Source organism: Pragia fontium DSM 5563 = ATCC 49100, from assembly GCF_900112475.1.
Classification (GTDB): domain Bacteria; phylum Pseudomonadota; class Gammaproteobacteria; order Enterobacterales; family Enterobacteriaceae; genus Pragia; species Pragia fontium.
On record NZ_FOLW01000004.1, the window covers coordinates 210,592 to 268,262 of the forward strand.

The 57,671-nt window shown below is 44.6% G+C and carries 52 protein-coding genes and 1 riboswitch (1 of these 53 running past the window's edge); of the genes, 32 read left to right on the forward strand and 20 right to left on the reverse strand.

From position 1 onward, the window contains the following. Window positions 1–62: 62 nt before the first annotated feature. Complete coding sequence (locus BMZ28_RS08460) at window positions 63–1,319, forward strand: amino acid deaminase (protein ID WP_047781115.1); 1,257 nt, start codon at window positions 63–65, stop codon at window positions 1,317–1,319. A 172-nt stretch (window positions 1,320–1,491) separates the two neighbouring features. On the opposite strand, the gene BMZ28_RS08465 is transcribed toward BMZ28_RS08460, so the two are convergent. From BMZ28_RS08465 to znuC, 4 genes are all read right to left on the reverse strand, one after another. Continuing rightward, on the reverse strand, window positions 1,492–2,061 hold the full coding sequence (locus BMZ28_RS08465) for a DUF1523 family protein (RefSeq protein WP_047781114.1): 570 nt from the start codon (window positions 2,059–2,061) through the stop codon (window positions 1,492–1,494). 283 nt (window positions 2,062–2,344) lie between these two features. Further along, on the reverse strand, window positions 2,345–4,033 hold the full coding sequence (locus BMZ28_RS08470; protein ID WP_047781113.1) for an aspartate:alanine antiporter: 1,689 nt from the start codon (window positions 4,031–4,033) through the stop codon (window positions 2,345–2,347). A gap of 218 nt (window positions 4,034–4,251) precedes the next feature. After that, window positions 4,252–5,037 carry a zinc ABC transporter permease subunit ZnuB gene (znuB, locus tag BMZ28_RS08475; RefSeq protein ID WP_074822342.1) on the reverse strand — a complete coding sequence of 262 codons (786 nt, stop codon included), beginning with the start codon at window positions 5,035–5,037 and terminating at the stop codon, window positions 4,252–4,254. Continuing rightward, window positions 5,034–5,792 carry a zinc ABC transporter ATP-binding protein ZnuC gene (gene znuC / locus BMZ28_RS08480; protein WP_047781111.1) on the reverse strand — a complete coding sequence of 253 codons (759 nt, stop codon included), beginning with the start codon at window positions 5,790–5,792 and terminating at the stop codon, window positions 5,034–5,036. Before znuC ends, znuB begins: the two co-directional genes overlap by 4 nt. Window positions 5,793–5,911: 119 nt before the next feature. On the opposite strand from znuC, the gene znuA reads away from it, so the two are divergent. The 3 genes from znuA (at window position 5,912) to lpxM (ending at window position 9,258) form a co-directional block, all read left to right on the forward strand. Beyond that, window positions 5,912–6,838 carry a zinc ABC transporter substrate-binding protein ZnuA gene (gene znuA, locus BMZ28_RS08485; protein ID WP_428480388.1) on the forward strand — a complete coding sequence of 309 codons (927 nt, stop codon included), beginning with the start codon at window positions 5,912–5,914 and terminating at the stop codon, window positions 6,836–6,838. Between the two features lie 29 nt (window positions 6,839–6,867). Then, the gene (gene mepM / locus BMZ28_RS08490) at window positions 6,868–8,151 is read left to right on the forward strand and encodes a murein DD-endopeptidase MepM (RefSeq protein ID WP_373876062.1); all 1,284 of its coding nucleotides are present in this window, start codon (window positions 6,868–6,870) and stop codon (window positions 8,149–8,151) included. A 129-nt stretch (window positions 8,152–8,280) separates the two neighbouring features. Beyond that, complete coding sequence (gene lpxM, locus BMZ28_RS08495; RefSeq protein ID WP_074822347.1) at window positions 8,281–9,258, forward strand: lauroyl-Kdo(2)-lipid IV(A) myristoyltransferase; 978 nt, start codon at window positions 8,281–8,283, stop codon at window positions 9,256–9,258. Window positions 9,259–9,315: 57 nt separating this feature from the next. Here lpxM and pyk read toward each other — a convergent pair whose 3' ends face one another. Continuing rightward, entirely contained in the window at window positions 9,316–10,758 is a 1,443-nt protein-coding gene (pyk, locus tag BMZ28_RS08500) for a pyruvate kinase (protein WP_047781107.1), read from the reverse strand. A 238-nt stretch (window positions 10,759–10,996) separates the two neighbouring features. Continuing rightward, entirely contained in the window at window positions 10,997–11,842 is an 846-nt protein-coding gene (locus BMZ28_RS08505; RefSeq protein WP_175474937.1) for a MurR/RpiR family transcriptional regulator, read from the reverse strand. Window positions 11,843–12,204: 362 nt separating this feature from the next. Between BMZ28_RS08505 and zwf the strand changes: the two genes are divergently transcribed. The 5 genes from zwf to mdtI all read left to right on the forward strand — a co-directional run bounded on the left by zwf (window position 12,205) and on the right by mdtI (window position 16,430). Further along, complete coding sequence (gene zwf / locus BMZ28_RS08510; RefSeq protein WP_074822348.1) at window positions 12,205–13,680, forward strand: glucose-6-phosphate dehydrogenase; 1,476 nt, start codon at window positions 12,205–12,207, stop codon at window positions 13,678–13,680. 85 nt (window positions 13,681–13,765) lie between these two features. Then, complete coding sequence (pgl, locus tag BMZ28_RS08515; protein ID WP_074822351.1) at window positions 13,766–14,461, forward strand: 6-phosphogluconolactonase; 696 nt, start codon at window positions 13,766–13,768, stop codon at window positions 14,459–14,461. A 106-nt stretch (window positions 14,462–14,567) separates the two neighbouring features. Further along, complete coding sequence (locus tag BMZ28_RS08520; RefSeq protein ID WP_074822355.1) at window positions 14,568–15,209, forward strand: bifunctional 4-hydroxy-2-oxoglutarate aldolase/2-dehydro-3-deoxy-phosphogluconate aldolase; 642 nt, start codon at window positions 14,568–14,570, stop codon at window positions 15,207–15,209. Between the two features lie 512 nt (window positions 15,210–15,721). Next, the gene (mdtJ, locus tag BMZ28_RS08525; RefSeq protein WP_074822358.1) at window positions 15,722–16,111 is read left to right on the forward strand and encodes a multidrug/spermidine efflux SMR transporter subunit MdtJ; all 390 of its coding nucleotides are present in this window, start codon (window positions 15,722–15,724) and stop codon (window positions 16,109–16,111) included. Further along, window positions 16,098–16,430 carry a multidrug/spermidine efflux SMR transporter subunit MdtI gene (mdtI, locus tag BMZ28_RS08530; RefSeq protein WP_047781101.1) on the forward strand — a complete coding sequence of 111 codons (333 nt, stop codon included), beginning with the start codon at window positions 16,098–16,100 and terminating at the stop codon, window positions 16,428–16,430. The genes mdtJ and mdtI overlap by 14 nt, the downstream gene beginning before the upstream one ends. Window positions 16,431–16,535: 105 nt before the next feature. On the opposite strand, the gene BMZ28_RS08535 is transcribed toward mdtI, so the two are convergent. Further along, window positions 16,536–16,880 carry a RidA family protein gene (locus BMZ28_RS08535; RefSeq protein WP_047781100.1) on the reverse strand — a complete coding sequence of 115 codons (345 nt, stop codon included), beginning with the start codon at window positions 16,878–16,880 and terminating at the stop codon, window positions 16,536–16,538. Window positions 16,881–17,143: 263 nt separating this feature from the next. Here BMZ28_RS08535 and yoaA point away from each other — a divergent pair, with 263 nt between their 5' ends. The 4 genes from yoaA to rnd all read left to right on the forward strand — a co-directional run bounded on the left by yoaA (window position 17,144) and on the right by rnd (window position 22,957). Beyond that, on the forward strand, window positions 17,144–19,063 hold the full coding sequence (gene yoaA / locus BMZ28_RS08540) for a DNA repair helicase YoaA (RefSeq protein WP_047781099.1): 1,920 nt from the start codon (window positions 17,144–17,146) through the stop codon (window positions 19,061–19,063). An 89-nt stretch (window positions 19,064–19,152) separates the two neighbouring features. Continuing rightward, a complete protein-coding gene (tsaB, locus tag BMZ28_RS08545; RefSeq protein WP_047781098.1) occupies window positions 19,153–19,854 on the forward strand; it encodes a tRNA (adenosine(37)-N6)-threonylcarbamoyltransferase complex dimerization subunit type 1 TsaB in 702 nt (233 codons plus the stop codon). A 197-nt stretch (window positions 19,855–20,051) separates the two neighbouring features. Then, complete coding sequence (gene fadD / locus BMZ28_RS08550; protein ID WP_074822362.1) at window positions 20,052–21,734, forward strand: long-chain-fatty-acid--CoA ligase FadD; 1,683 nt, start codon at window positions 20,052–20,054, stop codon at window positions 21,732–21,734. Window positions 21,735–21,820: 86 nt separating this feature from the next. Next, a complete protein-coding gene (rnd, locus tag BMZ28_RS08555) occupies window positions 21,821–22,957 on the forward strand; it encodes a ribonuclease D (RefSeq protein ID WP_074822366.1) in 1,137 nt (378 codons plus the stop codon). A gap of 136 nt (window positions 22,958–23,093) precedes the next feature. On the opposite strand, the gene BMZ28_RS08560 is transcribed toward rnd, so the two are convergent. Further along, the gene (locus BMZ28_RS08560; RefSeq protein WP_047781095.1) at window positions 23,094–23,708 is read right to left on the reverse strand and encodes a LysE family transporter; all 615 of its coding nucleotides are present in this window, start codon (window positions 23,706–23,708) and stop codon (window positions 23,094–23,096) included. Window positions 23,709–23,934: 226 nt separating this feature from the next. Then, window positions 23,935–24,342, reverse strand: coding sequence for a YgiW/YdeI family stress tolerance OB fold protein (locus tag BMZ28_RS08565; RefSeq protein WP_047781094.1), 408 nt, complete (start codon window positions 24,340–24,342; stop codon window positions 23,935–23,937). A 181-nt stretch (window positions 24,343–24,523) separates the two neighbouring features. Between BMZ28_RS08565 and qseB the strand changes: the two genes are divergently transcribed. From qseB to qseC (BMZ28_RS08585), 4 genes are all read left to right on the forward strand, one after another. After that, a complete protein-coding gene (gene qseB / locus BMZ28_RS08570; RefSeq protein WP_074822369.1) occupies window positions 24,524–25,186 on the forward strand; it encodes a quorum sensing response regulator transcription factor QseB in 663 nt (220 codons plus the stop codon). Continuing rightward, on the forward strand, window positions 25,183–26,535 hold the full coding sequence (gene qseC / locus BMZ28_RS08575) for a quorum sensing histidine kinase QseC (RefSeq protein ID WP_074822372.1): 1,353 nt from the start codon (window positions 25,183–25,185) through the stop codon (window positions 26,533–26,535). Before qseB ends, qseC (BMZ28_RS08575) begins: the two co-directional genes overlap by 4 nt. Window positions 26,536–26,618: 83 nt before the next feature. Further along, window positions 26,619–27,281, forward strand: a complete 663-nt coding sequence (locus BMZ28_RS08580) for a response regulator (protein ID WP_074822375.1) — start codon at window positions 26,619–26,621, stop codon at window positions 27,279–27,281. Then, window positions 27,278–28,627: a quorum sensing histidine kinase QseC gene (qseC, locus tag BMZ28_RS08585; RefSeq protein WP_074822378.1), complete on the forward strand. Its 1,350-nt coding sequence runs from the start codon at window positions 27,278–27,280 to the stop codon at window positions 28,625–28,627. Before BMZ28_RS08580 ends, qseC (BMZ28_RS08585) begins: the two co-directional genes overlap by 4 nt. A gap of 46 nt (window positions 28,628–28,673) precedes the next feature. Here the strand turns inward: qseC (BMZ28_RS08585) and eptA are convergent, their stop codons facing one another. Further along, window positions 28,674–30,311 (reverse strand): phosphoethanolamine transferase EptA, encoded by a 1,638-nt coding sequence (eptA, locus tag BMZ28_RS08590; protein WP_074822381.1) that lies wholly within the window; start codon window positions 30,309–30,311, stop codon window positions 28,674–28,676. A 192-nt stretch (window positions 30,312–30,503) separates the two neighbouring features. Beyond that, complete coding sequence (locus BMZ28_RS08595) at window positions 30,504–31,331, reverse strand: phosphoenolpyruvate hydrolase family protein (protein ID WP_074822383.1); 828 nt, start codon at window positions 31,329–31,331, stop codon at window positions 30,504–30,506. A gap of 408 nt (window positions 31,332–31,739) precedes the next feature. Between BMZ28_RS08595 and BMZ28_RS08600 the strand changes: the two genes are divergently transcribed. Further along, window positions 31,740–32,396 carry a TetR/AcrR family transcriptional regulator gene (locus BMZ28_RS08600; RefSeq protein ID WP_047781087.1) on the forward strand — a complete coding sequence of 219 codons (657 nt, stop codon included), beginning with the start codon at window positions 31,740–31,742 and terminating at the stop codon, window positions 32,394–32,396. A gap of 53 nt (window positions 32,397–32,449) precedes the next feature. On the opposite strand, the gene mntP is transcribed toward BMZ28_RS08600, so the two are convergent. The 6 genes from mntP to BMZ28_RS08630 all read right to left on the reverse strand — a co-directional run bounded on the left by mntP (window position 32,450) and on the right by BMZ28_RS08630 (window position 38,288). Then, the gene (mntP, locus tag BMZ28_RS08605) at window positions 32,450–33,010 is read right to left on the reverse strand and encodes a manganese efflux pump MntP (protein ID WP_047781086.1); all 561 of its coding nucleotides are present in this window, start codon (window positions 33,008–33,010) and stop codon (window positions 32,450–32,452) included. Between the two features lie 5 nt (window positions 33,011–33,015). Beyond that, window positions 33,016–33,202, reverse strand: a riboswitch (yybP-ykoY riboswitch). A gap of 153 nt (window positions 33,203–33,355) precedes the next feature. After that, window positions 33,356–34,537 (reverse strand): sugar efflux transporter, encoded by a 1,182-nt coding sequence (locus tag BMZ28_RS08610; protein ID WP_074822386.1) that lies wholly within the window; start codon window positions 34,535–34,537, stop codon window positions 33,356–33,358. A gap of 176 nt (window positions 34,538–34,713) precedes the next feature. Next, complete coding sequence (gene ilvN, locus BMZ28_RS08615) at window positions 34,714–34,998, reverse strand: acetolactate synthase small subunit (protein WP_047781084.1); 285 nt, start codon at window positions 34,996–34,998, stop codon at window positions 34,714–34,716. Between the two features lie 2 nt (window positions 34,999–35,000). Beyond that, window positions 35,001–36,695, reverse strand: a complete 1,695-nt coding sequence (gene ilvB / locus BMZ28_RS08620) for an acetolactate synthase large subunit (protein ID WP_074822389.1) — start codon at window positions 36,693–36,695, stop codon at window positions 35,001–35,003. Window positions 36,696–36,809: 114 nt separating this feature from the next. After that, the gene (gene ivbL, locus BMZ28_RS08625; protein ID WP_071845460.1) at window positions 36,810–36,908 is read right to left on the reverse strand and encodes an ilvB operon leader peptide IvbL; all 99 of its coding nucleotides are present in this window, start codon (window positions 36,906–36,908) and stop codon (window positions 36,810–36,812) included. A gap of 258 nt (window positions 36,909–37,166) precedes the next feature. Then, entirely contained in the window at window positions 37,167–38,288 is a 1,122-nt protein-coding gene (locus BMZ28_RS08630) for a DNA alkylation repair protein (protein ID WP_074822393.1), read from the reverse strand. A gap of 284 nt (window positions 38,289–38,572) precedes the next feature. Here BMZ28_RS08630 and BMZ28_RS08635 point away from each other — a divergent pair, with 284 nt between their 5' ends. From BMZ28_RS08635 to BMZ28_RS08645, 3 genes are read left to right on the forward strand one after another with little or no spacing between them, the layout of a single operon-like run. Beyond that, the gene (locus BMZ28_RS08635; RefSeq protein WP_126467598.1) at window positions 38,573–40,030 is read left to right on the forward strand and encodes a Na+/H+ antiporter NhaC family protein; all 1,458 of its coding nucleotides are present in this window, start codon (window positions 38,573–38,575) and stop codon (window positions 40,028–40,030) included. Beyond that, the gene (locus BMZ28_RS08640) at window positions 40,020–40,364 is read left to right on the forward strand and encodes a TIGR04076 family protein (protein WP_047781081.1); all 345 of its coding nucleotides are present in this window, start codon (window positions 40,020–40,022) and stop codon (window positions 40,362–40,364) included. The genes BMZ28_RS08635 and BMZ28_RS08640 overlap by 11 nt, the downstream gene beginning before the upstream one ends. A 25-nt stretch (window positions 40,365–40,389) precedes the next feature. Further along, window positions 40,390–41,433 (forward strand): aldo/keto reductase, encoded by a 1,044-nt coding sequence (locus tag BMZ28_RS08645; protein ID WP_047781080.1) that lies wholly within the window; start codon window positions 40,390–40,392, stop codon window positions 41,431–41,433. A gap of 243 nt (window positions 41,434–41,676) precedes the next feature. On the opposite strand, the gene BMZ28_RS08650 is transcribed toward BMZ28_RS08645, so the two are convergent. Both BMZ28_RS08650 and BMZ28_RS08655 read right to left on the reverse strand, forming a co-directional pair. Further along, window positions 41,677–42,378: an alpha/beta hydrolase gene (locus tag BMZ28_RS08650; RefSeq protein WP_074822397.1), complete on the reverse strand. Its 702-nt coding sequence runs from the start codon at window positions 42,376–42,378 to the stop codon at window positions 41,677–41,679. Window positions 42,379–42,413: 35 nt separating this feature from the next. Further along, window positions 42,414–43,346 carry a helix-turn-helix transcriptional regulator gene (locus BMZ28_RS08655; protein ID WP_074822398.1) on the reverse strand — a complete coding sequence of 311 codons (933 nt, stop codon included), beginning with the start codon at window positions 43,344–43,346 and terminating at the stop codon, window positions 42,414–42,416. A gap of 122 nt (window positions 43,347–43,468) precedes the next feature. Here BMZ28_RS08655 and BMZ28_RS08660 point away from each other — a divergent pair, with 122 nt between their 5' ends. The 9 genes from BMZ28_RS08660 to fghA all read left to right on the forward strand — a co-directional run bounded on the left by BMZ28_RS08660 (window position 43,469) and on the right by fghA (window position 52,114). Continuing rightward, a complete protein-coding gene (locus BMZ28_RS08660; RefSeq protein WP_074822401.1) occupies window positions 43,469–43,894 on the forward strand; it encodes a pyridoxamine 5'-phosphate oxidase family protein in 426 nt (141 codons plus the stop codon). 285 nt (window positions 43,895–44,179) lie between these two features. Continuing rightward, window positions 44,180–45,019: a Rossmann-like and DUF2520 domain-containing protein gene (locus BMZ28_RS08665; RefSeq protein ID WP_074822406.1), complete on the forward strand. Its 840-nt coding sequence runs from the start codon at window positions 44,180–44,182 to the stop codon at window positions 45,017–45,019. Beyond that, entirely contained in the window at window positions 45,019–45,858 is an 840-nt protein-coding gene (panB, locus tag BMZ28_RS08670; protein ID WP_074822409.1) for a 3-methyl-2-oxobutanoate hydroxymethyltransferase, read from the forward strand. The genes BMZ28_RS08665 and panB overlap by 1 nt, the downstream gene beginning before the upstream one ends. A gap of 18 nt (window positions 45,859–45,876) precedes the next feature. After that, window positions 45,877–46,728 (forward strand): pantoate--beta-alanine ligase, encoded by an 852-nt coding sequence (panC, locus tag BMZ28_RS08675; RefSeq protein WP_074822412.1) that lies wholly within the window; start codon window positions 45,877–45,879, stop codon window positions 46,726–46,728. Window positions 46,729–46,737: 9 nt separating this feature from the next. Next, complete coding sequence (gene panD / locus BMZ28_RS08680; RefSeq protein WP_047781074.1) at window positions 46,738–47,130, forward strand: aspartate 1-decarboxylase; 393 nt, start codon at window positions 46,738–46,740, stop codon at window positions 47,128–47,130. Between the two features lie 339 nt (window positions 47,131–47,469). Beyond that, a complete protein-coding gene (gene olsF, locus BMZ28_RS08685; protein ID WP_074822415.1) occupies window positions 47,470–49,188 on the forward strand; it encodes a bifunctional ornithine lipid synthase OlsF in 1,719 nt (572 codons plus the stop codon). Between the two features lie 167 nt (window positions 49,189–49,355). After that, entirely contained in the window at window positions 49,356–49,631 is a 276-nt protein-coding gene (locus BMZ28_RS08690; protein WP_047781071.1) for a metal-sensing transcriptional repressor, read from the forward strand. A 20-nt stretch (window positions 49,632–49,651) separates the two neighbouring features. Next, a complete protein-coding gene (locus BMZ28_RS08695; RefSeq protein WP_047781070.1) occupies window positions 49,652–50,770 on the forward strand; it encodes an S-(hydroxymethyl)glutathione dehydrogenase/class III alcohol dehydrogenase in 1,119 nt (372 codons plus the stop codon). Window positions 50,771–51,265: 495 nt separating this feature from the next. After that, window positions 51,266–52,114 carry an S-formylglutathione hydrolase gene (gene fghA, locus BMZ28_RS08700; RefSeq protein WP_074822418.1) on the forward strand — a complete coding sequence of 283 codons (849 nt, stop codon included), beginning with the start codon at window positions 51,266–51,268 and terminating at the stop codon, window positions 52,112–52,114. Between the two features lie 90 nt (window positions 52,115–52,204). Here the strand turns inward: fghA and BMZ28_RS08705 are convergent, their stop codons facing one another. After that, the gene (locus BMZ28_RS08705; protein ID WP_047781068.1) at window positions 52,205–53,110 is read right to left on the reverse strand and encodes an EamA family transporter; all 906 of its coding nucleotides are present in this window, start codon (window positions 53,108–53,110) and stop codon (window positions 52,205–52,207) included. 224 nt (window positions 53,111–53,334) lie between these two features. Between BMZ28_RS08705 and BMZ28_RS08710 the strand changes: the two genes are divergently transcribed. After that, window positions 53,335–54,795: an AMP nucleosidase gene (locus tag BMZ28_RS08710; RefSeq protein WP_047781067.1), complete on the forward strand. Its 1,461-nt coding sequence runs from the start codon at window positions 53,335–53,337 to the stop codon at window positions 54,793–54,795. Between the two features lie 526 nt (window positions 54,796–55,321). Further along, a protein-coding gene (locus tag BMZ28_RS08715) for an autotransporter outer membrane beta-barrel domain-containing protein (protein ID WP_083399662.1) crosses the window boundary here: on the forward strand, window positions 55,322–57,671 show its 5' portion. Its footprint extends 515 nt past the window's final position; 2,350 of the gene's 2,865 nt are visible here — the first part of the coding sequence; it begins with the start codon at window positions 55,322–55,324; the stop codon falls past the right edge of the window.

A 57,671-nucleotide genomic window follows, 5' to 3' on the forward strand; every position in this document is an offset into this window, starting at 1 on the left:
AAAGAATACACAAGTTGTGTATTCTTTATTTATTCAGAGCTAAGAGAAATAGGATGAAATTAATGAGCAATAAATTTGAAGGGCAACAAAACCCGCTAAATAAAGCAGCGATCATGTTTGCCGACAGCGCCGGATATGCTCATATCATGAATGAAGACGTATGCCTGCCCGCGATTGCCATCAAAAAGAGCGCATTAGAAAATAACATTCAGTGGATGCAGAATTATGCCAATCATTGTGGCATTTCTTTAGCGCCGCACGGTAAAACCACCATGACACCGGCTATTTTTAAAATGCAAATAGCCGGAGGTGCTTGGGGTGTGGGGGTTGGCACAGCATATCAGGCTAAAGTGGCGATAGCGGCCGGGGTTCCGAATATCATTATGGCAAACCAGCTTATTGGGCGTGCCAATATGGCGCTGGTTTCTCAGTTAAAGCAGCAGTCTTCCGCAACGTTATTCTGCTGTGTTGATAGCCAGTCGAATGCATTGAAATTGTCTGAATACTTTTCTGCTCATGGTCAGACCATGAATGTACTGATTGAACTGGGATTACCGGGTGGGCGTTGCGGTTGTCGTACTGCGGATGAGGCCGAAGCGTTAGCCGACTATGTCGCGACCTTACCGGGCTTAACACTGGCAGGCGTTGAGTTTTATGAAGGAATTATTCATAGCAATGATGAACAGGGCGATCTGGCAAGAATTGGCGCTTTTATCAGTGAAGTTATCGACTTGACCCAACGGCTAACTAAGAAAGGTCTGTTTATCCATTGCGATGAAGTTTTGTTAACCGGTGCCGGATCGGTATGGTATGACATTGTTTGTCATCAGTTAATGGCGGCAGATTTACCGGACAATATTCGCTATGTTATCCGCCCAGGTTGTTATGTTACTCATGATAAAGGCGTGTATGAACAGTCACAGAACGCTTTAACTGCACGCGATAGCCTTGCAGGGCATCTTGAGGGCGGATTAGTATCGGCCTTAGAGCTGTGTGCCTATGTTCAATCATTACCTGAAAAAGGTCTGGCGATTATTGGTTTTGGTAAGCGTGATGCCGCATTTGATGCGGGTTTACCGCAGCCTATAGCACATTACCGTCAAGGTGAAGAACAACCGTTTACCGCGAATGCCATGAAAACGGTGGATGTGATGGATCAGCATGCGATGGTTCGATATAGCGAAAATGTACAACTACAGGTAGGGGATATTCTGGTTTTCTCCACCTCCCACCCTTGTCTGACCTTTGATAAATGGAAAACGCTGTTTTTAGTCGATGATAAATATACCGTTCTGGAAGAGATGGATACGTTTTTCTAGTTGAATATCGATATGCGTTGAAGTGGCCAGTTTTATACTGGCCATTTTTGTATGAGTGAGTTTCAGGTTATTCGGCTAAATCGCATCACCGTCAGGTAGATCGAGTAAATGGAAAGAAAAATACCGAAGGGCAAAAAGAAACGGCAGCCAATGCTGCCGTTAAACTACGTTATTACTTAACGACAGAACCATCAGGTCGTTTTAAATCTCTGCGATCCCGCCAGCTGGTATATAAGGTAGGAATGGCCGCCTGAATAACGATAAGCAGCAGCCAGACAATCCAGCCTAAATATTTCATGATGGTATAAAAAGAGAAGGTGGATGCATCGTAGCTATCAATAGGTTTGATCGAAACTATGTTTTTAAACATATTCACCATATTGAAACGCCAGCCGTAATGAACAACCCGAGTTAGCTGACTGGCATCATTAGCTGATTGAGCCTGAGCCTGAATATCTGCGCTGTTGAATTTGAAATACCATGGAAAGCTCCAGCCGGTATCTTCATTACGGTAAACCATAATTTTCTTGTTTTGGTCGATGGTATAGATGTAGTACACATCTCGAGTCGGGCCATCGGCCGGATTTTTTGCTGAGATAGGGCCATCGTTATCAACACGTTTAACTTCTGAACCGGTAATTTTTACAATATCGGTTGAAGGCAGATAGAAGCTGCAAAGAAGGCCGGTGCCAATTGCAAAACAAACTAAATAACCTATAAAGATTTTCTTTACTAAAGACATAGAAGTCACGCTTCCCTATGAGTTTTGTTGATGCTCGACATATATTGTATGCCATTGTTGGGGGTGATGCATGAAGAAAAAGTGAAAGTCTCTGAATTTTAGACAATAAAAAGCCCGATAAGTATGAAACGTAAAAGAACTTATCGGGCCAACCTCAATGAGGGATATGAAAATAAAGCAGTGGCACTATTTAAGACGCTGACTTAATCAAATAGTTCAGAGAAAAATGACATTTTTATTAAATATTTTGATATTTTTTTCATTGTATTGATTAATAAGCAAATTAACCTAATATCCCCGGCCAAATTATGATGATAAGTGAACCGGCGAGTGTCAGTAATACGTTAGCGATGGCATAAGTACCGGCATAGCCTAACGCCGGGATATTACTGCGAGCAGTATCGCTGATGATTTCCATGGCCGGCGCGCACGTTCTGGCACCCATAATGGCTCCGAACAGTAGAGCGCGGTTCATACGTAGCACGTAAGCACCAAACAGGTAGCAGATAACCACGGGCACCAGACTAACAATCAGACCTGCCAGCAGCATTTGGCCACCGACTAATCCCAAATTATTACCAATACCGCTACCGGCACTCAGACCAACGCCAGCCATAAATACCATCAGGCCGAATTCTTTTACCATGTTCAGTGCGCCCTGAGGGATATAGCCAAACGTTGGGTGGTTGGCTCGCATAAATCCTAGCATGATACCGGAGAATAACAGACCGGCAGCATTACCAATACCAAAGGAGAAGGTACTGAACTGGAAAGTAATTTGCCCGATCATTAAGCCCAGAATAAAGAAGGCACAGAAGGCCAGCAAATCGGTAACTTGACTGTGAATAGAGATAAATCCGATACGTTCGGCAACGCTTTTTACCCGATGAGCATCGCCGCTGACCTGTAGAACATCACCTTTATTCAACACAATATTGTCATCGATTGGCATTTCTATCTGGCTACGAATAACCCGGTTAAGGAAACAGCCGTGGTCGGTTAGATTAATTTGGCTCAGTCGCTTACCGACGGCGTTATTATTTTTAACCACGATCTCTTCCGTTACGATGCGCATATCCAGCAGGTCGCGTTCAAATACTTCCATGCCGTTGCGGAAGCTAGGGTCTAAACGAGAATGGGCATCAGGATAACCAACCAGAGAGATTTCATCGTTAATCTGTAAAACCGCATCGCCGTCTGGTGCGGCGATAATACCGTTACGGCGAATTTTTTCTATATAGCAACCAGTTTGACGATAAATGCCCAGTTCACGCAGGTTTTTACCGTCGGACCACGCTACCAGTTCCGGGCCTACACGATAGGCTCGAATAACCGGGAGATAGACTTTGCGCTGACTATCGTGATCCAGACCGCGTTCACGGGCAATTTGTTGGGCACAGGTCGGGAGATCCTGACGCTGCAATTTAGGCATATAGCGGGCGGCAAAAATCAGACTGACCAGACCAATTAAATAAGTTAATGCATAACCCAGACTTAAGTGATCTTGAGCGGCAGCGAGAAGTGCAGGATCGGCTGTGGTATGCCGCAGTGTATCACCGGCGCCAACCAGTACTGGGGTTGAGGTCATTGAACCTGCAAGCATACCGGCGGTCAGACCGATATCCCATTTCAAGAGTTTGCCCAAGGCTAAAGCAATGCACATTGCGCTACCGACTAAAATTAGCGCCAGCATAAAATAGTTTTTGCCATCTCTGAAAAAGATAGCAAAGAAGTTTGGTCCGGCTTCAACGCCAACACAGAAAATAAACAGCATAAAGCCAAGGCTCAGCGCTTCAGTATTAATCGAGAAGTGTTGCTGGCCTAAGAGTAAGGAAACCACTAATACGCCGATTGAACTACCTAGTTGAATTGAGCCCAGTCGTATCTTTCCCAGGCACAGCCCTAGCGCCAGGACAACAAAAAGCAAAAGAATGTAGTTACTGTTAAGCAGGCTGATAATATCAATATTCACAATGTTAACTTTAAAGTCATCTGTAGTGAGTTAATCGTGGATTAATCTTGCATTTCCACATAAAAAGCGCCTTGCACTGACAGACTCTCGGTCAAAAGCAAGGCATCAGTGTTCCTGAATAGTCTAGTCTAAAACTTCTTGAATCGGTCGTCATACGAAAAATTTTGCTTTTATCCTATATGATGAGCAAATTTATTTTTTCATTATTTCTCATTATATTAGTCTGACTGTTTTTTGGTCAGGCTAAGAATAAACAGACAGCAGGAACACAATACAACGGAAGGGCCAGCAGGCGTATCGTAAAAAGCGGAAAAGGTCAGTCCGCCCGTTACTGCAAAGATACCAATAATAATGGCTAGCCCAGCCATTTGTTCCGGGGTTCTGGAAAATCTGCGAGCAGTGGCGGCAGGAATAATTAGCAGTGAGGTAATAATTAATGCGCCAACAAACTTCATGGCCAGACCGATAGTCAGTGCAGTGACTAACATCAGTAATAATCTCATCCGTTCAGGATTAATACCGTCAACGTGGGCCAAATCTGCATTGATAGTCACTGAAAGTAGCGGACGCCACTGCCACCATAAAAGCAGCAGTACTATCGTTACGCCGACGGCAATCATCCACAGATCTGAAATCGTGACGGATAATAGATCGCCAAATAGATAGGCCATTAGATCGACACGGACGTTTGACATCAAACTAATGGTGACCAAGCCTAAAGAGAGGGCGCTATGGGCGAGAATACCCAACAGGGTGTCAACGGCAAATTGAGGGCGACGTTCAAGCCAGACTAAACCAATAGCCAAGAGTAACGTAATAACAATGACGGCATAAAACGGATTCACATTCAGCAACAGGCCAAATGCCACGCCCAGCAAAGATGAATGAGCCAACGTATCGCCAAAGTAGGACATTCTACGCCAGACCACGAAAGAACCTAAAGGGCCTGCGGCTAGCGCGAGTAGTACACCGGCCATCCAGCCTGGAAATAATAATTCAATCATACTTTATTACTGCCTGAGTTTTTTAGAATGATACGACCTTTTAGATCATGCTGATGATTATGATGGTGGTGATAAATTGCGAGTTGTTTAGCTCCACGAGAACCAAACATAGCAATAAATTCAGGATGTTCAGATATGGCTTCCGGGGCACCGGAACAGCAGATATGCTGATTCAGGCACAATACTTCATCGGTTTTAGCCATCACCAGATGTAAATCGTGGGAAACCATGAGCACCGCACAGTTGAGTTCATTGCGTAATTTTTCTATCAGGTCATACAGCGCTAATTGCCCATTAACATCAACGCCCTGAGTCGGTTCATCAAGCACCAACAGTTGTGGCGTGTTCAGCAGTGCTCTGGCTAATAGAACGCGCTGGGTCTCCCCACCCGAAAGTTTTTGCATCGGCATATTGATCAGATGCTTTGCCTGTACGCGGCTCAAGGCCGGTATGATATCGGATTTTTTTACACCGGGGCGCAGACACATAAAGCGCTCGACGGTTAAGGGCAGTGTGGGATCAAGATGTAGCTTTTGTGGAACATAGCCAATGCGCAAATCTTTCGGACGGGATATTTTACCTGAGGTGGGGGAGACTAATCCCAATACAACTCTGACTAAGGTCGATTTTCCTGCCCCATTTGGGCCCAGTAACGTCAATATTTGCCCTTCGTCCAGCGTAAGAGAAATATTGGAAAGGACCTTGCGACGGCCAAAAGTAACACAGATTTTTTCTAAATTAAGCAAACTGGACATTTTCATTTTTCTTGCAGAATTCATGATGTGTTATATTATAACATACCAATGACGATTACTATTGATAGATGAGAATATAACAAATGCAACAGGCAACAAATACAAAATGGCTTAACCGTATGGTATTCGCCGGTACGTTACTTACCGCCAGCATCAGCACTATCGCCTCAGCGGCAGTGTTAACATCGACCAAACCGTTAGGATTTATTGCATCAGCGATCACCGATGGGGTGACTACCACGGAAGTTTTACTGCCCGATGGCGCATCGCCGCACGATTATGCGCTTCGTCCATCAGATGTCCAGAAAATACGTTCGGCTGACTTGGTTATTTGGATTGGTCCAGATATGGAGGCTTTTTTAACCAAGCCATTACAGCAGGTTGATGAAAAGAAAAAAATTCAATTAGCTGAATTGAAGTCGGTGAAACCGTTGTTAAGCCAAGGTAACGTTGAAGACGACCATGATCACGCTCACGAGAGCCATGACGCTGATAAACATGAAGATCATGATGAACATGACCATCATCACGGCAGCTATGATATGCATATTTGGATGTCACCGGAGATTGCAAAACAGTCAGCTATCGCCATCCATGATAAATTATTGGAACTTATGCCACAAAATAAAGACAAACTAGATGCTAATCTTGAGCAATTTGAACAACAACTAAAGCAGACAAAAGCAAATATTGCTAATATAATGCACCCGTTGCGCGGCAAAGGATATTTTGTTTTCCATGATGCTTATGGCTACTTTGAGAAAACCTTCGGTTTAACCCAATCAGGGCATTTTACCGTAAACCCAGAAATCCAGCCCGGAGCGCAGCGATTACATAACATAAGAACACAGTTGGTTGAGCATAAAGCCGTATGCGTTTTTGCTGAGCCACAATTCCAGCCAGCCGTTATCAACGCTGTCGCCCAAGGGACAAACGTCCGGACCGGAACATTAGATCCGTTAGGCAGCAACATAATGTTAGGTAAAGATAGCTATATGCGTTTTTTAACTCAGCTATCCCAACAGTTTACGAGCTGTCTGGAGTAACAGAACGAGGGATTTAAGTAGTGCTGCAAGTGGTTAGAACTATTGCGCTGATGTACAATAATTTTTCACGGCCCCAAAAATTAACTATTGGGGCGCTTTTGTTTCTTACATGGAGCATGCTGGTTTGGCAGGCGGCTATCTATAAGCCCGATGCGGATTCGGCATTGACCAGCCTCACCGCGGTAAACAATACTGCTGAGAGTGATAATTCCGAGCCTATGGATCAGGCGACGCCGGATGATGAGATTCCTAAAGATGAATTAGATGAAACCGCCGTTCCGAATGAGTACGTGGTTTCCAGCGGTGATACGCTGGGGAGTATTTTAACTCAGTTCGGTATTGATTCCTCGGATGTCTATCTGTTAGCCAATAAAAACAGTGCACTAGCTAATCTGAAAATTGGTCAACAGTTAAACTGGACGTTGGATGATGATGGTGCGTTACAATCTCTGACTTGGGTAGTGTCTCGTCGCGAAACACGTACTTATCAGCGCAGTGAAACGAGTTTCGTAGAATCGATTGATACCCTGAAAGGTGAATGGAAAAATAGCGTTGTCACCGGTACGTTAGACGGTAGCTTTGTTTCCAGTGCCAGAGCTGCAGGGTTAAGCAATAGCGAAATTCATGCGGTGACCAAAGCCTTACAATGGCAGTTGGATTTTCGTAAGTTACGTAAAGGCGATCGTTTTTCGGTATTGCTGTCAAGAGAAGAGCTGAACGGAAAAAATGAGCAAAGTCAGCTTGTTGGCGTGAGAATGCAAAGTTCTGGTAAAGATTACTATGCTATTCGCTCCACTGACGGTAAGTTCTATGATCGTGAAGGCTCCGGCTTAGCTAAAGGCTTTTTACGTTATCCTACGCCGAAGCAGTACAAAATTTCATCACCGTTTAATCCTCGTCGCTTACATCCGATTACCGGTCGCGTTGCGCCACATAAAGGCGTCGATTTTGCGATGCCAATTGGTTCTCCGGTTCTGGCGGTTGGTGACGGTGAGGTTGTCGTAGCGAAATTCAGCGGCGCTGCCGGTAACTACGTGGCTATTCGCCACGGTCGTCAATACAGCACGCGTTATATGCATTTGAATAAACTGCTGGTTAAACCAGGGCAGAAAGTGAAACGCGGCGATCGTATTGCATTGTCAGGTAATACTGGCCGATCAACCGGACCTCACTTGCATTATGAACTGTGGGTAAATGAGTTGGCCGTTAATCCATTAACCGCAACGCTACCGCGTTCTGAAGGTTTGATGGGTAAAGAGCGTGCAGAATATCTGGCTCTGGTAAAAGACGTCATGCCGCAGCTTCATCTCTAATAGTAAGAAAACGCTGTTGATAACTCAGCAGCGTTTTCTTTTTTCAGCACGTTTCTAAATCTTTTTATTCTTCCGATGAACAGACTAATATGAACAGCAGGGTTGTTCATCTATCTAATGAGTTTTGGCATGCAAAAAAAACAGCGTTCAAATATTGAGTTTATTCCACTCTTTAAAAAGTCCTTCTTTCTACCTAAATATTGGGGGATATGGGCGGCCGTTGGGGTTATGCTCATGTTTGCCTACGTGCCGGTAAAAGTGAGAAACCCGGTGTTAGCGAAAATTGCCAAATTTGCCGCTCGTTTTATTGGTAGTGCCAGAAGGCGGGCGCGGATCAATTTATTTTATTGCTTTCCTGAACTCAGCGAACAGCAGCGTGAAGCGATTATCGATCAAATGTTTGTCACTGCGGTGCACTCGACGATGTTGATGGTGGAGCAAAGCGTACGCAGTCCAGAATACCTGATGAAGCGGGTACGCTGGCATGGTGATGAGCATTTAGATGCTATCCGAGCTTCCGGTCGCAACGTTATTTTTATGGTGCCTCATGGTTGGAGCGTAGATATCCCTGCCATGATGATGGCGGCCCGCGGTCAACCGATGGCGGCGATGTTCCATAATCAGAAAAATGAACTGGTTGACTGGATGTGGAACACGGTACGTCGCCGCTTTGGTGGCCGCATGCATGCACGTCAGGATGGTATCAAACCGTTTATTAGCTCAGTTCGTCAGGGGTATTGGGGATATTACTTGCCCGATCAGGATCACGGTGCGGAGCACAGTGAGTTCGTTGATTTCTTTGCCACTTATAAAGCGACTTTACCGGCTGTTGGACGCTTAATGAAAGTATGTCGAGCGGCTATTGTTCCTTTATTTCCGGTTTATCGTGCAGATGAAGGCATGCTGGATATTTATATTAATCCGGAAATGAGTGATATTGCTGAAGCCGATGATCATACCATTGCGCGTCGAATGAATGAGGAAGTGGAAAAATTAGTTTCACCCAATCCTGAACAATATGTGTGGGTATTAAAATTCCTGAAAACCCGGAAAGAGGGTGATATTGAGCCTTATAAACGCCAGGATTTATGGCCGAAAGAGAAGTGATTCGCGCTAAATAAAAAGGAGCCCATAAAGGCTCCTTTTTTGATCGGGCTTAATCAGTTATTCAATGCGCAAAATACGGCAGGTATTAGTACTGCCGATCAAGGCCATAACGTCACCCTGAGTAATAATAACTAGATCCCCAGACATCAAGAACCCTCTGTCACGCAGCTGATTAGTGGCAGCCATTGCCGCACTTAATCCATCGCAATCGCCGGTAAACATGACGGGCGTAACACCGCGATACAGGGCACACAGGTTTAGAGTTTGCTCATGACGAGACATGGCAAAAATAGGTAAACCGGAGCTGATGCGTGACATCATTAATGCCGTGCGGCCAGACTCGGTCATGGCAATAATTGCCTTGATACCTTTCAGATGGTTTGCCGCATACATTGTCGACATGGCAATGGTGTCTTCAATATTGTCAAACTCAACGTCCAGACGATGCTTAGACACGTTCAGATGCGGCATCTTTTCTGCACCTACACACACGCGAGCCATCGCGGCAACAGTTTCAGCAGGATATTGTCCCGCGGCCGTTTCAGCTGAAAGCATAACGGCATCGGTACCATCCAATACGGCGTTTGCCACGTCCATAACTTCTGCACGGGTTGGCATTGGATTGGTAATCATGGATTCCATCATCTGCGTTGCGGTGATAACGGTACGGTTTAGCTGACGGGCACGCAGGATAAGTTTTTTCTGCACAGCGACCAGTTCTGGATCGCCAATTTCCACCCCGAGATCGCCACGAGCAACCATGATGGAGTCAGAAGCCAGAATAATATCGTCAATTGCTTCATCGGTGGCAACGGCTTCTGCACGCTCTACTTTAGCGATAATTTTAGCCTGACAGCCTGCATCGCGCGCCAGACGGCGAGCATAGTTAAGATCTTCACCGGTACGCGGAAATGAAACTGCCAGATAATCCACTTTGATTTTGGCTGCGGTAATAATATCCGCTTTATCTTTTTCCGTTAGCGCTTCAGCAGAAAGACCACCGCCCAACTTATTTATGCCTTTATTGTTAGAGAGTGGGCCGCCGACGGTCACTTCCGTGAAGACTTTCATATCCTGAACTTCAAGCACTTTCAGTTGTACACGCCCATCGTCCAGCAACAGAATATCGCCGGGAACGACATCGGCGGGTAAACCTTTATAATCAATACCGACTTTCTCTTTATCGCCGTCGCCGACAGACAGGTTGGCATCCAGCAGGAATTTATCACCAACGTTCAGGAACACTTTACCTTCTTTAAAGGTTGAAACGCGGATCTTTGGCCCTTGTAAGTCACCTAGAATAGCCACGTGTTTGCCGAGTTTTGCGGCAATTTCTCTGACTTTATTAGCGCGAATCTGGTGGTCTTCGGGGGTTCCGTGGGAGAAGTTTAAGCGGACAACATTGGCACCGGCTGCAATGATTTTTTCTAGATTATTGTCACGGTCAGTTGCAGGGCCTAACGTAGTAACAATTTTGGTTCTTCTAAGCCTTCTGGACATGTATAACTCCATTGAACATGATTAGTTTTTCTACTTAATCAGTATTTTTCAATCGTTAGCAATGTTAAATCCCGGGTGTATTTTTTTACCCGTTGTACTTATTTTTTTGTCAGCGGTCTCAAAATCTGAGGGAGATTTATACCACTATCCAGAGCGCTTCTCAAATTTGAGCTGTCTCGTTTCATATAAGGTTGATGAACGATTGTCTGAAATCATATTTTGTGGCATTAAACGCGAATTATTTGCTTTTATCGAAGCGGGATTGTTTTAGGGCTTCTTTTACACGTTTTAGGTTATCTCGGGCTGCGCTATTACGTAAAGTAAACCCGGTTGCCAGCACATCGATAATAGTAAGTTGAGCCAAACGAGACACCATCGGCATGTAGATATCGGTATCTTCAGGCACATCGAGCAGAATGGATAACTGTGAGGCTTTTGCCAGTGGTGTGCCTTGAGAAGTGATTGCAATAACGGTAGCGCCATTGCTACTGGCAATTTCAGCCAGCTCAACCAGACTTTTGGTTCTGCCACTGTGGGAAATTAATACCACGACATCACCTTGATTGGAATTCATACAGCTCATCCGCTGCATAACGATATCGTCAAAGTAGATAACGGGAACATTGAATCTGAAAAATTTATTCATGGCATCGTGAGCAACGACGGAAGAGGCACCATAGCCAAAGAATGAGATTTTTTTTGCTTGAGTGAGTAAATTAATGGTGCGATTGATGGCTATAATATCAAGACTGCTTTTTGCCATATTCAGACTCGCTACGGCAGACTCAAAAATTTTATCCGTCAACGCATCGGTGGTGTCATTTTCATCAACATTACGATTTACATAAGGTGTTCCGTTCGCCAGACTTTGGGCCAGAGCCAATTTAAAATCGGGAAATCCTTTGGTATTCAGGCTGCGGCAAAAACGATTAACGGTTGGCTCGCTAACGTTGGCAATTTTCGCTAATGTAGCAATGCTGGAGTGAATGGCCGTCTGTGGTGCGGTCAGAATCGCATCAGCGACTTTTTGTTCTGATTTGCTTAACGAGTCTCTAAATTGGTGAATTCTTTCCAGCATTATTATATTCCGCAGTGTTTTGCCTATTGCATTCAGAGGAGAAATCAATCCTCGATCTATGGAAATATACTACGGGATATCTGGTTGTGCAGTAATAAAACAGTTTTTTGTAATTTTTTTTCATGATTTTTGACGCAGCGCTTATTTTATCGTTATTGAAATCATGAGGAAAGAAAGCTTTAGTTAAAAATTATTTTAATTTTAGTTGGTTAGGTTTGGTTTTTCCCGGAATTTACTACAAAGTTGATACTTTCTTGCCAGCCTATTTACGGCGGTTAGGTAAAGAGGTACATTACTTCTGTAATAAAGTTACATGAATTTTTAAGCGATTAGCTTCGATAGTGCGGTCGCTTAGTGAGGAGATAGTTATGGTGGATGATTCGATAGCTCAGGCCTGTGATTTGGTCATTTTTGGGGCCAAAGGCGATTTAGCGCGCCGTAAGCTATTACCATCACTTTATCAGTTAGAAAAAGCGGGCCATATCCATCCGGATACGCGGATTTTGGGTGTCGGCAGGGCTGAATGGGATAAAGCTGAGTATACCTCCGTGGTTGAAACTGCGCTGACCACCTTTATGAAAGAAGAAATCAAACCTGAGATTTGGCAGCGTTTAAGCCAGCGTTTGGACTTTTGTAATTTAGACGTCAATGATAGTCCGGCATTCAGTCAACTGGGTAAAATGCTCGATCAGGAAAATCGAGTCACGATTAACTATTTTGCTATGCCACCTAATACCTTTGGCGCGATTTGTCGTGGTTTAGGTGAAGCTGGATTAAATCATGCTCCTAGCCGGGTTGTGATGGAAAAACCGCTGGGTACAGATTTAAAATCATCGCAAGAAATTAACGATCAGGTTGCTGAATATTTCAATGAATCTCAGGTTTATCGTATTGACCACTATTTAGGTAAAGAAACCGTTCTTAACCTGCTAGCACTACGTTTTGCTAACTCGCTGTTTGCGGCCAAATGGGACAATAGCGCGATTGACCATGTTCAGATCACTGTATCTGAAGAAGTGGGTATTGAAGGCCGTTGGGGATATTTTGACAAAGCAGGTCAAATGCGCGACATGGTACAAAACCATTTGTTGCAAATATTGACCATGATCGCTATGTCACCACCGGTGGATTTGAGTGCCGATCGTATCCGCGATGAAAAAGTTAAAGTGCTGCGTTCTCTGAGACAAATTGACCATACCAATATTCGTGAAACGACCGTTCGCGGCCAGTATACCGCCGGGTTCGTACAAGGGCAGAAGGTACCGGGCTATTTGGAAGAAGAGGGTGCCAATAAGCGCAGTAATACTGAAACGTTTGTGTCTATTCGGGTTGATATTGATAACTGGCGTTGGGCTGGCGTACCGTTCTATTTGAGAACCGGTAAACGTTTACCGTCTAAATGTTCTGAAGTGGTGATTTACTTTAAGAATCCGCCAATGAATTTGTTCAGCGACTCTTATCAGTCACTGCCGCCAAATACCTTAACCATCCGTCTTCAGCCGGATGAAGGCGTTGAAGTTCAGATTCTGAATAAGGTACCGGGGCTGGATCATAAACACCGCTTACAGACCACCAAATTGGATTTAAGCTTCTCAGATACCTTCCATGAGGAACATGTGGCGGATGCCTATGAACGCTTGTTGTTGGAAACAATGCGTGGCATTCAAGCGCTGTTTGTGCGTCGGGATGAAGTTGAAGAAGCGTGGAAGTGGGTGGATTCCATTATGAACGCTTGGGCAGCAGATAATGAGCCACCGAAACCGTATCAGGCGGGAACATGGGGCCCAGTTGCTTCTGTAGCGATGATTACCCGTGATGGTCGTTCATGGAGCGAGTTCGAATAATTTTCAAATAACTGACAAGGTAAAACGATGCCATCTTAAGCTGGGCTAAGATGGCCATCAATGACTGTTAATAAAGGTGACTACTATGGCTGATTTGACTAATTTTCCGTCAACTGATGATTTGAATCGTCGTCTGGCACAACGGATTATCACTGAGCTACAAAAAGGAATTACTAGCAAAGGAAAAGCCAGCCTTGTCGTTTCCGGCGGCAAAACTCCGCTCGGTTTATTTAAATTACTCAGTCAGCAGCCCCTTGAATGGGACAAAGTGACCATTACTCTGGCGGATGAACGCTGGGTTGATTGCCATGATGAGGCCAGCAACGAAAAACTGGTGCGTGAGAATCTGATTCAAGATCAAGCGGCGACCGCTCAGTTTGTCTCGCTAAAAAATGACAGCCTTACTCCGTTTGATGGCGCAGCAGGTATCGAAAAGTCATTAAAAGACATCGTTAAACCGTTCGATGTAGTGATTTTAGGGATGGGGGATGACGGCCATACGGCATCACTCTTTCCGGGCGCAGAAAACCTGTTTCCCGCCTTGGATATGAAATCTAAAAAATTATGCATGGGTATGACCCCGCTAACAGCACCGCTGGATAGATTAACCTTAACGCTGCCAGCACTGCTTAATAGCCGTCAGATTTTTCTGCATTTAGTGGGGGAGAATAAGCGAGTAGTTTATCATCAGGCTCAGGAAGGGAATGATGTGAATGAAATGCCGGTACGCGCCATTATTCACCAAACGCAAACGCCGGTTGACGTTTTCTGGTCCGCATAATGATTTAAGTAAATTCTGCGTGTGGCTAGTCTGCTGTTACACGTTATTTTAACGGCTGTGACGTACCTGTTTCAGGTGTTGACTGGCCATATGGAGATTTCACAAGATGAAAAATTGGAAAGTAAGCGCTGAAAGTATCCTGTCTGATGGACCGGTTGTTCCTGTCATCGTAATAAAAGAACTCAAAGATGCGGTTCCTCTGGCTAAAGCGCTGGTTGCTGGCGGTGTTAGAGTGTTGGAAGTGACGTTACGTACTCCTTGTGCTCTGGATGCAATTCGCGCCATCGCGAAAGAAGTACCTGAAGCAATTATTGGTGCCGGTACGGTATTAAATCCCCAGCAGTTGGCAGAAGTTGCCGCTGCCGGTGGGCAGTTTGCTATCAGCCCGGGGTTAACTGAACCTTTATTACAAGCTGCCGTTGAAGGGAGTATTCCGCTAATTCCTGGCATTAGTAGCGTGTCTGAGTTGATGTTGGGTATGGACTACGGCCTGCGTGAATTTAAATTCTTCCCGGCAGAGGCTAACGGTGGCGTTAAAGCGCTTCAAGCCATCTGTAGCGCCATTTCGCAGGTGCGCTTCTGTCCTACCGGTGGCATTACGCTAAACAATTGCCGTGATTACCTGGCATTACCGAGCGTACTGTGCGTTGGTGGCTCATGGTTAGTGCCTGCCGATGCAATCGCTAAAGGTGATTTTAATCGTATCACTGAGCTGGCTCGTGAAGCGGTAGCCCACGCTAAAAGTTAATTGAATCTAAGCGTATTTTAATCTAGCCGGCTTATAATATGAGTCGGCTTTATTTTGCATAATTACTCATACTTTCGGCATTTTTTATATTGGATAACAGAATAAGATATTGTAAATAATTAAATCATACTTCTATTTTAGTGTTTACTTTATCTATTGAGGCATGTAAAAATATGCCCACATATAAATAATATTGGAGGGGTAAGGGCAAATCGTGGTGTTACTACACGACTGACAACCAAAAATTCATGATGAACATTCAACGTTCTCTATTACAAACATCAACGTTCGTTTTCTTTATCTCCGCTATTCTCGCCAGTGAGTTAAACTGGAGCACCGCACGTTAGCGTCTTCTTCGTTGTTGCCTGAAAAGGTATTTCTTACGCAATAATTTTACCGTTACTGATTTATTGTTGGCTCAATTATATTTACTTTTTGTTAATATAATGAATAAAACAACAATAAATAGTCGCCGGAATTATTGTTATAAAAATAATTCGGAGAAGAATAAAATGATTTATTGGCTATTTTTATTAATGGCGATAGTGACCGAAGTTATCGGTACGTTATCCATGAAGTATGCAAGTGAAACCGGCAGTATTTATGGGCATATCATTATGTATTTTATGATTACTTTGTCCTATATCCTATTATCCGTATCGATTAAACGCGTTGCTTTAGGTGTAGCTTATGCTTTATGGGAAGGGATTGGTGTTTTACTGATTACCATCTCTAGCGTCATGATATTTGGTGAAGATATTTCTCTGGCTAAAGCCAGTGGGTTAGCCATTTTGTTACTGGGTATTGTGTTAATTAAGTCAGGTATGCAGAAAAAGGGTAATAACGCAGTGAAATCCAGCAGTAGCTTGATGGATAAGGATGAATATCATGCAACAGCTTGAGTTTTATCATATTGCGTTTCTTGCTTTAGCCATTGTGATGGAAATTGTGGCAAATATATTTCTCAAGCTTTCCAACGGATTTAAACGGTTTTGGTTGGGAATACTGTCATTGCTGTGTGTTCTCGGTGCTTTTAGTGCATTGGCTCAGGCGGTTAAAGGCATGGATCTTTCCATTGCTTATGCCCTGTGGGGGGGATTTGGTATTGTTGCCACCATCGCGGCCGGTTGGATTATGTTTGGTCAGCGTTTAAATATCAGAGGTTGGATTGGGGTGCTGTTTCTAATTGCAGGTATGGTTATTCTTAAGGTTGCAGCCTGATTGCGGGACTTAAGAATAGTTGTATATCGGGTAGTAGCAAAATAAATGTTTCAGCCCTTGTTGTTCGTCATTCAATACTGGAATGGCGAACAACAAGCCAGTCGGTTACTTCGCGGCAATAATTTTAATTTCGACTTTATACTCAGGCTTCATCAGCTTAGCTTCAACGGTACAACGCACCGGTGCCTGCCCATCAACGACCCAACTATCCCAGGCGGCATTCATAGCAGAAAAGTCGGCTTTATCAGCCAGAAAAATGGTGGCGTCGAGAATACGTTCTTTGCTGGAGCCTAGCAGGTGCAGCATGATGTCGATATCGGCGAGTACGTTTGCTGTTTGGGCTGTGGCATCGCCATCCAGATTTTCAGGGACGCTGGTATAATAGATGGTGTTATTGTAAACCACGGCGTCAGACCAACGCTTGGCAGGGTTAATTCGTTCAATAGACATGATTTTTGCTCCTGATTATAGTCATCAATCTGTGTTAACCGATCAAGGTTAACATAACCGCTTTAAGGGATAAATTGCTGTTTCAGATGTCCGATCATCTTAGAACCCTATCTCAGCAATGTCATACCCGCCATTTTATAACCAATTTAGCCTGAATAACGAAACGGGGTGGTGGTGAACCGTCAGGAAAGGCATAATATGCACCTTCTTCACGATATCCGTCACACGTTGGCGGTCGATTATCAAGACAACGGACATTCTACTTGGCGGATGATTTCGCACCCAAAGGTGCACTAGCTCAGGCGATTAAAGGGTTTAAACCACGAGAGCCACAGCGTTTAATGGCTAAGGCCATTACCAATGCAATCAAAAAAAAGCAGGCGTTGGTGGTTGAAGCCGGTACAGGAACCGGTAAAACCTATGCTTATCTGGTGCCCGCGTTACGCTCTAAACGCAAAGTGATTATTTCGACTGGCTCTAAAGCGCTTCAAGATCAGCTATTCGCACGGGATTTACCCACGGTGGCGACCGCGTTGGAGTTTACCGGTAAGCTAGCCTTGCTTAAAGGGCGCTCTAACTATCTCTGTCTTGAGCGAATGGAGCAGCAAACCATGACCGGTGGAGAGCTGTCAAATTCAACGCTGAATGATTTAGTGAGTTTACGTCGCTGGTCATCAGGTACTTCTGATGGTGACGTCAGTACCTGTACTCAAGTGGCGGAAGACAGCTTTATTTGGCCTTTAGTCACCAGTACTAATGATAACTGCTTAGGCAGCGACTGCCCTTATTATAAAGAGTGTTTCGTGGTTAAAGCCCGTCGTCGAGCCATGGACGCGGATATTGTGGTGGTCAATCACCATCTGTTTTTGGCTGACATTGTGGTGAAAGAGAGCGGATTTGCCGAGCTGATCCCCAATGCTGATGTCATGATTTTTGATGAAGCCCACCAGCTTCCTGATATCGCCAGTCAATATTTTGGACAGCAGCTTACCAGCCGTCAGCTATTGGATTTAGCGAAAGATATTACTATCGCTTACCGCACAGAAGTGCGGGATATGGCACAGTTGCAAAAAAGCGCCGACCGCCTGACACAAAGCACCCAAGATTTTCGACTGGCGTTGGGCGATCCGGGTTTTCGCGGTAATTTGCGTGACGTGCTGGAGCAGCCAAATATTCAGCGAGCGCTGTTGTTAGTCGATGATGCGCTGACGCTCTGCTATGACGTGATTAAAATGGCCTTGGGTCGTTCAGCGTTACTGGATGCAGCTTTTGAAAGAGCGACGCAGTATCGCGCTCGCTTGGGGCGCTTAAAAGATGTGACGATTCCCGGCTACAGCTACTGGTATGAGTGTGGCGCTCGTCATTTTGTGTTGGCGCTGACACCGCTGTCGGTTTCTGAAAAATTCCGTGATTTGATGGATGAGAAAAAGGGCAGTTGGATTTTCACTTCCGCCACGCTATCGGTCAATGATTCTCTGGAGCATTTTAACCAGCGTTTAGGATTAACCAACGCAGAAACACTGCTCCTGTCCAGCCCATTTGACTATGCCAAGCAAGCGCTGCTTTGTGTACCGCGCTTTCTCCCTTCACCTAATCAATACGGTGGGGCTAAACAGCTGGCAAAAATGCTGCAACCGTTGATTGAGGCAAATGCCGGGCGCTGTTTCTTCTTGTGTACTTCACACCAGATGATGCGTGATTTGACCGAAACTTTTCGTGAAAACATGACATTGCCGGTATTGATGCAGGGTGAAACCAGTAAAGGTAAATTATTATCGCAGTTTGTTGAAAGCGGTAATGCCTTGTTGGTAGCAACCAATAGTTTCTGGGAAGGGGTTGACGTGCGAGGTGACGCTCTATCCTGTGTCATCATTGATAAACTGCCGTTTACTTCGCCTGACGATCCCTTGCTTAAAGCACGAATTGAAGACTGTCGTTTGCGCGGCGGCGATCCCTTTAATGAAGTTCAGCTTCCTGATGCGGTCATTACCCTTAAACAGGGGGTAGGACGTTTGATTCGAGACACCGACGATCGCGGAGTGATTGTGATTTGCGACAATCGTTTGGTGATGCGCCCTTATGGTGCCATTTTCCTTAATAGTCTACCTCCAGCCCCAAGAACCCGGGATTTGACCAAGGCTATTGAGTTTTTACATCAACAACCGAAGCATGATGATAAATAAGCGCGATAACGCTATTTATCTCCATGACTATCCCTATGATATGATTGTGACATCATGCTTATATTTAAATTTCCCGTCTGAGGTTTTCTATGTCAACGCGAATTCTTGCGCTTGATACAGCCACTGAGGCTTGTTCTGTTGCTATCTGGAATGATGGCGATATCCATGCTTTATATGAACTGTGTCCTCGTGAACATACCCAACGTATTTTACCGATGGTTCAGCAAATTCTGGCTGAATCAGGATTAAAGCTGACCGACATTGACGCTTTGGCTTTCGGCAGTGGTCCGGGCAGCTTTACCGGTGTGCGTATTGGTATTGGTATTGCTCAGGGACTGGCGCTGGGCGCGGATTTACCGATGATTGGCCTGTCAACGTTAAACACTATGGCGCAGGGCGCTTACCGAATGACCGGCGCTTCGCAGGTTCTGACGGCGATTGATGCGCGGATGGGTGAGGTTTATTGGGGACAGTATCAGCGTAATGCCCAAGGGCAGTGGCAAGTACAGGGCGCTGAGCAAGTTCTGGCACCGGAAAAGGTGACGGAGCAGCTTAAATCACTTCACGGTGAGTGGGCGATGGCCGGTACCGGGTGGCCGGTTTATCCCGACATGGCGGTGGGTACCGATGTGACGCTAACCAATGGCAATATGTTATTACCACAGGCTGAGGACATGCTACCTTTGGCCCTTGAGCGCTGGAAAGCCGGTCAGGTTCAGGCCGTAGAGGATGTACAGCCTGTTTATTTGCGTAATGAAGTTACATGGAAAAAGCTTCCGGGACGTGAATAACGCGGTTTAAGATAAAAATACCGCTTCGTCAATTTTTATCACGCTGTGTAAATATTTGATATGACATTAGCGTTGAACGGTTGATTCATGATAACCATAGGTTATTCATGGACGTAATGCTCTACAGATAATCGCTTTCCCGACGGATAATGACAACAACCGGGAAGGGATCATGGGTGAGAGACAGGAGTAATAGATTGGACAAGAAATGGTTATCCCGTTATCCGCAAGATGTACCGGCAGAAATTGATCCGGAACGATACTCATCGTTAGCGGATATGTTTGAAAATGCAGTAAAGCATTTTGCCGATCAGCCTGCCTATATTAATCAGGGGAAAGTCATGACTTTCCGCCGGTTAGAGAAGCGCAGTAGGGCATTTGCCGCTTATCTACAAAATTCACTAGGGTTAAAAAAAGGTGACAGGGTAGCGTTAATGATGCCTAACCTGCTGCAATATCCTATTGCCCTGTTTGGTATTCTGCGTGCGGGGATGATTGTGGTAAACGTTAACCCGCTATATACCCCAAGAGAACTGGAGCATCAGCTAAACGACTGCGGTGCGAAGGCGATTGTTATTGTGTCTAACTTTGCCCACACGCTGGAAAAAGTGGTAGCTAAAACGCAAATTGAACACGTTATTTTGAGCGGATTGGGCGATCAGCTTTCCGTTGGTAAACGTTCGTTGGTCAATTTCGTGGTTAAATACATTAAGAAATTGGTGCCCAAGTATCATTTGCCCGGAGCGGTTTCATTTCGCACTGCCTTACATCATGGTCGCAGACAGCAATACATTAAACCCAGCCTGACTCCTAATGATTTGGCGTTACTGCAATATACCGGTGGAACGACGGGTGTTGCCAAAGGGGCGATGTTAACGCACCGCAATATGTTGGCCAATATGGAACAGGCTCGCGCAGCCTACATTCCGTTATTGAAGGTTGGCCAAGAGATGGTGGTGACGGCGTTACCGCTGTATCACATTTTTGCACTGACGGTTAACTGCCTGCTGTTTCTTGAGGTGGGCGGTTGTAATTTATTGATTACCAATCCACGCGATCTTAAAGGCATGGTAAAAGAGCTGGGACGTTATCCTTTCTCTGCGCTGACGGGTGTGAACACCTTATTCAATGTACTGATTAATGATGAAGATTTCCGTGAGCTGGATTTCTCTCATTTGCGTATTACGGTGGGCGGCGGCATGTCGGTACAGCGTAGCGTTGCCGAACGCTGGGAGCAGTTAACCGGCACGCATTTGCTGGAAGGATATGGTTTGACGGAGTGTTCACCCTTGGTGGCCGGTAACCCATATGATTTGCAGCAATATAGCGGCAGCATTGGTTTACCGGTGGCGTCAACCGACATTCGCTTAGTGAATGATAATGGTGAAGATGTACCGGACGGTGAAGCGGGTGAGTTGTGGGTAAAAGGTCCTCAGGTTATGCAAGGTTATTGGAACCGACCAGAGGCGACCAACGAAGTGTTGAAAGACGGTTGGTTAGCTACCGGAGATATCGTGGTGATGGACGAGCAAGGTTTTATGAAAATCGTCGATCGTAAAAAAGATATGATCCTGGTTTCCGGATTTAACGTCTATCCCAACGAGATTGAGGAGGTGGTTGCACATCATCCTAAAGTACTCGAAGTGGCTGCGATTGGTGTACCGAATGAGGTCTCCGGTGAGACGGTTAAAATATATGTGGTGAAGAAAGATCCTAGCTTAACTAAAGATGAATTATTGGCGCATTGTCGTAGTGGATTGACGGGCTATAAGATCCCCCGAATTGTCGAGTTCCGTGATGAATTGCCTAAGTCTAACGTAGGCAAAATATTACGTAAGAGCTTACGTGATGAAGTACTGAAACAGCAGGCAGGCGAATAACCTTATTCGTTTGTCAGGCAGCACTAAAATAGTACCGGTTTATCCGGTGCCATTGTGTCTGAAATTAATAAAAAAGAGATATCGTTTTGGATTATCAACTGATAACAACAGATGACCAGTTAAAGCTTGTTTGTGAACGTGCTGCTCAGGCCTCACGGATTGCCCTGGATACCGAATTTGTCCGTACCCGTACTTATTACCCGCAGCTTGGCTTAATTCAGCTTTATGATGGAGAGCAGGTCACCCTGATTGACCCGCTTAATATCAACGATTGGTCGCCGTTTACCGCACTGCTAATTAATCCCAATGTAATTAAGTTACTGCATGCCTGTAGTGAAGATTTAGAAGTGTTTTTACATGAATTTGGCATTCTGCCTCAGCCATTAATCGATACTCAGATACTGGCGGCGTTTAACCAGCGATCTTTGTCGACAGGATTTGCCACCCTGGTGGCGGAATATTTGCATGTTGAATTGGATAAAAGTGAATCAAGAACCGATTGGCTGGCGCGCCCGCTGACGGAGAAACAGTGTGTTTATGCCGCTGCCGATGTCTATTATTTGCTGCCGATTGCCGATGTTATCCTGAAAGAAACCGAACAGTTGCAGTGGTTAACCGCGGCGCAAAACGAATGTGTGATGATGAGCAAACGTCGTAGTGACGTTGTCACTCCCGAGCAAGCTTATTTAGATGTGAATAATGGCTGGCAGCTTAATGGCCGTCAGTTAGCCTGTTTAAAGTTGTTAGCCGCCTGGCGCTTAAATTATGCCCGTGAACGGGATATGGCAGTAAACTTTGTGGTTAGAGAAGAGAACTTATGGCAAGTGGCTCGTTATTTACCCACCTCGTTGGCAGAACTAGAGCCTTTAGGATTAAGCGGACCAGAAATTCGATTCCACGGTCGTACACTGTTGCGATTAGTGACGGAAGCCCTGTCGGTGGCTGAAGATGACTTCCCGCCGAAGATATTGCGTATTGTCGATCATCCCGGATACAAAAAGCTGTTTAAAGACATTAAATCTCTGATTCAAACGGTTTCAGCAGAAAGTGGTCTCAACGTAGAGTTGCTGGCCTCTCGCCGTCAGATTAATCAGGTGCTTAAACTCTATTGGCAGCAAGGCTCGTCTAATGAAACCGCTGAATTACTTCAGGGTTGGCGTGGAGAGTTAATGGGGGAGCGTCTGAAGGCTTTATTGGAGCAGGAAGCTAAACCGTTTATGTAATTAAATCAGACAGTCGCGGTTGTTAAGTTTGCATCTTCCCGGTCGTATTTAATCATGGTGTTTTATCCATATTCATTACGGCCGGGATATTTTTAAATACTGATTTGAAAGAGCGTTTACCAACCAAATATCTCGTTTACCCTAAGGCTACTTTTATTCCCAGGCCTATCAATACAACCCCCAGAACTTTATCAACGGACTTTTGCATCTTAGCCAGACCGCGTCTTACCGGTGCGCTTTGAATCAGAAATACCAGAGCAGGCCACCAGATAGCAGACAGAATCCAAATAATAAAGGCATACCACATTTTCTCGCCGGTGCTGGAGTCGATGTTTAACACCTGAGTAAAAACAGAAAGGAAAAATAGGGTGGCTTTTGGATTGAGCAGATTACATAGATAACCCTGTATAAAAGCATTTCTATAGCTGGTTTGTTGCTGAGAGACATGGGTGACATCCATTTTACTGCCTCCCTTCGCCAACAGCGCTTGAAAGCCAATCCAGATGAGATAGGCGGCACCAGCATATTTTAAGATGTTGAATAACCACGGTGTCGCCGTAATCACCACCGCCAGTCCGGCTACGCAGTAGGACATATGCGTAGCTACCGCAAGGATAACCCCCAGGGCTGTAAACATGGCGACAGAACGAGGATAACGAGCCGCGTTTTTAACGATTAAAAAGAAATCCGGGCCCGGGGATAACATACCCAAAGTGGCGATAGTGGCAACAAAGAGAGATGTCTCCAGCATACAAACTCCAATTTATCCATAATGGCAACGGTAAGCATTTGATAATGTCAGAGCTTTACTTAAACGCAAAGGGTTAAATAATAAAGTAGGTCGCACAAATCCGGTGTCAGCCTTCAGGCCAAGCGTTCACCTGTTAGCTCAAACCGTCATCCCGGTTTTCACCAGGATGACGGGGGTAATGAATCAGGCTACATCGAGTTATAAACTGGTGGTATTAGCCAATGATTTAGTTAACTTTAACGATCTTTTTTACATCAACTTCAATTGAACTCCAGTCTTTATCGATTTCGCCCTGAATTTCAACCTTGTCTTTCGGCGTAACGGTAATTCCGTTCCAGCGCTTACGATCTACCTCAATATTGATGGTTCCGGTTTCATCACGGAATAGATAGCGTTTTTTGCCCACCTGTTGCTCGATGTTCCCGCGCAATGTCACCCAACTGTCATCACTCATTTTAAGCGCTTTATCAACGGTGGTTTCGCTCGTATTGGGGCCAGAGAATCCACCGCTTTGGGTGGTTGTGGTCGTGGTTTCTGGTGCGACAGCGCCGGGGCCGCTGAAACCGCCGTTTTGGGCAACAGCAGAGGTACTGGCTAACGCGGCAACTAAAGCTAACATAGATAATTTGTTCATTGGAATCTCCCTTAAATAATGAATGGTTTCATCTGTTCGTTAGGTATTAAAACATAAGGTTCTTAACAGGATCTTAAAAGGGTGAGAATTAAAAAATATATTTCATAATGCGCTTTCAGACATAGCCACGGTCAGATTTATGCGGTAAAAGTTAGCGCATAAATAAGGGGAGACGAAAACAATGCGCATTCTGTTAATTGAAGATGACAGACTGATCGGTGATGGTATTAAAGCAGGTCTGACCAAAATGGGGTTCAGCGTCGACTGGTTTACTGACGGCAAGACCGGACGGCAGGCGATCGCATCGGCGCCTTATGATGCCATTGTGCTCGATCTCTCCTTACCGGGAATGGATGGCATGGATATTCTGCGCGACTGGCGTAAAAGTGGTCATGATGAACCGGTGCTAATCCTGACCGCTCGCGATGCGCTGGAACAACGGGTCGCTGGGCTCCAACAGGGAGCGGATGATTATCTGTGTAAACCTTTTGCGTTGGCGGAGGTTGCGGCTCGATTACAGGCTTTAATTCGTCGTCGCCACGGTCGGCTAATGCCGAAGCTAACCTATGGGCATGTAACGTTGGAACCCGCAACCATGACGGTGACGAGCCACGGTGAAGCGGTTTTATTGAAGCCTAAAGAGCTGGCGATACTGGAACTATTTTTACATAACGTTGGACGGGTTTTACCGCGGCCGTTGATAGAAGAAAAACTGTATAACTGGGATGAGGAAGTCTCCAGCAATGCATTAGAGGTTCATATCCATCATCTGCGCCGCAAACTGGGAAATGATTTTATTCGTACCGTCCACGGTGTGGGTTATACGTTGGGAGAAATAAAATGAAATTTCTCAACCTCAAAACTCGTCTCATTCTGATGTTTAGTGTCTTGGCTGTGGTGACATGGGGAGTAGCAAGCTTTATTGCATGGCTACAAACCAGTAAAAATATCAATGAACTGTTTGATACCCAACAGATGGTATTTGCCAAACGATTGTCGGTATTACACCCGGATATGTCGCAAACCATTACGGAACAATTACCGAAGACTAAAAAGCTAGTGCGCCACAATCGGGGAAAGCAAGACGACGATGCTTTGGCCTTTGCCATTTTTACACCGCAAGGAACTATGGTTCTCAACGATGGTGATAACGGCAGAAAGTTTATTTTTAATTATCATCAAGATGGTTTTGTTGATAGTGCCATTCAGGACAGTGACGATCTCTGGCGTATTGTCTGGCTTCAATCAGCAGATAAAAATCACATTATTGCCGTTGGTCAGGAGTGGGATTACCGACAGGATATGGCGAAAGATATTGTGATTTCCCAGCTGATGCCGTGGTTGATCGCGCTGCCGATTATGATGTTGCTCATGAGTTGGTTGATAGCCAGAGAGCTATTACCGTTACGTAAAATTGCCGAACAGCTTAATCAAAGAAAGCCTGATGATGAATCGGCGCTGGATATCCAACAGATTCCCAGTGAAGTCCGCCCAATGGTTGAAGCGTTAAATCATCTGTTTGCGCGTATTGGTTCAATGCTGACGAGGGAGCGCCGTTTTACTTCAGATGCGGCGCATGAATTGCGTAGTCCACTGGCGGCGTTAAAAGTTCAGACTGAAGTAGTTCAGTTAGCCGGTGATGATGAAGCGTTACGCAATCGGGCGCTGGGTAATCTGATTGACGGTATCGATCGCTCTACGCGGGTGGTCGATCAACTGTTGACGCTTTCTCGTCTGGAATCACTATCGCAGCTTGATGAGCAGCATAAGATTGACTGGCTGGCGCTATTACAAACCGGAATTGCCGATATTTACTACAAAGCTCGGGCAGAAAATATCGAGATTAGTCTGGAAGTTCTACAAACGCCGCGGCCGATTCGAGGTCACCAGTTATTGCTTTCCGTACTGATCAGGAATTTGCTGGATAATGCCATTCGTTATGCCCATACCGGCGGTAATGTTAGTGTGATATTAAGGCAAAGTAGTTTTAGCGTAGAAGATGATGGCCCGGGCGTTAGTGATGAATTTATTCAACGTATTGGCAAACGTTTTTTCCGGCCACCAGGACAGGAAAAAACCGGAAGTGGCCTTGGCCTGTCCATTGTTCAGCGCATTGCTAATTTACATGGAATGAGCGTCAGTTTTAATAATCGCTTAAAAGGCGGTTTTGAAGTAAGAGTGAACTGGCACTAATATTCATATGATTAATAGAGTCATTTCCATTTTTATGACTAAACTGACGCAGTTAATGCGACTAATTGTTAAAGGGGGCTCACATGAGGCTATTGCTGGTTGAAGACGATGAGTTAATCGGAGATGGTATTCATGTTGGTTTGACCGAGTTGGGGTTTACCGTTGACTGGTTTACCGATGGTTTATTGGGACAACAAGCAATAAACTCTGCGCCATATGATGCGGTTATTCTGGATTTAAGCCTGCCGCATGTTGATGGCCTGAATATTATTAAGCATTGGCGGCAACAGAAAATAGATACGCCGGTTCTTATTTTAACGGCGAGAGATGCATTAAAAGAGCGTATAAATGGTATTCAGTTTGGTGCCGATGACTACTTGTGCAAACCTTTTGCTTTAGAAGAAGTGGCAGTTCGGCTTCAGGCTTTGATTCGACGACGTCATGGACATCATAGTTCGGTGATTAAGTATAAAGATCTTGTACTGGATACGGCCAATTATACCGTGACTAAAGGTGGCGAAACGGTAGTGTTAACCTCGCGAGAGCTGAAGCTGCTGGAATTATTTTTACTCAGTCAGAATCGCGTTTTGAATAAAACCTTTATTCAAGAAAAACTCTATTCATGGAGTGATGACGTCAGCAGTAATACGGTAGAAGTACATATTCATAATCTCAGACATAAACTGGGGAAGGAATTGATTCGTACCATTTATGGCATCGGCTATGCATTAGGCGATGAACGATGAGAAACTTGAGTCTTCGCACCCGACTTACCGTCATTTTTACCCTGCTGATTTTGTTAGCATGGGTCATTTCATCAGCGATTGGTTATATTAAAGTTCGGCAACGTATTAGAGCAATGTATGACGCTGAGCAAATTCTGTTTGCCCAGCGCTTAGAGCGTTCAAGTCTGGATGATTTACTGCATATCAAGCCGCAAAACGATAACACATCATTTAAAACTAATCGGTTCACTAAAGCGCAAGATGCGCTTACCTACGCTATTTATAGCAGCGTCGATGGCAAGAAATTGCTAGGAGACCGTGAAGATATCGCGGCTTTTACCTATTCTCCGGCAGAGTTAAAATTGGGGAATGAGCCTAAATTTGTTGAAACCCCGGAATGGCGGGTTTTATGGCTTAAGTCTCAGGATCAGCGCTTTATCATCGCAGTTGGACAGAAAAATGCTTACCGCACGCGGTTGGCTAAGCTTATTCTGCTCGATCATCAGGTCACGCCGTGGGGAATCATTATGCCCATTATGCTGATTGTGATTATGCTGATGATTGGTCGGGAATTAGCGCCGCTAAAACGTGTGTCAGATGACTTAAAGAACAGGGAACCTGATGATGATACGCCAATTAAAGAAGCTCAATTACCGATAGAAGTGCGTCCCTTTGTTGACGCGCTGAATGCGCTGTTTCGCCGTACCGGAGAGCTATTAAAACGTGAACGTCGTTTTGTGTCTGATGCGGCTCATGAACTGCGTACACCGTTAACTGCATTGCGAGTTCAGACGGAAGTTGCCCTGTTAACCGCTAATAAACCGGAAGCACAAAAAAAGGCGCTGAATAATCTTACCGTGGGTATCGATCGGGCTTCTCGGCTGGTCGATCAGCTCTTAACTCTATCGCGTCTCGATGCTCATGCAATCATTCCCGATCGGGAAGATATTGACTGGCAAATGTTGCTACAGGAAATGCAGCCTTCGTTTTTTGATACCGCAAAAGAAAAGGGTATGGATCTGCAAATGAACTATCAGGGTATGCCCAATACCAGTGAAGGTAATCCGGTATTACTCTCGTTGTTGATTCGGAATTTGGTGGATAATGCACTTTATTATACGCAGGAAGGCGGTTGCGTAAGGGTCACATTAACGGATAAAGAACTCACCGTTGAAGACAATGGACCTGGGGTGACGGATGAACAGTTAGCGCGTTTAGGTGAACGTTTCTATCGACCACCAGGGCAAGTTAAGACCGGCAGCGGTTTGGGACTGTCTATCGTCAGGCAAATCGCTGAACTTCATAATTTAAGCATTCGTTTTAATCATGGTGAAAACGGCGGTTTTGTTGCCAGAATTATCTTCTAGGTAGATTGTTGAGGGGATAGTCTTCATGCTATCCCCTCAATGTAGGCTAGCTGTTTTGACGACATGATTTAAACATATCAAGTGGAGCCTGATATTCACCAGTTTGAATATTAAATGTGCCCAGTAAAGAGTGAAAAAGGTTGTCTTGGCTAAATTGATTTTGTTTTGCTTCTTTAGCCAGACAATTTGCATCCAGCTTTTGTGAGCGCCGATAGTCAGATGATGTCCATAGCAGCATCGGCACATGGGTCTGCTGACTAGGTGCAAGGGCATAAGGCGCACCGTGCAAATATAGCCCGTTCTCTCCCAAAGATTCACCGTGATCGGACAGGTAAAGCATCGCTGTATTGAATCGGTCATGGTGTTTTTGTAGCAGGGAGATAGTTTTATCCAATACAGCATCGGTATAGAGCAGAGTATTGTCATAGGTATTGCGCAATGATGTGGTATCGCAATCCTGAATATCGTTGGTATCGCAGGTAGGGATAAAGTGGCGGTACTCTTTGCTATAGCGCTGATGATAGCTTGGGCCGTGGCTACCCATTTGGTGCAAGACAATGATGCCATCATTATCTAACTGGTTAATATAGTCATCCAGCTTATGCAGCAAGATTTCATCCAGACAGGCACCATCCTGACAGTATTGCGGTAGTTTAAATGTGGTCACATCTTCTGAGGGAACGCGATTGCAGACGCCTTTACATCCGCCGTCGTTATCTCTCCACAACACATTAATTTTGGCTCTGGCCAGAATATCCAATAGGTTTTCCGTGTGCTTGGCCTGTGAGGCACTGTACTCTTTTCGGGTCATATTGGAAAACATGCAGGGAACGGAGACAGCCGTTTCCGTACCGCAAGAACTAACGTTATCGAAATAGATAATGTCGTTACGCTTAGATAGCATTGGGTTGGTATTTTTGTCATAGCCACCAAGAGAGAAACTCTCGGCTCTGGCGGTTTCCCCCAAGACTAATATCACCAACGTTTTCTTTGGTTGTTGAGCCAACAGTGGGCCTTTATGGGCATCCAGGCCAATTTGTACAAAAGGCTTACGCGCATCAAAGTAGCTAGCCACGTTATTGATCAGGCTACCAACCATATTAGACGGGGTTAGCATTTTGACGATATCTTTGTTATTACGGAAAAAGGGGGCGTAATCCTTATAAAAAAACAGTGCGATCAGAATAATTATCAAAGTCGAAACAATAATATTGACCCCTTTTAACCAAACAAAATGCCAGATACTTTTGGTCGTTTTAATTTTAGTGAGTGCCACGGCGATTGAAGGAATAATACCTAACAGGGTAAACCAGATAACCATTTTGAATGAAAGCAGATCCAGTGCTTCATGGGCATTGGTTTCTAATGCATTCTGGGTCATGTTTTGGTCAATAACGGTATTAAAGCTATACATAAAGTAGTTAATTGCGGCGCCAGTTAAAATCAAAACGATGGCCACTGGCTTACGAATATAGGGCAGCAGCAATAGCGTGAAGATGATATTCAGGCAACAAAACAGCAGCACTGGCATGGAAGCGGAGAACATGAAACTGTGGAACGAGTTAATATTAACAATATTCCAGACATGGGCAAAGAAACGGGTATTTTGAATGACGGTAATAAACAGCGCTACGCTGATAATAAATAAAATATCACTACATTGCAGTCGGAACGTTTTTTTCATAGCCAGATATTAATCAAGGTGTTCAATAAATCAGTGAACGTAGTTAATCACTTAATCCTTAATTAATTATTAAGCTCAGGAAACGCAGTGTAATAGATGAGCAAAGGATAGTATTCGCCAGAAAAACGGCAGAAGAGGTGGTGGAAAAGCATAGTCAGGCCACTTAATGGTTAAGCGGCCTGAACGATGAGATTAACGTTTGATAGATTTAAACTGTTTAGTGGTTTCGGTTAGCGCCACTTCCGTCGGTAAACGTTCCATAGAGCTTGCTCCATAGAAACCATTACAGTCAGGGCAATGCTGTAAGATATATTCTGCATCTTCCGGACTGGCAATCGGCCCGCCGTGACATAGGACAATCACATCGTTGCGAATAGATTTAGCCGCTTTAGCCCAGCTATTAATCAAAGGCACACAGTCGGCTAAGGTTAACGCCGTTTCGGCTCCGATGTTGCCGCCGGTAGTGAGTCCCATATGGGGAACGATAATGTCGGCACCCACTTTGGTCATATCAATCGCGTCTTGTTCACTGAACACGTAAGGGGTAGTCAACAGGTCTTTTTCATGAGCCATTCGGATCATATCCACTTCCAGAGCATAGCCCATACCAGTTTCTTCCAGATTCGCTCGGAAGTTGCCGTCAATCAGGCCAACGGTTGGAAAGTTTTGTACGCCGGAAAAACCGACGGCAGCAATATCATCAAGAAATTTATCAAATTGGCAGAAAGGATCAGTACCGTTTACACCAGCCAGAACTGGCGTATGCTTCACCACGGGTAATACTTCTTTCGCCATATCCATCACGATTTCGTTGGCATTACCATAGGCTAACAGACCGGCTAAAGATCCTCGACCCGCCATGCGATAGCGGCCTGAGTTGTAAATCACAATTAAATCAATGCCGCCGCTTTCCTCACATTTTGCCGATAAGCCAGTACCGGCTCCACCACCGATAATTGGCTCTCCGCGGGCTATCATGGCATGAAATTTTTCCAGTAACTGTTTACGTTGTGTTGACATCAGATCTCTCCCAGTTTGTTTAAATATTTTTCTTAATTCAGTCACGTTATGGACTGAAAATGCCTAATATATTCATTCGTCGCCGTTTGTCGTTTTAGATAACCAGCGACTATAATTCGGGCGTTATTCGCTTCAATTCAAGATTAAAGCTACTGTTAAGTCTCTTTTGGTGAGTTGATTTGGTAACCACTCTCTTCTATGCATATATAACAACCATAATGAGACTCGAGTTTCATTATAGGTTCGATTGATGGTGGAGTCTGTTAGCTACATCGCATTTTACAGATTTGGACTGTGAGCTTGCTAAAGTAAATGTTGGTCGGAAAGAGTCTGATCTAACTTATTGAATTAAGATATTCTTTGGATACTCTATTTTTATTACTAAGCTGAGATAAGAAGGGCTTGTGAATGGAACCAGTTGAACCAATTAATGACGTCAACACGCTAACGCATTTAAAGAGGAGAAAATATAATCTCTTAATTAAGTTGGCTCTAAAAATGTTTGAAGAAGGCGCATTTCCATCAGTCAGCGAATTGGCTATTGAAGCTCAGGTCTCACGGGCAACGGCTTATCGGTATTTCCCGACGCAAAGCGATTTGATTTCTGCGGTAGTCGATGAGTGCCTTAAACCGATTATCTTATGGCGTCCGGAACATACTAAAGCTGAGGATAGGGTAGAGGAGTTACTTAAGTTTGCCTATCCGAAGATGTTACAGCATGAGGGAGCATTACGTGCAGCACTACTATTATCGCTCCAGCAGTGGGCTGACGAACGTTTGATTGCAAGTCAGGCTGAGGTGAAAACCGAAGTAACTGAAGTGAAAGAGAAACTGGTTAGGGGGCACCGCAAACAGATTTTATCTCTGGTGACGGAGCCGTTACGTGAAGAGCTTCCTTCAGAGCTAGTGGAGAAAGTAAACCATGCGTTATCTATCATTTATGGTTCTGAAGTATTTATGGTGTTAAAGGATATCTGGCAGCTTGATAACGATAATGTACAGTCAGTGACCCAATGGATGGCAAAGGCCATTCTTAATCAGGCTCGGACTGACGCGAAAAAATAGGTTTAGTCTCTGACCCGCAGCGTCATGCTGCGGGGAACTGATATCAGCAGAAGTTAGCTCAGATGTTCAAACAGGATATTAACCCCAATACCAATCAGGATCAGACCACCGATAATTTCTGCACGTTTACCCAAGATAGGGCCAATAAAACGGCCTAGCATCATGCCCAGCGTTGCCATAATCATGGTCGCCAGGCCGATAGCCATGGCGGTATGAATAATATCAACTTGCAATAAGGCTAATCCAACGCCTACGGCCATCGCGTCCAGGCTGGTGGCTATGGCCGTGGTAACCAAAACCCAAAAGGAGTGACGGCGAATTTTTACTATATGCTCGTCCGGTTTTTTACTGCCTTCAACAATCATCCGGCAACCAAGAATAAAGAGCAGGGTAAAAGCAACCCAGTGATCCCATTCGGTAATGTACTGACCAGCAACTAAACCTATTCCCCAGCCAATCAGCGGCGTGATCGCTTCAATACAACCGAAAATTAATCCGGTACGAAAAGCTTCGCGAAATCGGGGTTTATGTAAGATAGCGCCTTTACCAACGGATGCGGCAAACGCATCCATAGACATACCAAAGGCAAGAATAAGTGTGGCAGAAAGGTTCATGGGAAAGTCTCCGGCTGAGCAACATATACATGCAAGGCACCTCTAAACCTACAGAGTGCCCACCATGTCTATGGTCTCGCCTACCTGACGGTTGCCTGCACCACGCTGAATTTTAGGTAATTCAAGCGAGCATGTTGATACAGGCGCTTTTGTTGGATGAACAAAAACCGGCTACTCCCCAATGACGGGCGGGATCTTAACATTAGGTGCCTGCTTCACCAAGAAGGAAACACTTATTAATAAATATTCTCATTAAATGATTATTATTTTCATTTGAGGAGCGGGGTTACGGCTGAGCATTGCGGTTTTTACCGGAATGACGGAAGAAATATCGTCATACAGGCTTTATTTCGTCGGTTTAATACCTTGCAGACAGAAAATGGCGACCAGACACATCACCGCCGCAATATAGAACACCGTGTGAAAATTCCATATTTCTGCCACGGTACCGGCCAGCGAGCCGGCGATAATCCAACCTACCCGTATTGTATTGGTAAACAGAGTCGTTGCCGCACCGGCCTGACCTGGCATCAGATCTTGAAAGTAGAGCATACCGATCCCGGCAAGAATACCGATAAAAATGGCATTAAGTATTTGTAATAACAATAATATCCATGGAGAGGTGAAAAAGAATAACGCAATATAAAACAGCAGACCGGCAAGAATGGCGTTTTTCATTAGCTTATGTTTACCGAATCGCTGGGCATAATAACCAGCGATAATCATCACTGGAATTTCTAGCCCGGCAGCGGTTCCCATCATAATACCCACCAGCTTTTCTGACAGCTGTAATTCTGTAATTAGATAGAGCGGCATATTGATGATGTACATACTATTACAAGTCCACATCAAGGCGCTGACGATAAACAATAGCAGCGTATCACGCCTGTTTTGACGAGGGGCTTGAAGGCGAACGTTGCCGGCTCGCTTTTCTTTTGGCATAGAAGGCAGGGCATACCAAACAATCACTGAACAAAAAACAAACGCTATTGCGGCGGAGAGATACATGGTTTTAAAACCAAATCCTAATGCCAGCGCAAAAGCTAAAGGTGGGCCAATAACCCAAGCCAGTGAAATTTGAGCGCGCAGTATTGAACTGAACATCACTACTTCACGATTGGTTCGGTCAGCGTGTTCTCTGGCCAGCGCAAACAATTGAGGTGTCGCGGTTGAGCCAAATGTTGAGAGCAAAACCCCCACCGTTAGCAGCAGAAAGTAATCTCGATTAAAAGCATAAAGTACACTACCCAATGCCCCAAACAGGCAGCATATCACGATCAATATTTTGCGATCGCCAGCGCGGTCAGAATAGCTGGCGATAATCTGACTAATAATAATGCCAATCACTGCACTGCCGGTAAAAAACAGGCCAACCAGAATAGGTCTGGTGTGCACTTCAGTGGTCAAAAACAGGCTGAGCGTTGGGGTTTGCAATGCACCGGCAATCCCGGTAAGGAAGGCAATCAAGAGAAAAGCTAATGACGTAAGGTCAGTCATTTGCCTGAGTGATGTGGTAAAACTCTTCATAATTGAATGAAATTTCAACAGAATAAGGGGTTGTAGCGGATGATACGCGCTTTACTGTCGAATAAAAAGGCGAATTATCTTTTAACTTATTGATAACAAATAGATAGATGATACGGAGTAAAGCGAATCACCAAACCACGTCTGTCTATAAATCAGACGTGGTTTGGTCGCCAACGTTATTGAATAAACTGTTCGAGCTGCTCAAATATCTGTAGGTTTTGGCTGTATTTGACCTGCTGTACGTCCTCCAGCTTTTCTACCTGACTGACCATTTGGGGCAGGCGTTGATCGTTTTGTACCAATAACCATATTCGGCTCTGGTTGCTCTCTTTCATGGGTAGACACAGGATGCCTTCGACGTTGAATGCCCTGCGAGCAAACAAGCCACAGATGTGTGACATTACGCCGGGGTGATTACAGACAGTGAGCTCTAAAGCAATAGAGTGATTTTGTTGTGTCATGGTTAAGCTCCAATCATTTCGATATTAGCGGCACCCGGCGGTACCATTGGGAATACTTTCTGGTTAACGTCAATTAAGGCATGAATTAAACAAGGTCCAGGGCGATTAATGGCGGCTGCCAAGGCTTTCTCTGGATCGGATTCGGTATTGAGATCGCAAGTATCCAAACCAAACCCAGCGGCGATTTTGACAAAGTCCGTTTGATAGGGATAAGCCGCGGCAAAAATACGTTGCTGATAGAACAGGGTTTGTTGCTGATGAACCAAGCCCAGAGCCTGATTGTTCATCAAGATGATTTTAATATCCAGATTGTGTTCTACCGCGGTGGCCATTTCTTGAATGTTCATCATCAAACTGCCATCACCCGAGAAACACAGCACTTTGCGTGTTGGTTCCGCTAACGCCGCGCCAATGGCTGCGGGTAAGCCAAATCCCATGGTGCCTAAACCGCCAGACGTTAACCACTGGCGCGGTCGGCACAGCGGATAAGCTTGGGCAACCCACATCTGATGTTGACCAACATCGGTGGTGATAATCGCATCTTTATCGACGCAGCGCGCTGCGGCTAATACCAAACCATAATGGCTTAACGGATTATCGGCATCAGGCATATTAAATGGATGCTGTTGTTTGATGTTATTGACCACATTTAACCATGCGGTACGAGGCTGCTGCTCTATCTGCGGCAACAATTGCTGTAAAACCTGACCTGCATCGGCATGGATCGCGATATGCGGCTGCCTGATTTTACTCAGTTCTGCACGGTCAATATCAACATGAATAATACTGGCGTTTGGACAAAACTGTTCAGCTTTACCAATGGCTCGATCGTCAAAGCGAGCGCCGATGACGATGAGTAGATCGGCTTCCTGTAGGATAAGATTGGTACTGCGTGCGGCGTGCATCCCCAACATCCCTAAAGATAATGGATGGCTGGTTGGTACCGTACCTAAAGCCATAAGCGTCATCGTTGTTGGTAAATTAGCGCGTTCCGCCAGCGCCAGCGCTGATTCATGGGCGTTGGCACAAATAATACCGCCACCTAAATACAGCACCGGACGCTTGGCCTGATTAATCATATCGGCGGCCTGTTTAATTTGGTTGATATCAAACAGTGGGGCGCTATCCATTACCGGCATAGGCGGTAATGCTGATAGCTCAATGGTAGCGGTTTGAATATCTTTGGGAATATCAACCCACACCGGGCCCGGACGGCCAGATTCAGCAATACGAAAAGCCTCACAAATAACGTTGGGCAGGTCGTTAATATCGCGCACTAAGTAGTTGTGCTTGGTGATAGGAATAGAAATACCGTAAGTATCAACTTCCTGAAAAGCATCAGTCCCGATCATGCCGGAAGAAACTTGTCCGGTAATACAAACTAGCGGAATGGAATCCAGCTTAGCATCGGCAATCGCGGTAACCAGATTAGTTGCCCCAGGGCCGCTAGAGGCAATACAGACTGCTGCTTTCCCGCTGGTTCTGGCCATACCTTGAGCCATAAAGCCTGCACCTTGCTCATGGCGAGCCAAAACATGGTGAATAATGCTGCTTTGACTGAGTGCATCATACAATGGTAACGCTGCGCCTCCGGGTATACCGGCGACGGTGGTAATACCTTGACGCTCCAGCAAATAAACAATTAATTCAGCGCCCGTCATGCGGGTGGGGTGTTGAGGCATGCCCAAAGAAACCATAGCTTATATCCTTTCATTAAGCCGGTACACTCGGAGCAGGGCGTCTAGAAAAGAGAAACCCCGCTCGGTTTGCGCCGGCGGGGTTTTTGAAATCAATGCGTTGATTCGGACCCGTTACGGCGCACTGCCGACGACCACCACCACACGCACGACGACTACCGCAGCAGGTTGCGCGGTAAAGAGAAGAGTCGAAGTGAATTGAGCTGGGATCACAGGGTAACCTTATCAATCAGTAAAATTTAAAGTGCATTTATAAAAGCACAGCTCAAAAGGTAGGACAATAGATTTATCGATAGAACGTTAAGAAAGAATAAAAAATGAGAGATTTGTCACTATATGAATGGCGTTGTGAACGAATAAATTGGGGAAATATGACAAATAAGCCACATAGGATAGCAACTGACCAACAGGGTTTATCTTTTACGGAGGTGCCTCATTGCCCAGAGCTACGCTGACGTGGACATAAACTGGTCATATCTTCAATTCAAACGCCGATGAGGCTTTAAGCTGTCCATTAACGACAATATCAACGCGATGATGCCCGGCATAATAGGCTCTGACACCTACGGCTTTAACAGCATGAGTCTTGCTAATATGTTTAGTCTCATGAGCATTTAATTTCAGTGATGCTAAGCGAAATGCTTTTGGAATCGTTCGACCATTATGACGAACATGATGAATAATATATTCAACTGTTAAATCATGATGAGCCGTATCCGGATTTATCATAGCCACTTCCATCTTGATTGATTCACCAAGCTGAATCTCTTTTGGCGTGATATCAAAATGTGAGACTTCTATAATCTCACCGCCAGTTGCCCCAATTAGTGTTAAGGCCTTTTGATTGCCCGCTTTAATCAGGCTTCTTAATGCTCTCTTGATAATTTGAGTTGTTTCAGGGGTTGAGCTTTCAGACTTCCAACGTTCTAGCGTTTCAATGATTAAATCCGGCCAGTCTTTTGAAATATCATTAAGATTATTCCCTACTGATTTTCGGACGTAATCACTAGGATCTGAGCGTAATATTTCCAGAATCGCTAAAACAGGCTTTGGATCATCAATAAAACATTGGAGCTTAGGTGCCCAAGGTAAACGAGGACGAATTCCCTCTGATGCTGCACGTCTTAAATGAAAATTTGAACTTCTTGCCCACTCACCAAGAGTCCCCATAGTGTATTCATAATGTTGTTGAATAAATGGACGAACTGCATATTCGGCAGTATGCCGCTTAGTAATCTCTGCCAGCGCAGATAAAGAAGCCTCAGGAAAGCTTAATCCAAACTCCTCAACGAATCGTGCGATAGGCATCAGATACCAGCCTTCGTTAAACATCCCGGCATCTTCAGCTAATTCATCGCCCAACGAATCAACAATGATATTGATAGCGGTAGGATAGTCCTGTGGTAGCTGTTTACGTAATTCATCTGCAAGTACATAGACCCTATCTTTAAGTTCTAATGGGCCAATTTTCGTCTGCACTTTTGAGGCGTAATCATTCGTATCAATTTGATGTAATGGATTAATCATCTCAGCGATAATTTGCGCACATTCACTGTTGTAATACTTTTTGTGTCCAGTTTCAGCCTTTGCCATAGATCTCGCTCTTTAATGATTACGCTATAGAGATATTTATTAATATCATACTGTTATATCTAAATCTCATATTTTATTCATTTTTTGCATCCATATATTCTGAAGCGTAAGGTTACGACCAAGAGGAAATTCTTTCCCCACCACATGAGAACGAACGCTATGCAGTAAAAAGAATAAAACGGATAGACACCCGGTTAAATTTTCAAACGTTGATACTTGAATGTTGTACTAGTTCACGGGTATTGTAGAGACACATATCCTATTTAGGTTTTTTGGAGTTTCACTTGTCTTCATCAAGGATTCAATTTTATGGCGGCCCGTTAATGGTATTAGTGCCGGCGGTCATATTTCTTATTGTTGCCGTGTATCTGTTTATCTTTCAGAAAGCATTCGACATGACCGGCCTGGCAATGGGCGGTTTCTTAGGCGTGATTATTGGTTCTTTTCTGGCTAAGAACTCAGTAGATTATTGGAACGGTGCTATTGCGGGTATCGCAACACCACTGACCGGTATTTTGGTGTGTATCTTGGTGTTGGCTGGTATTTTCTCCTCAATGATGAAAACCGGGGGCATTGCCAGTGGCTTTGTCTGGTTAGGTTCTCAAACTGGGATTACCGGAGCGCTGTTCTGCACGTTTACCTTTATTGCAACGGCCATCATCGCTACGGCAACGGGTACATCGATAGGGACTATTTTTGCCGCGGTACCGGTGTTTTTTGCCGCAGGCGTTCAGTTGGGCGGCGATCCGGCTATGTTGGCCGGGGCGATTCTTAGCGGCGCTATTTTTGGCGATAATCTGGCACCGGTTTCCGATGTCACCGTCATTTCAGCCAGTACGCAAACTTACCAAAATGGTGAAACGGCTGAAGTGGGTGGGGTCGTGGTGTCACGTAGTCCTTATGCGTTATTGGCCGGTGCATTGGCTATTCCTTTTTATATGCTGTTTGGCGGCGGCGGTACCATCAATACGGTACTGATGGAGAATGCTTCAGCTAATGGATTGGTGATGCTGATACCGGTTATTATTCTGGTGGCAGTGGCTATCTATTCTAAAAATATTTTCCTGGCATTAATCACCGGTATTATTTCCGGCATTTTGCTGGGTTTATTCACCGGGCGACTGGGGATGGAACAGATTCTTGCGGTGAATGACGGACATCTGGTGGGCATCCTCTATGACGGCGTGAATAGCATGTCAGGGACGATTATGCTTTGCCTGTCCTTGTTTGCCGTTATTGGTCTGCTGGAAAAGAGCGGTGCCATTGCGGCCATGACCAATAAACTGTTGCAGGGTGATAAGAAATTAAGCCCGCGTCGGGCTGAAGTTATTCTGGCTACCGGCTCTTTTGTTTGCTCAACGGTATTTGCTGGTGTCACCAGCGCTGCGCTAATTTTGTTTGGACCAATCGGTGATAAAATTGGCAAAAGTGCCGGACTGCATCCGTTCCGTCGTTCACATATTATGAGTGCGATGGCCAACAGTATCCCGGTTATTTTACCGTTTAGCGCCTTTGTTTTTGTGGTGATGATCGCCGTGAAAAACCAAACTGCGGGCGACATGATTACGCCGTTTACTCTGTTAACCAGTGCGTTTTATCCGTGGGCGCTGTTTATTGTTTTTAGCGGTAGCATTATTACCGGGTGGGGACGCCGTTTCGAAGGTAAAGATCGGAGCGCGCTGAAAACGCTGGATACCGTAATGCCAACCGAGGAAGAGGCGGAGAAAGCGAATGGCCAATGATAGCTTTGAACTTTATGATTTACGCGTAGAAGTGGTGCCAGGTGATAAACCTTATGTCTGCTCTCACCATACCGGGCAAGGATTTAATGTCGAGGGCGAAAACCTGATTTTTCCAGAAGGTGGGCGTTTTTCTCTTTATTCCATGGCGGCATTGTTACCGTTGTTGCCTGCGAAGCAGCGCATGACCCATGCCCATGATTGGATGACAACCGATTCACTCATTGCCTGCCCCGACCCATACTGCGGTGCGCTGTTTAAAATTACGCGTACTGGCATTCGAACGTTTAATCACAGCGATTGTACGGTAGTTCCGCTCAATCAGGATGAGAAATAATCTGTTTACACAGAGGGAATAAACAATGGATAAGCAAATACAACTGACGCCTGACTATCCCATATGCCGTATTATCAACGGTGGCTGGCAGTTATCTGAAGGGCATAAGCTTCAGGGAACGTTAGACGTTGACCCGGTACTTCAGGCCTTTCATCAGTTGGCCGATCGTGGATTTAACACCTTTGACTGCGCTGATATCTATACTGGCGTAGAAGAGCTGATTGGTCAGTTTATTCTGGCGCGTAGAAAAAGCAGCGGTAAGGATGATATCCGGGTTCACACTAAGTTTGTTCCAGATCTGTCAATGCTGGATCAGGTAGACTATCACTATGTGGAGCGGATTATTACCCGCAGCCTGAAACGATTAAATAAAGAGCGTCTGGATTTGGTTCAGTTCCACTGGTGGGATTACAACATTCCGGGATGTATGGATATTGCTGGTCATTTGGTTCGTTTGCAGGAAAAAGGGCTGATTGATAATTTGGGCACCACCAACTTTGATACACTTCATTTACAGCAGCTGATTGATGCAGGCTATCCGCTGGTGAGTAACCAAACCCAGTATTCTGTTCTGGATCGTCGCCCGGAACGTGCCATGGTGGATTTTTGCCTGCGTAATAACGTCAAACTATTGTGTTACGGCTCACTGGCAGGCGGTTTTTTATCCGAAGCCTGGTTAGGAAAAGCCGCACCTGAGAAACTGGAAAACCGTTCTCTGGTGAAATATCGTTTGGTGATTGAGGATTCCGTTGGCTGGGAAGGTTACCAGCAATTGCTATTGTTGATGAAGCAGATCGGTGAACAACGGGGCTGCTCACTGTCGAATGTGGCGGTGCACTACGTATTAAATAAACCGGCGGTGGCTGCTGCGATTGTTGGTACACGCAGTGAGCGTCATATCCAATCTAATGAAACGGTCTTTTCTACGCAATTGTTGGCGGAAGACATCCAACGGATTGATGAATTTTTAGATCGACATAGTATCCCCGCTGGCGAACCGTTTGAGCTGGAGCGCGAAGAGGGCAATAAGCACCGTAATATTATGAAGATGAATCTCAACGACGAATAGTGATGATCTATTGTTCGTATGACTTAAAGCGGTCATGGCTGCTTTCTGAACTGCCCCCAAAGTTGGAGATGATAATCCAATTTTGGGGGATCTCATGAAAACGTCACGAGATAAAGCACCGGCATAATTGACCCCAGAAGTGTTGATAGTGGAGACCTATTTCTAAATATTTTTATTTTTTAATATTAAAGATCGCTCTGCCGGAACTGCATCTTTGAAGTCTTTATCTCTCGCCTGATCAAATCATTGAATTGTTTTAACCAGCCAAGTATTTAATATATTTAATTGGTCTGGCGTATGAAAGTAATGTTCTGCATCTTTTATCTCCAGATTACATGCATATTTATGTACAAAAGATAGCAAGCAATCCTTTTCGCATATGTCATCTTGACTGCCATATAAGATTTCGGTGGACACATTCCATTTAACAATAGGATATGTTTTAACATAACAATAATAGTCCCAGTATAGGGTTGCTCCTATTGGTGTTACAATGCTTTCTTCCTGCTTGAGCTGTTCAGGTGTTATGTTAAACCATGACATCATATTCTCAATCATGCGTTGCATGTCGATTATCGGAGAAAGAAACCATGCCTTTTCTAAAGCCATATCTTGATAGGCAGATAAGCTAAAATAAACGCCCATGCTGATAGCGAATAAGCTAATGCGTTTAGAATAAGCTCTCGCATATTCCATGATGAGATTTAATTCACTGACGCAAATATCAATCTTACATAAAGTATCTTCATCTTTCCGATCTCCATGTTCAGGTAAGTCAAAACTCAAAACTTGATATCCATTTTGAATAGCATGTCTTGCAAATAATTCAATAGACCTATCTGTCTTATTCGACATATTTCCATGAATAGCAATAACCAGTTTTTCAGCCGAAGGCCCCCATAATACCGCTGGTATTTGTTCGATTTTTAAATATTCTTTTCTCATCCTGATAATCCACCCCTTTTAATGCTTTAATCATCTTATGATTGATAGATGGCAAGCAATTCCTGAACCCGCTGAATTAACTCTCTACGTACAGGTTCCGGTGCCAAACACTCACACTTATTGCCGAAGCTAAGTAAAATATTATATCCCTGTTCATCCGCAACAAATGGGAAGCGCACCATCAGTTTATTACTATCGGTTGGTTGAATGTTTTCCTCGCCACAATGTTCAGCTATTCGCTCTCTTAAGGACGCATCAATTAATAAGGTAATATCAATTAATCGCGGATCGATCCATTCTGAACAATTTAACGGGGCGGAATTGAATTCTCGTGGAATAAAGTGCTCATCTAAAAGCGTTAACTGCGACATACGGTAGAGCTTAAACAGCCGGAAAGCCTGTCTGATAAAGCAATATCCCTGTATATACCAATGTCCTTGCTTTAACACTAATTGATAGGGCTCAATGCTTCTGCAAGTCGCTGATCCATTACTGTCTGAGTAGTGAAAGGATAAGCTGCGGCTTTCATTCAACGCTTGTTTAATAATTTCCAGATTAGGTTGTAAGTGGCGATTGCCTGACCAGGTTGTCAGATCGATAGATATTTGATTAGATTTAATTTCGATATCCCGATACAGCTTTTCCGGAATTAGACTTTTGACTTTTGCCAGCGTACCGACCAATTCTTTGGAGGATAACGTGGGGGAGATGCTACCCAACCCCATTAATAGCGTGGCGATATCACCTTGGGTAAACAGCTTTTTATCGACTTTATATTTTTCCATAATACTGATACCGCCGTTAACTCCCGGGTAAGACACCACCGGAATACCTGCTTGTGCAATGGTTTCAATATCTCGATAGATCGTTCTGGGGGTAACTTCAAACATCTCAGCCAGTAGCGTTGCGCTGATTTTTTCACGCTCCAGCAACACCATGATGATGGAAATTAATCGATCTATTTTCACTTCATTCGCCTTAATTTATTTCATCGAATCAAACCCTGACATACTGATGTCAAGGTTAGCATGCCATACTCAAATTCGGAAACTGGCTGATAGTCAGCCGTTAAGTTAATCAGGATGGGAATATGGATTTTTTAGCGAGTTTTCATAGCATTATGCAGCAACAAACGGATATGGCATTAGCAAGCTGTGTTGATAATCAGCCAAATGTGCGGATTGTTAATTTCTACTATCATCCGGATAATCGCGGTGTTATTTATTTTTCTAGCTTTAAAAATAACCCGAAAACGCAAGAGTTTGTACACAATAACCGTGTAGCGATAACGACAATTCCCATTGGGGATACCCAGCACGTCAGGGTTCATAACGCCACCGTGCATAAAAGTGATTTATCACTGTATGACCTGCAAGAAGGGTTTGTCAGTAAAATCCCAAGCTATCAGGAAATTATTGAACAGGCGGGAAGTGAGTTGGATCTGTACGAAGTTCGCTTTGAACAAGCCCAAGTGACTATCGATCATATGACATCCGGTAGCGTGACGGTTGCCTGATGGTTAATGATTGGTGCGTTACTGTTAGCGTTAAATGTGAATAATAAAAAATGCTATTCAGGACGGGAGCACTCATATTAATAAAGGGATAATTACTATCCCTTTTTTTGTTATAAAGTAGAATTTCATTCATTAATTCACTCTTAAAGCGCAAGTATTTCATCTCTTTCCGCAACATTTTGAATACAAGCTTGCTTATAGCATCGTTATTGCGTTGTTCGGCTGTTAGAAATGATGAATAGCAGCTATCTTATTTCTCATACGCATTCAGGATGAGAGGTTGCTTTGAGAATAGGTTTTATTGGTGCGGGTAAAGTGGGGTTTACCTTAGGTAAATACTTCACGTCTAAAGGCGTCAACGTTGTAGGTTACTATAGCCAACATATTGATGATGCCAGAGAGGCGGCTGCGTTTACGCAAACTAACTATTTCAAGGATGCTGAAACGTTGATCGCTGCTTGCGATACGCTGTTTTTAACCGTGCCGGATACGAATATCGTTCAAGTATGGGATGAGATAAAACATTATCCCATTAGCGGGAAAAATATATGCCATTGCAGCGGGGCGCTTTCCGCAGATATATTTGCTGACCTGCAATACTATGGAGCCTATGGATATTCTGTTCATCCTATTTATGCTATCCATGACAAAGACACCTCATTCCAAATGTTTTCAGAAGCTTACTTTACCGTTGAAGGTTGTGATGCTCATATCAGTCAAATCACGATGCTTATTGCTTCCTTGGGTAATTCAGTCAGAATCATGAAGGCAGAGAATAAAGCGTTGTATCATGCGGCTTCAGTGATGGTCAGCAATTTGGTGATTGCGTTAGCCAAAACGGGGTCGGATCTTTTTGCGCAATGTGGTTTTGATGCGCAGTTTTCTGAGAAGGCATGGAATGCATTATTTCTTGGTAATGTAGAGAACATTTGCCACTCAGGTGTGTCAAAAGCGTTAACTGGCCCATTAGAACGCGGGGACATTAACACTATTCGCAAACATCTCGCTTGTTTAAACGATAAACAACGTGAAATCTACGTGACGCTGTCACGGTCATTGCTGAGTGTAGCGCAAGAGAAGCATCCGGACAGAGATTATTCCTTAATAGAAACGGAGTTAAAATAGTGAGAAATACCGTTGTGACAATGCAACAGCAAAAAAATAGTCTGAATAAAATCACTATGTTAACCGCCTATGACTATTCGACCGCCAAACTGATGGATGAGTCGGGTATTGAGGCAATTTTAGTTGGTGATTCACTTGGTATGGTCATGCTGGGTTATCCAGATACCCTTTCCGTGACCATGGAAGATATGATTCATCATAGTAAAGCGGTTGCCAGAGGGGCACAGCGGGCAATGATCATAACGGATTTGCCCTTTATGTCTTATCAGGTTTCCGTTCAGGAAGCGTTATCTAACGCAGGGCGTCTGATAAAAGAAGGACGTGCTCATGCGGTTAAGCTAGAAGGCGGGGAAGAAGTCTGTGCACAAATTAAAGCCATAACTCAGGCTGCCATTCCTGTTATGGGGCATTTGGGATTAACGCCTCAGTCGGTGAATGCTTTTGGCGGGTTCAAAGTCCAGGGGCGTGATGAAGCGGCAGCCCGCAAGATTATTCAGTCGGCTTTGGCCGTTGAAAAAGCCGGTGCATTTGCAGTGGTATTAGAGTGTGTACCGGCAACGCTGGCCTCGCTGATTTCACAGCTACTGGTTATTCCGACTATCGGTATCGGTGCGGGTGCGGGCTGCGATGGGCAGGTATTAGTTTATCAGGATATGCTTGGCATGTATGACGGTGTTGCGCCAAAGTTTGCCAAACAGTTTGTTAATATTGGTGAACGAATGAAAGGCGGTTTTCAGCAGTATATTCAGGAAACCAAAGAGCAAGCGTTTCCAGCAATAGAACATACTTTTCACATTGATGATGCAGTTATTGAAAAACTACAGCGGGAATATGCTTAGCACAATAGGAGCAACGTTTTGGTCCAGATAGTAAAAACCATTAGTGAAGTCAGAGATACGGTTAAAGCGTGGAAAAAGGCTGGATATCAGGTTGGTTTCGTTCCAACGATGGGCTATTTACATGAGGGACACCAAAGTTTGATGTCTGCGGCAAAAGCAGATAATCATAAGGTTGTGGTGTCAATCTTTGTTAACCCCATGCAATTTGGCCCAAATGAGGATCTGGCCAGTTATCCGAGAGATATTGATAAAGACCAGCAACTTTGTCAGCAGGCAGGGGTTGATCTGATTTTTCATCCTGATGCCAGTGAAATCTATGCTGAAGATTTTTGTAGCTTCGTTGATATGACCGGGTTAACAGAAGAACTGTGTGGACGCAGTCGTCCGGCGCATTTCCGGGGCGTTTGTACGGTAGTGAGTAAGCTATTTAATATTGTTCAACCTGACAAAGCCTATTTTGGGCAGAAAGATGCACAACAGTTGGCGGTGATACGCCGTATGGTGCGGGATTTAAATATTGATGTTCAGGTGATTGGTTGTCCTATTGTGAGAGAAGCGGACGGTTTAGCCAAAAGCTCGCGTAATAGCTATCTGAATGCTGAGCAGCGACAGGCAGCGCTTTGCTTGTCTCAGGCTATTTCGTTAGGTCAACAGTTGGTACAACGGGGCGAAAGAAATTGCCAAAAGATAACCTCATCAATGCAATCAATCATTACACAGCAGCCGCTGGCGCGTGTTGACTATATCACCATCGTGGATGCTGAGACGTTAAGACCGATTGAGCAAATTCATCAATCGATATTGTGTGCCATCGCGGTTTACATTGGTAATACCCGATTAATTGATAATTTTATTGTGGATATACATTAAGAGGTTGTCATGGAATTAACAATGCTAAAAAGCAAAATCCACCGTGCAACCGTAATACAGGCTGAGCTGGATTATATTGGTAGTATCACGATCGACCGCGATCTTCTGGATGCGGCAGGTATTTTAGAATATGAAAAGGTGCAGATTGTTAATATCAACAACGGAAGCCGGTTTGAAACCTATACCATTTGCGGAGAGAGGGGCAGCGGTTTGATCTGCCTGAACGGCGCAGCGGCTCGGCATGTTCAGGTGGGTGATAAAGTGATCATCATGTGCTATGCCCAGCTAACGGCGGAAGAGGCGCAGCAACATCAGCCTAAAGTGGTTTTTGTGGATGATGATAATAGCGTGAGTCGTATTTCTCGCTATGAGACACATGGTCGCCTTGAGGATATGGCTTAAATCCGCGCCACCGTGAGTGCTATCCGCTTTTTATTGTGGTGGATAGCACCACCGTATTGTTAACGTAGTATCTATCTAACCTTTTATTTATCAGGATGTTCCTTCTTATGTATTTGGATGGTTAGCTTTTCTATCCGTTCAGCCAACTGTTTGGTCAACATGGTCAACTCGGTATTTTATTAGGAATATCAATTAAGGTTAGTTGCCTGACATTAGCCACAGACTAACGCTTTTTGAATAATGATTAAAATCTGCCAAACTCAATATAGTCATACGGATGAAATATTCATGTATTAAAAGGAGTTAATAAGATTTTTCTTTTCATAAGGAAATCTCGTTATGTTTAGTTTGGATGCCTTGCTGCAAGCGCTTCACCCAGACCGTAAATTTCCTGATTGGCAACGCTATTTATTGCGTAAGTTAGTTTATGAAAAAGCATTCCAGCAAATTGCTGATGATTACCCGCATCTTAAAGGATTGGATTTAATCGAGCAGGTGATTAATGATTTTAATATTCACTGCGAACTCTCCCATAGCGATTTAGAAAATATACCAGCACAAGGGCCGGTGGTCTTAGTTGCTAATCATCCTATTGGTTCATTAGACGCATTGGTTTTACTACAAACAGTGGCGAAGGTTCGTCCGGATGTTAAAGTGATGACCACGCCACTGCTCTCTTATATTGACCCCTTACGCAGTCTATTTATCTCCGTAGATAATATTAATCACCGCACACATCGCCGCCAGATTCATGAGGTCATGACACATCTGACCAATCAGCACGCGTTAATCATATTTCCTGCTGGAGAGGTATCACGCCTAAGCTTAACAGGCATTCAGGATGGGCCATGGCTTAGCGGTTTCTTGCGATTAGCGGCTAAGGTCAATGCGCCTATTGTGCCGGTACATATACAAGCGCGTAACAGCGCCCTGTTTTATACGGCGTCACTATTTTACCGACCGCTGTCAACGCTGTTATTAGTGAGGGAGTTATTCACCCATCAGAATGCTCAACTAAAGCTGAAAATAGGGCGGCGAATTTCATTTCATCGCTGGCATAGCCATCAATATGACGATAAGGCTTTAGCTGAACGTTTTCGTCAGCACGTTTATCGTTTAGCTAAGGGTAAAGAAGGGCTATTTGAAACGGAGGCGCCTATAGCTTTGGCGGAAAATAGAACACAGTTAAGAAAAGCGCTGACGTTATGTGAAGTATTAGGGATAACACCAGATAATAAAATAATCTATCTTTATCGGCGTGGCGAAGATATTGATTCTCCTGTTTTACGAGAGTTAGGACGGCTGCGTGAGATTGCTTTCCGCGCGGTAGGTGAAGGCAGTGGACGTCGCCGAGATTTAGATAAATATGACGACGACTATTGTCATCTAGTGTTATGGGACGATGCAGAATTGGAGATTGTCGGGGCGTATCGATTCATTGCTACTGCCAAACAAATCAGCGAAAAGGGTATTGAGGGCATCTATACCCATATTTTCTTTGATTACGATGACAGTATGCAACCCATATTGGCTCAAGGGATTGAGTTGGGGCGCAGCTTTATTCAACCGAAATACTGGGGTAAGCGAGGACTGGATTATTTATGGTTGGGTATCGGCGCGTATTTAGCTAAATATCCACAGTATCGTTACCTGTTTGGCCCGGTATCCATTTCCGGAGATATGCCAAAAGCTGGGCGAGACCTATTGGTGGCCTTTTATCGTCTCTACTTTTCGCAACCAAATCCATCGGCTACGTCTCGTAGTCCTTATCCTCCATCATTACCGCAAGTTTTGGCTCAGTTTTCCGGCAAGGACTATGCTAACGATCTGGTGAAGTTAAAAAGTTTATTGGGGAATTTGGGGTGTTCCATTCCCACACTGTATAAGCAGTATGCTGAATTGTGTGAACCGGGCGGAGTGCAGTTTCTCGATTTTGGTATTGATGACGCTTTTAACAGCATAGATGGTTTGGTTCTGGTGGATATCTCTCAGTTGAAGCCTTCCCGTTATCAGCGCTACATCGCAGTACATCAAAAGCCGACGGAATCTACAAGTTAGATAACGCTTTGTAATGTCCTATTTTTAATCAATGCGAAATCTGCGCATCGTCTCGCAAAATTAACCGCGAGACTCTTTATTTCAATTTATCGCGATAGTGTCTGTTTAACTCATTGCCATAGTTCCATATACTATACCCCCCTATACTATTTCGTGCGGTGAGCCTTATGCCAAATCAAGCAATAGATAAAAAGCGTATCCTGACGCGGATACGTAAAATTAAAGGGCAGGTGGATGCGCTGGAAAAAGCGCTGGAGTCAGGTCAAGAATGCCAGCTGTTATTACAGCAAATAGCCTCTTTTCGCGGTGCAGCCAATGGGTTAATGAATGATATTTTGCAAACCCATTTGCGTGATGAACTGCGTGAATTGCTACCACCGGGAGATCCGCAACTGTCCAAAGTTGATGAGCTAGCCGGCCTAATTAATTCTTATCTAAAGTAGTTGTTACTGGAGAAAATCTTATGAAATCTCGTGCTGCCGTGGCTTTTGAAGCCGGTAAACCGTTACAGATCGTCGAAATTGATGTTGCTCCTCCTAAAAAAGGGGAAGTCTTGGTGCGTATTACCCATACCGGCGTTTGTCATACTGACGCTTTCACCCTATCGGGTGACGATCCAGAAGGCGTATTCCCGGCCGTTCTGGGGCACGAGGGCGGCGGTATTGTGGTTGAGGTTGGTGAAGGGGTAACCACCTTAAAACCCGGAGATCACGTGATTCCGCTGTATACGGCAGAATGTGGTGAGTGCAAGTTCTGTCTGTCAGGAAAAACCAACCTGTGTCAGGCAGTACGTGCGACTCAGGGAAAAGGACTGATGCCTGATGGAACGACGCGTTTTTCTTATAACGGTCAGCCAATTTACCACTATATGGGAACCAGTACCTTCAGTGAATATACCGTGGTTGCGGAAATATCTTTAGCCAAAATTAATCCTCAGGCTCCGCTGGAGAAGGTGTGTCTATTGGGCTGTGGCGTTACCACAGGTATCGGTGCGGTACATAATACGGCTAAAGTTAAACCCGGTGATACGGTAGCGATTTTTGGTCTGGGTGGGATTGGTCTGGCGGCGATTCAAGGGGCGGTACAGGCGAAAGCCGGTAGAATCATCGCTATTGATATCAATGCGGACAAATTTGAGCTGGCGCGTGATATGGGGGCGACAGACTGCATCAATCCAAAAGATTACGATAAGCCCATTCAGGATGTGATCGTCGAAATGACCGACGGTGGCGTAGATTACAGTTTTGAATGTATCGGTAATGTTGATGTGATGCGCTCAGCGCTTGAGTGTTGTCATAAGGGCTGGGGAGAAAGCGTGATTATCGGCGTTGCTGGTGCCGGTCAGGAGATTCGTACTCGGCCATTCCAACTGGTTACCGGTCGTGTCTGGCGCGGTTCTGCGTTTGGTGGTGTAAAAGGCCGTAGCCAATTGCCGGGCATGGTGGAGCAGGCGATGAAAGGGGATATTCAGCTCGACCCATTTATTACCCATACCATGCCTTTGGAGCAGATTAATCAAGCGTTTGACTTAATGCACGAAGGCAAGTCAATTCGCACCGTAATTCATTTCGGCGATAAATAAAACTCTATAGTGGCCGATAACAAACCGGCCATAATCTTAATGCTTGTCAGTTAAGAAAATGCGATCGGTGAGTTTTATCTTTTGACCTTTCTTTTGACCTTTATATTGAGCGCTGGAATTCAGCCGACAACTGAGAGAGGGAGCACGCCCATCAAGGATGATGGGCGAGGCGCTGCTTCTCCGGACTAAATGGCGTTAGCCATTTTGAACAGCACTTGTGCTGGCCCGTTAGGGTGAGACTTATGCAATAAGGCGAATAACAGAATCAGCGCCGGTGCGTTAACCCGAACGAAGGCGGAGGGGAGTCGCCAACGGCGACCTGGATTCGGGGGCGAAGGCGTGGGAGTGCAGAGGGCGTTCGCCTAACGCCCTCTGCTCGGCCACGTGCACCAACGTTAATTGATGCTCTGCACTGATAGTGGACGAAACTTTCGCTGTCATTAAGCTTAACTGACAAGCATTAACCATAACCTAACGTTTTTCTGGAGCTAAAATATGCCACATGAATTAACGCTTCTCGAGCAGCATAAAGTTTTTGATGGTTGCCAGTACCGCTATCGCCATTATTCAACAACGTTGAATTGTGAGATGACATTTAGCCTGTTTCTGCCTAATAAGAAGAAATTTAGCTCACCACCTTTACTGTGGTGGCTTTCCGGTTTGACTTGTAATGATGAAAACTTTACCACTAAGGCTGGCGCACAGCAGGCCGCTGCCCGTTTAGGTATGGCGATTATTATGCCGGATACCAGTCCGCGCGGGCCGGAAGTCGCTGATGTTAAAGAATGGGATTTAGGGCAAGGCGCAGGTTTTTATCTTAATGCTACGCAAACGCCTTGGGCGGCTCATTACCGAATGTATGATTACCTGAATGAAGAGCTGTATAGCCTGGTTCAGGTGTCTTTAGGATTTACCGGCCCTCACGCCATTGCCGGTCACTCGATGGGGGGGCACGGTGCGCTGGTGATGGCATTAAAGAATCCGCATAAATTTAGATCGGTATCGGCTTTTGCTCCCATTGTTAATCCGATGGATGTGCCTTGGGGACAAAATGCCTTTCAGGCCTACTTAGGAAATAACCGTGATTTATGGTCGGAGTGGGATGCCTGTAAGTTAATGGCAGATTATCAGGGCACGGCATTGCCTGTACTGATTGACCAAGGCGATGAAGATCCCTTTTTACAGCAGCAGTTACAACCTGAAAAGCTAGTGGAGATCGCCGAAAAAGTGAACTATCCATTAACGCTACGTATACAGCCGGGTTACGATCACAGCTACTATTTTATTGCCAGTTTTATTGAAGAACACTTGACCTTCCATCAGCAATATTTACTGAACGCCTAGGTGTTATCGAAGATACTGGCGTGGAAAGGTATCTTTGAGCGGATTTGATGATCGGGATCTCAATTGTGCCTAATCATTGAGTCCGCGCCGTTACTTTTTGGCAAAGTGCGGCCTTCTTGGCTTGATGAGTGCACCGAAGATATTGATCAATAAGCCAACCATAACCAAAACGGCTCCGGAGGTTTGGGCTATCGAGAGGGTTTCTCCCAAAATGATCCAAGCCGTAGCCAGTCCGACAATGGGAACTAATAAGGTTAATGGTGCCACCCGCCAAGTTTCGTAACGCGACAAGAGATTACCCCAGATAGAATAGCCCAAAATTGAGGCGGCAAAAGACAGATAGGCGATAGAGAAGGCACTTTTAAGATTGAGATTCATCAGGCTATGGGTTATTGCTTCGCTTCCCTCAAACAGATATGAACAGGCAAAGAACGGCAGGATAGGAATAGCAGCACTCCAGACAACTACGCTAAACGCGCTCCCACCCTGAGATACACGACCAATTTGTTTATTGACTACATTACCGCTTGCCCATGATAGTGCAGCACACAGCGTTAGCATAAAGCCAATGGCGGTAATATTAGCGGCAGATGCTTGTCCCATCGCTAAAACGGTAATTCCAATGCCGGCGACGGTTATTCCCAGTAGATGGTTGAGCTTGATTTTCTCGCGGAAAAACAGAGCGCATAACAATAGCGTAAAGAAGGCTTGGGACTGAAGCACCAGCGAGGCTAAGCCAGCCGGCATGCCTAGCTTTATAGCGCTAAACAGAAAAGCAAACTGACCAAAGTTCATCGCCAATCCATACATGATCAGAAGTTTCATCGGAACTTTAGGTCTGGGGACAAATAGAATGGCGGGGAACAGAACAAATAAAAAGCGTAAGCCACCGAGTAAAAAAGGCGGTACGCCGTCCAAACCGAACTTGATAACAACAAAATTAACGCCCCAGATGATCACGACGCAAAGCGCCAACAGCTTATCTTTTGTATTCATTATTACCCTGTTCCGTTTGGTACTTTAGTTTTTTTATTTTGACAATTTTCTAACATATTGAGGTTAGAGTAATAAGTAAACTAATTATTGAGTACTATCGAAGAAGGTAACAAAGCAATAGCGATGAACATCATTAGTGATTTATGACACTCGGTTAGTTCCTGGGCTATTATTGCTGGTAACAGTAAGTTATTTGGTTTTCGCTGGTTCTCTAAGGAGATATTTTGACTCAATCAGTAACAGCATCTCATCTCACCGCGGCTGAGGCCCTTGATAAACTCGACATTTTGTATGATAGCGCTCTTGCTGCATTACGAGATGCCATTAGTTGTTTTATTCGCGATGGTTCACTACCTGATGAAGCGGCTCGGGCAGCCGGTTTATTTACTTATCCGCAGTTACGGGTCAACTGGGACGGCAATTTACAAAACCACCAGCGAACTCGCGCCTATGGGCGATTTGTTCGAGTAGGTCAATATGCCACAACCATCACTCGACCACAGTTATTCCGGCGGTACCTGACAGAACAGTTAACGCTGTTAGAAAAGGAGTATGGGGCGACTTTTGAAGTGACACCGTCACAGCAGGAAATGCCATATCCGTTTGTGATTGATGGCTCAGATCTTACGCTGGACCGTACAATGAGCGCTGGTATCACTCGACATTTCCCAACGACTGATTTGGCAAAAATCCGTGATGACATCACCGATGGATTAGAGAATACTCAGGACGTTTTCCCACTATCGCACTTCGATGCACTGCGTACCGATTTCTCTCTGGCTCGTCTTAAGCACTATACCGGTACGCCCGCTGAGCATATTCAACCTTATATTTTATTTACTAACTACAGTCGTTATGTTGATGAGTTTGTTAGTTGGGCCTGTGAACAGATTCTCGATCCTGATTCACCCTATGTAGCACTTTCGTGCGCAGGTGGAAGCTACCTGACTGCGGAGAATGCCGACCCAAAAAAAACCACCTCCGATTTAGCCTGGAAGAAGCACCAGATGCCGGCTTATCATCTTATTTCTGCCAGCGGGCAAGGTATTACCTTGGTTAATATTGGCGTTGGGCCTTCTAATGCCAAGACCATCTGCGATCATCTTGCGGTACTTAGACCTCACGCTTGGCTGATGATTGGTCACTGTGGGGGATTGCGAGAAAGTCAGATGATTGGCGATTACGTTCTTGCACATGCCTACCTGCGTGACGACCATGTGTTGGATACGGTATTACCACCGGATATTCCGATTCCCAGTATTGCAGAAGTTCAGCGGGCGCTGTATGACGCGACCAAGTCTGTGAGTGGGATGTTGGGAGAAGAGGTTAAGCAACGGTTACGTACCGGTACTGTCGTAACCTCGGACGATCGTAACTGGGAACTACGTTTTTCTGCTTCAGCACTGCGTTTTAGTCTTAGTCGTGCGGTGGCGGTTGATATGGAAAGTGCCACCATTGCTGCGCAGGGTTACCGTTTTCGCGTGCCTTACGGGACGCTACTTTGCGTTTCTGATAAGCCGCTGCATGGAGAAATCAAGTTACCTGGTCAGGCTAATCACTTTTATGAAGGTGCTATTTCAGAGCATCTACAAATTGGCATTAAAGCTATTGATTTGCTAAGAGCTGAAGGCGATAAGCTACATTCACGTAAGCTACGTACTTTTAATGAACCGCCTTTCCGTTAGTCTGTTGTTCGTGTTAATACAACCGATATCGCGATAATGCATATCGGTTGTATCGACTAAAATTTAGTTACTATTAGTTATTTATAGTTTTGTTGTTTATTTTAGAATTTCATTACGACTATTTATATATCAATTTTGATAAAGTAATAATATAAAATATACCTTTATTTTTCTATATCTGTTGGTTTTAATCCTAATGCTATTTCTTTTTCATTTCAATGAAAAACAAAGGCTTTTATTTTTTTGTTGATGTTTTTTCGATTTTTTCAACACCGTTATTTAATTTAATAAACCGTTTCGTTCTGTTTAATTAAAATAACACCACTAAATTAAAACTCAATAACTATATGTTTTTATTGAATTTAAATTATTACTGTGTATTTTTTATTTTTATATGACACAAGAATCACTTTTATAAATATTGACTATAATGTTCGTGTTGTCTTTTATTTTATTTTTACAAATATAATTAAGTTTGTAAATAGTTTCATTTATAGATAATGTCAATATTAAAGGAAAGGTAGTAATGGAAAGTTTATTTTTTCAAAATAAAGTGCATAAAGAGTTTGTCATTAAATTCCCTCGCAGCGTAAAAAACACACGGTTAACTATCGCCAGCTTAATAAGTTTAGGCGTTTTAGCATTACCTTATCATGTATTGGCAGCCGATCTTGGGAGCCAGGTTGCTGATAATATTGTATTAAATAATGGTGACCGGATAATTGCCGATCATATTCACGCTGCCAATACATTGGCCGGAATACTGAGTAAAGGTACTGCCAATATTAATTTGGCGCAAGATGTCACGATTACCGCTGAAGGTAATAACTTGGTTAATGCCATTGAGATTCAGGGAAATAATGGTGTTTTAACCGCCGATAGATTAACGATTAACGCCAAAGGCTCAAATTTAACCTCCGGTATTATGGTTACAGGTGCCAACAATCGTCTTGATTTGGGTTCTGATAGCCATATCACTGTAGGTAGTAACAGTGTATCTGGCAATAGTTATGGTATTTCTCTTGCCAATGGTTCTACGCTCAATGCCAATAGATTGACTATCGACGGCCAAGTGGCGGGCATTGTTCTTAATGATGCTGGAACTAAAGCTAATCTGGGTGAAGGGAGCGTGATTAAAGCCAATCGTTCTGCAGGCGTGATTCTAAATAATGGGGGCGTTGGCGATAATATTATATTCGAAGCGTCAAAACTTTCCATTATGACTCAGGGGGATAATATCTCTGGGATCTTGATGGGTAAATATACCTCTGCCGATTTAGGCAGCGGCAGTTCCATTAAGACCGAGGGTAAAAATGCGATTGGTATCGCGGCGCAGGGCGAATTTACTGCCGATGCACTGACTATTTCGACTCAAGGTTCCGGTTCTGTTGCATTTGGTGTAGTTGGTGAGTCAACAGTAAACATTGGTGCCAATAGTCATATTTCCGCTAATGATTCTATCGGAATGAACATTGGTAGTATAGGTGGTGCCTCTGTTGTTAATTTTCGGGGTTCGGTAACGGAGCGTAATAGCGTTTATTCCACCGGCGCTGCGCCAACGGGGGTTGCAACGCTTTTTGCAAACTCAACGCTTAATTTGGCCTATACCGATATTAATATCGATAGCAGTCAAGGTGCTGGATATGGCGTAATCGCCATGTCTAAAGGGACGTTTAACGGCGATAATCTCACCATCAACGGTAACGCATCCACCACCGGAATTTTAGCTGTTGCGGATGGAAAAGTTAATTTAACCGGTGATACGGCGATTAATCTGGCCGATCCAAACGAGGTAGCTATTTCTAATGGGGAGGCGACGCTTTCTCTCACCGGAGGGATGGTGAATGCCAGCGGTAAAATGACCATCAACGGCAGCGTTCTTTCCTATCAAGGTACTACCGATCTGGATATGCAGTCCGGCTCTCTCTGGCATGGTAAAGCCCAGAACGATTTGGCCAATAATGGTGTGATTAATCTTTCATTAACCGATAGTCAGTGGAATATGACCGCAGATTCCACGATTGATAATTTGGTGTTGAATCAGAGTATCGTTGATTTTAGCGCAGGTTCGCCCGTTACACGATTAAGCCGAAACGGCAATAGTGACGACAAACTTTTAACCGTTGGCGACTTAAGCGGTAATGGTCATTTTGTTCTGCGTACCAATATTGTCGGTGATGGTCATGGGGTTAATAACTCTGGCGATCGGTTGATCGTGGCCGGTACCAGTGCGGGGAATCATCAGTTAACGGTATTAAACCGTGGTAGTTTAGCGACCACCGGTGATGAAGTATTAACGTTGGTTAAAACTCAGGACGGTCAGGCCACTTTTACCAGTACCGGGCAGACTGAGCTGGGTGGTTATCTGTACGATGTGCGTAAAAACGGCAATGACTGGCAGATGTATGCCGTTGGAGCCGTACCGCCGAAAACTGATCCAAAACTCGATCCAGACCCAGAAGATAAGCCGAATCCACCGATTACCACCACCGCTGATGCTGGGGCTAACTTCCTCAATGTGGGTTATCTGATGAACTATGCAGAAACCCAAACCTTATTACAGCGTATGGGCGATCTACGGCAGAATAGCGATCGGGGCAATATGTGGTTGAGAGGTTTTGCCGGTAAGTTTGATTCTTTCTCTGGTGGCAAGTTAAGCCGTTTTGATATGAGCTATAGCGGTATGCAGTTAGGCGCAGATAAACGTCTATCCGCTGAATTACCGCTGTTTGTTGGTCTGTTTATGGGCCAAACTCACGGTAGCCCGGATTATCGCTCAGGGGACGGTACCACTAAATCCGACAGTGCAGGTCTGTATACCACTTATCTGGCCAGTAACGGTTTTTATCTGGATGGGGTAGCAAAATATACCCATG

Excerpts from the sequence above, each read along its gene's own strand:
- BMZ28_RS08690 (WP_047781071.1), top strand. The coding sequence starts at position 49,356 with ATGCCAAATCAAGCAATAGATAAAAAGCGTATCCTGACGCGGATACGT.
- BMZ28_RS08535 (WP_047781100.1), bottom strand. The coding sequence starts at position 16,880 with ATGTCTATTGAACGAATTAACCCTGCCAAGCGTTGGTCTGACGCCGTG.
- BMZ28_RS08650 (WP_074822397.1), bottom strand. The coding sequence starts at position 42,378 with ATGAGAAAAGAATATTTAAAAATCGAACAAATACCAGCGGTATTATGG.
- BMZ28_RS08645 (WP_047781080.1), top strand. The coding sequence starts at position 40,390 with ATGGATAAGCAAATACAACTGACGCCTGACTATCCCATATGCCGTATT.
- mdtJ (WP_074822358.1), top strand. The coding sequence starts at position 15,722 with ATGATTTATTGGCTATTTTTATTAATGGCGATAGTGACCGAAGTTATC.
- qseC (WP_074822378.1), top strand. The coding sequence starts at position 27,278 with ATGAGAAACTTGAGTCTTCGCACCCGACTTACCGTCATTTTTACCCTG.
- BMZ28_RS08465 (WP_047781114.1), bottom strand. The coding sequence starts at position 2,061 with ATGTCTTTAGTAAAGAAAATCTTTATAGGTTATTTAGTTTGTTTTGCA.
- panD (WP_047781074.1), top strand. The coding sequence starts at position 46,738 with ATGGAATTAACAATGCTAAAAAGCAAAATCCACCGTGCAACCGTAATA.
- olsF (WP_074822415.1), top strand. The coding sequence starts at position 47,470 with ATGTTTAGTTTGGATGCCTTGCTGCAAGCGCTTCACCCAGACCGTAAA.
- pgl (WP_074822351.1), top strand. The coding sequence starts at position 13,766 with ATGGCTGATTTGACTAATTTTCCGTCAACTGATGATTTGAATCGTCGT.
- BMZ28_RS08580 (WP_074822375.1), top strand. The coding sequence starts at position 26,619 with ATGAGGCTATTGCTGGTTGAAGACGATGAGTTAATCGGAGATGGTATT.
- BMZ28_RS08705 (WP_047781068.1), bottom strand. The coding sequence starts at position 53,110 with ATGAATACAAAAGATAAGCTGTTGGCGCTTTGCGTCGTGATCATCTGG.
- BMZ28_RS08520 (WP_074822355.1), top strand. The coding sequence starts at position 14,568 with ATGAAAAATTGGAAAGTAAGCGCTGAAAGTATCCTGTCTGATGGACCG.
- znuC (WP_047781111.1), bottom strand. The coding sequence starts at position 5,792 with ATGTCCAGTTTGCTTAATTTAGAAAAAATCTGTGTTACTTTTGGCCGT.
- eptA (WP_074822381.1), bottom strand. The coding sequence starts at position 30,311 with ATGAAAAAAACGTTCCGACTGCAATGTAGTGATATTTTATTTATTATC.
- BMZ28_RS08630 (WP_074822393.1), bottom strand. The coding sequence starts at position 38,288 with ATGGCAAAGGCTGAAACTGGACACAAAAAGTATTACAACAGTGAATGT.
- ilvN (WP_047781084.1), bottom strand. The coding sequence starts at position 34,998 with ATGACACAACAAAATCACTCTATTGCTTTAGAGCTCACTGTCTGTAAT.
- BMZ28_RS08610 (WP_074822386.1), bottom strand. The coding sequence starts at position 34,537 with ATGAAGAGTTTTACCACATCACTCAGGCAAATGACTGACCTTACGTCA.
- tsaB (WP_047781098.1), top strand. The coding sequence starts at position 19,153 with ATGTCAACGCGAATTCTTGCGCTTGATACAGCCACTGAGGCTTGTTCT.
- BMZ28_RS08640 (WP_047781081.1), top strand. The coding sequence starts at position 40,020 with ATGGCCAATGATAGCTTTGAACTTTATGATTTACGCGTAGAAGTGGTG.
- BMZ28_RS08565 (WP_047781094.1), bottom strand. The coding sequence starts at position 24,342 with ATGAACAAATTATCTATGTTAGCTTTAGTTGCCGCGTTAGCCAGTACC.
- BMZ28_RS08660 (WP_074822401.1), top strand. The coding sequence starts at position 43,469 with ATGGATTTTTTAGCGAGTTTTCATAGCATTATGCAGCAACAAACGGAT.
- zwf (WP_074822348.1), top strand. The coding sequence starts at position 12,205 with ATGGTGGATGATTCGATAGCTCAGGCCTGTGATTTGGTCATTTTTGGG.
- BMZ28_RS08695 (WP_047781070.1), top strand. The coding sequence starts at position 49,652 with ATGAAATCTCGTGCTGCCGTGGCTTTTGAAGCCGGTAAACCGTTACAG.
- qseB (WP_074822369.1), top strand. The coding sequence starts at position 24,524 with ATGCGCATTCTGTTAATTGAAGATGACAGACTGATCGGTGATGGTATT.
- lpxM (WP_074822347.1), top strand. The coding sequence starts at position 8,281 with ATGCAAAAAAAACAGCGTTCAAATATTGAGTTTATTCCACTCTTTAAA.
- pyk (WP_047781107.1), bottom strand. The coding sequence starts at position 10,758 with ATGTCCAGAAGGCTTAGAAGAACCAAAATTGTTACTACGTTAGGCCCT.
- BMZ28_RS08600 (WP_047781087.1), top strand. The coding sequence starts at position 31,740 with ATGGAACCAGTTGAACCAATTAATGACGTCAACACGCTAACGCATTTA.
- znuA (WP_428480388.1), top strand. The coding sequence starts at position 5,912 with ATGGTATTCGCCGGTACGTTACTTACCGCCAGCATCAGCACTATCGCC.
- BMZ28_RS08595 (WP_074822383.1), bottom strand. The coding sequence starts at position 31,331 with ATGTCAACACAACGTAAACAGTTACTGGAAAAATTTCATGCCATGATA.
- BMZ28_RS08560 (WP_047781095.1), bottom strand. The coding sequence starts at position 23,708 with ATGCTGGAGACATCTCTCTTTGTTGCCACTATCGCCACTTTGGGTATG.
- znuB (WP_074822342.1), bottom strand. The coding sequence starts at position 5,037 with ATGATTGAATTATTATTTCCAGGCTGGATGGCCGGTGTACTACTCGCG.
- BMZ28_RS08460 (WP_047781115.1), top strand. The coding sequence starts at position 63 with ATGAGCAATAAATTTGAAGGGCAACAAAACCCGCTAAATAAAGCAGCG.
- ilvB (WP_074822389.1), bottom strand. The coding sequence starts at position 36,695 with ATGGTTTCTTTGGGCATGCCTCAACACCCCACCCGCATGACGGGCGCT.
- fghA (WP_074822418.1), top strand. The coding sequence starts at position 51,266 with ATGCCACATGAATTAACGCTTCTCGAGCAGCATAAAGTTTTTGATGGT.
- mntP (WP_047781086.1), bottom strand. The coding sequence starts at position 33,010 with ATGAACCTTTCTGCCACACTTATTCTTGCCTTTGGTATGTCTATGGAT.
- mdtI (WP_047781101.1), top strand. The coding sequence starts at position 16,098 with ATGCAACAGCTTGAGTTTTATCATATTGCGTTTCTTGCTTTAGCCATT.
- qseC (WP_074822372.1), top strand. The coding sequence starts at position 25,183 with ATGAAATTTCTCAACCTCAAAACTCGTCTCATTCTGATGTTTAGTGTC.